At 69.5% G+C, this 54165-nt stretch carries 63 protein-coding genes and 1 tRNA gene; 24 read left to right on the top strand and 40 right to left on the bottom strand.

Annotation, left to right across the window (positions count from 1 at the left end):
- From CCL05_RS08410 to CCL05_RS08450, 9 genes are all read right to left on the bottom strand, one after another.
- On the bottom strand, window positions 1-311 hold a 311-nt coding region (locus CCL05_RS08410), incomplete at its 3' end, for a hypothetical protein (protein WP_425275901.1).
- A gap of 21 nt (window positions 312-332) precedes the next feature.
- Window positions 333-1217 carry a hypothetical protein gene (locus tag CCL05_RS08415; protein WP_086559865.1) on the bottom strand — a complete coding sequence of 295 codons (885 nt, stop codon included), beginning with the start codon at window positions 1215-1217 and terminating at the stop codon, window positions 333-335.
- A 41-nt stretch (window positions 1218-1258) separates the two neighbouring features.
- On the bottom strand, window positions 1259-3049 hold the full coding sequence (locus CCL05_RS08420; protein ID WP_086559866.1) for a major capsid protein: 1791 nt from the start codon (window positions 3047-3049) through the stop codon (window positions 1259-1261).
- Between the two features lie 176 nt (window positions 3050-3225).
- Complete coding sequence (locus tag CCL05_RS08425) at window positions 3226-6342, bottom strand: hypothetical protein (protein WP_086559867.1); 3117 nt, start codon at window positions 6340-6342, stop codon at window positions 3226-3228.
- Complete coding sequence (locus CCL05_RS08430; RefSeq protein ID WP_086559868.1) at window positions 6326-8173, bottom strand: phage portal protein; 1848 nt, start codon at window positions 8171-8173, stop codon at window positions 6326-6328. The genes CCL05_RS08425 and CCL05_RS08430 overlap by 17 nt, the downstream gene beginning before the upstream one ends.
- A 73-nt stretch (window positions 8174-8246) precedes the next feature.
- Window positions 8247-8978 (bottom strand): GP88 family protein, encoded by a 732-nt coding sequence (locus CCL05_RS08435; RefSeq protein WP_086559869.1) that lies wholly within the window; start codon window positions 8976-8978, stop codon window positions 8247-8249.
- A 200-nt stretch (window positions 8979-9178) separates the two neighbouring features.
- Complete coding sequence (locus tag CCL05_RS08440; RefSeq protein ID WP_143589837.1) at window positions 9179-10183, bottom strand: MvdC/MvdD family ATP grasp protein; 1005 nt, start codon at window positions 10181-10183, stop codon at window positions 9179-9181.
- A 2-nt stretch (window positions 10184-10185) separates the two neighbouring features.
- On the bottom strand, window positions 10186-10458 hold the full coding sequence (locus CCL05_RS08445) for a hypothetical protein (protein WP_086559871.1): 273 nt from the start codon (window positions 10456-10458) through the stop codon (window positions 10186-10188).
- A gap of 363 nt (window positions 10459-10821) precedes the next feature.
- The gene (locus tag CCL05_RS08450; protein ID WP_086559872.1) at window positions 10822-11499 is read right to left on the bottom strand and encodes a GntR family transcriptional regulator; all 678 of its coding nucleotides are present in this window, start codon (window positions 11497-11499) and stop codon (window positions 10822-10824) included.
- A 153-nt stretch (window positions 11500-11652) separates the two neighbouring features.
- Here CCL05_RS08450 and CCL05_RS08455 point away from each other — a divergent pair, with 153 nt between their 5' ends.
- Entirely contained in the window at window positions 11653-12033 is a 381-nt protein-coding gene (locus tag CCL05_RS08455; protein ID WP_086559873.1) for a hypothetical protein, read from the top strand.
- Between the two features lie 64 nt (window positions 12034-12097).
- Here the strand turns inward: CCL05_RS08455 and CCL05_RS08460 are convergent, their stop codons facing one another.
- The 3 genes from CCL05_RS08460 to CCL05_RS08470 all read right to left on the bottom strand — a co-directional run bounded on the left by CCL05_RS08460 (window position 12098) and on the right by CCL05_RS08470 (window position 13543).
- Window positions 12098-12325, bottom strand: a complete 228-nt coding sequence (locus tag CCL05_RS08460; RefSeq protein ID WP_086559874.1) for a hypothetical protein — start codon at window positions 12323-12325, stop codon at window positions 12098-12100.
- Window positions 12322-12828, bottom strand: coding sequence for a hypothetical protein (locus CCL05_RS08465; RefSeq protein WP_086559875.1), 507 nt, complete (start codon window positions 12826-12828; stop codon window positions 12322-12324). Before CCL05_RS08465 ends, CCL05_RS08460 begins: the two co-directional genes overlap by 4 nt.
- A 67-nt stretch (window positions 12829-12895) precedes the next feature.
- Window positions 12896-13543, bottom strand: coding sequence for a hypothetical protein (locus tag CCL05_RS08470; protein WP_143589838.1), 648 nt, complete (start codon window positions 13541-13543; stop codon window positions 12896-12898).
- Window positions 13544-13735: 192 nt separating this feature from the next.
- Between CCL05_RS08470 and CCL05_RS08475 the strand changes: the two genes are divergently transcribed.
- Window positions 13736-14806 (top strand): tyrosine-type recombinase/integrase, encoded by a 1071-nt coding sequence (locus CCL05_RS08475; RefSeq protein ID WP_244204216.1) that lies wholly within the window; start codon window positions 13736-13738, stop codon window positions 14804-14806.
- Window positions 14807-14857: 51 nt separating this feature from the next.
- Here CCL05_RS08475 and CCL05_RS08480 read toward each other — a convergent pair whose 3' ends face one another.
- From CCL05_RS08480 to CCL05_RS08610, 27 genes are all read right to left on the bottom strand, one after another.
- The gene (locus CCL05_RS08480; protein WP_086559878.1) at window positions 14858-16123 is read right to left on the bottom strand and encodes a 3'-5' exonuclease; all 1266 of its coding nucleotides are present in this window, start codon (window positions 16121-16123) and stop codon (window positions 14858-14860) included.
- Between the two features lie 35 nt (window positions 16124-16158).
- On the bottom strand, window positions 16159-16410 hold the full coding sequence (locus tag CCL05_RS08485; protein WP_086559879.1) for a hypothetical protein: 252 nt from the start codon (window positions 16408-16410) through the stop codon (window positions 16159-16161).
- A gap of 46 nt (window positions 16411-16456) precedes the next feature.
- A complete protein-coding gene (locus tag CCL05_RS08490) occupies window positions 16457-16888 on the bottom strand; it encodes a DUF1360 domain-containing protein (protein ID WP_086559880.1) in 432 nt (143 codons plus the stop codon).
- A gap of 115 nt (window positions 16889-17003) precedes the next feature.
- Window positions 17004-17369, bottom strand: a complete 366-nt coding sequence (locus CCL05_RS08495; RefSeq protein ID WP_086559881.1) for a hypothetical protein — start codon at window positions 17367-17369, stop codon at window positions 17004-17006.
- A 52-nt stretch (window positions 17370-17421) separates the two neighbouring features.
- Entirely contained in the window at window positions 17422-17712 is a 291-nt protein-coding gene (locus tag CCL05_RS08500) for a hypothetical protein (protein ID WP_086559882.1), read from the bottom strand.
- Between the two features lie 57 nt (window positions 17713-17769).
- A complete protein-coding gene (locus CCL05_RS08505; RefSeq protein WP_158102427.1) occupies window positions 17770-19140 on the bottom strand; it encodes a terminase large subunit domain-containing protein in 1371 nt (456 codons plus the stop codon).
- A 158-nt stretch (window positions 19141-19298) separates the two neighbouring features.
- Window positions 19299-20351 (bottom strand): transglycosylase family protein, encoded by a 1053-nt coding sequence (locus CCL05_RS47135; protein ID WP_107400439.1) that lies wholly within the window; start codon window positions 20349-20351, stop codon window positions 19299-19301.
- Window positions 20352-20408: 57 nt separating this feature from the next.
- Window positions 20409-21224: a helix-turn-helix transcriptional regulator gene (locus CCL05_RS08520; protein ID WP_086559884.1), complete on the bottom strand. Its 816-nt coding sequence runs from the start codon at window positions 21222-21224 to the stop codon at window positions 20409-20411.
- Between the two features lie 160 nt (window positions 21225-21384).
- On the bottom strand, window positions 21385-22467 hold the full coding sequence (locus CCL05_RS08525; protein WP_158102428.1) for a dTDP-glucose 4,6-dehydratase: 1083 nt from the start codon (window positions 22465-22467) through the stop codon (window positions 21385-21387).
- 173 nt (window positions 22468-22640) lie between these two features.
- Entirely contained in the window at window positions 22641-22895 is a 255-nt protein-coding gene (locus tag CCL05_RS08530; protein ID WP_143589839.1) for a hypothetical protein, read from the bottom strand.
- Between the two features lie 65 nt (window positions 22896-22960).
- The gene (locus CCL05_RS08535) at window positions 22961-23593 is read right to left on the bottom strand and encodes a hypothetical protein (protein ID WP_086559887.1); all 633 of its coding nucleotides are present in this window, start codon (window positions 23591-23593) and stop codon (window positions 22961-22963) included.
- A 21-nt stretch (window positions 23594-23614) separates the two neighbouring features.
- Window positions 23615-24517, bottom strand: a complete 903-nt coding sequence (locus CCL05_RS08540; RefSeq protein ID WP_086559888.1) for a hypothetical protein — start codon at window positions 24515-24517, stop codon at window positions 23615-23617.
- Complete coding sequence (locus CCL05_RS08545; RefSeq protein WP_086559889.1) at window positions 24514-25089, bottom strand: P-loop-containing protein; 576 nt, start codon at window positions 25087-25089, stop codon at window positions 24514-24516. Before CCL05_RS08545 ends, CCL05_RS08540 begins: the two co-directional genes overlap by 4 nt.
- On the bottom strand, window positions 25086-25880 hold the full coding sequence (locus CCL05_RS08550; protein ID WP_143589840.1) for a hypothetical protein: 795 nt from the start codon (window positions 25878-25880) through the stop codon (window positions 25086-25088). The genes CCL05_RS08545 and CCL05_RS08550 overlap by 4 nt, the downstream gene beginning before the upstream one ends.
- 38 nt (window positions 25881-25918) lie before the next feature.
- Window positions 25919-26836 (bottom strand): ADDT family thymidine hypermodification transferase, encoded by a 918-nt coding sequence (locus CCL05_RS08555; protein ID WP_086559891.1) that lies wholly within the window; start codon window positions 26834-26836, stop codon window positions 25919-25921.
- A complete protein-coding gene (locus CCL05_RS08560) occupies window positions 26833-27663 on the bottom strand; it encodes a ParB N-terminal domain-containing protein (protein WP_086559892.1) in 831 nt (276 codons plus the stop codon). Before CCL05_RS08560 ends, CCL05_RS08555 begins: the two co-directional genes overlap by 4 nt.
- A 152-nt stretch (window positions 27664-27815) precedes the next feature.
- Window positions 27816-28280 carry a hypothetical protein gene (locus CCL05_RS08565; protein ID WP_086559893.1) on the bottom strand — a complete coding sequence of 155 codons (465 nt, stop codon included), beginning with the start codon at window positions 28278-28280 and terminating at the stop codon, window positions 27816-27818.
- The gene (locus CCL05_RS08570; protein ID WP_086559894.1) at window positions 28273-28575 is read right to left on the bottom strand and encodes a hypothetical protein; all 303 of its coding nucleotides are present in this window, start codon (window positions 28573-28575) and stop codon (window positions 28273-28275) included. Before CCL05_RS08570 ends, CCL05_RS08565 begins: the two co-directional genes overlap by 8 nt.
- Window positions 28572-28934: a hypothetical protein gene (locus CCL05_RS08575; protein WP_086559895.1), complete on the bottom strand. Its 363-nt coding sequence runs from the start codon at window positions 28932-28934 to the stop codon at window positions 28572-28574. Before CCL05_RS08575 ends, CCL05_RS08570 begins: the two co-directional genes overlap by 4 nt.
- Window positions 28934-29116 (bottom strand): hypothetical protein, encoded by a 183-nt coding sequence (locus tag CCL05_RS08580; RefSeq protein WP_086559896.1) that lies wholly within the window; start codon window positions 29114-29116, stop codon window positions 28934-28936. Before CCL05_RS08580 ends, CCL05_RS08575 begins: the two co-directional genes overlap by 1 nt.
- Before the next feature lie 3 nt (window positions 29117-29119).
- Window positions 29120-29779: a hypothetical protein gene (locus tag CCL05_RS08585; protein WP_086559897.1), complete on the bottom strand. Its 660-nt coding sequence runs from the start codon at window positions 29777-29779 to the stop codon at window positions 29120-29122.
- On the bottom strand, window positions 29776-30306 hold the full coding sequence (locus CCL05_RS08590) for a hypothetical protein (RefSeq protein ID WP_086559898.1): 531 nt from the start codon (window positions 30304-30306) through the stop codon (window positions 29776-29778). Before CCL05_RS08590 ends, CCL05_RS08585 begins: the two co-directional genes overlap by 4 nt.
- Window positions 30303-30644, bottom strand: coding sequence for a hypothetical protein (locus tag CCL05_RS08595; RefSeq protein ID WP_086559899.1), 342 nt, complete (start codon window positions 30642-30644; stop codon window positions 30303-30305). The genes CCL05_RS08590 and CCL05_RS08595 overlap by 4 nt, the downstream gene beginning before the upstream one ends.
- Before the next feature lie 86 nt (window positions 30645-30730).
- A complete protein-coding gene (locus CCL05_RS44745) occupies window positions 30731-30877 on the bottom strand; it encodes a hypothetical protein (RefSeq protein ID WP_158102429.1) in 147 nt (48 codons plus the stop codon).
- A 147-nt stretch (window positions 30878-31024) separates the two neighbouring features.
- On the bottom strand, window positions 31025-35362 hold the full coding sequence (locus CCL05_RS08600) for a phage/plasmid primase, P4 family (protein WP_086559900.1): 4338 nt from the start codon (window positions 35360-35362) through the stop codon (window positions 31025-31027).
- A gap of 56 nt (window positions 35363-35418) precedes the next feature.
- A complete protein-coding gene (locus CCL05_RS08605; protein ID WP_086559901.1) occupies window positions 35419-35901 on the bottom strand; it encodes a PDDEXK family nuclease in 483 nt (160 codons plus the stop codon).
- A complete protein-coding gene (locus CCL05_RS08610; RefSeq protein ID WP_086559902.1) occupies window positions 35898-36128 on the bottom strand; it encodes a helix-turn-helix domain-containing protein in 231 nt (76 codons plus the stop codon). The genes CCL05_RS08605 and CCL05_RS08610 overlap by 4 nt, the downstream gene beginning before the upstream one ends.
- Window positions 36129-36355: 227 nt before the next feature.
- On the opposite strand from CCL05_RS08610, the gene CCL05_RS08615 reads away from it, so the two are divergent.
- The 8 genes from CCL05_RS08615 to CCL05_RS08645 all read left to right on the top strand — a co-directional run bounded on the left by CCL05_RS08615 (window position 36356) and on the right by CCL05_RS08645 (window position 43359).
- Window positions 36356-36667: a hypothetical protein gene (locus CCL05_RS08615; protein ID WP_086559903.1), complete on the top strand. Its 312-nt coding sequence runs from the start codon at window positions 36356-36358 to the stop codon at window positions 36665-36667.
- Entirely contained in the window at window positions 36664-37032 is a 369-nt protein-coding gene (locus CCL05_RS08620; protein WP_086559904.1) for a hypothetical protein, read from the top strand. Before CCL05_RS08615 ends, CCL05_RS08620 begins: the two co-directional genes overlap by 4 nt.
- Window positions 37029-37481 carry a hypothetical protein gene (locus CCL05_RS08625; protein ID WP_086559905.1) on the top strand — a complete coding sequence of 151 codons (453 nt, stop codon included), beginning with the start codon at window positions 37029-37031 and terminating at the stop codon, window positions 37479-37481. Before CCL05_RS08620 ends, CCL05_RS08625 begins: the two co-directional genes overlap by 4 nt.
- Window positions 37478-39115 (top strand): DEAD/DEAH box helicase, encoded by a 1638-nt coding sequence (locus tag CCL05_RS08630; RefSeq protein WP_086559906.1) that lies wholly within the window; start codon window positions 37478-37480, stop codon window positions 39113-39115. The genes CCL05_RS08625 and CCL05_RS08630 overlap by 4 nt, the downstream gene beginning before the upstream one ends.
- Window positions 39116-39153: 38 nt before the next feature.
- Window positions 39154-39525, top strand: a complete 372-nt coding sequence (locus tag CCL05_RS08635; protein WP_086559907.1) for a hypothetical protein — start codon at window positions 39154-39156, stop codon at window positions 39523-39525.
- A 77-nt stretch (window positions 39526-39602) separates the two neighbouring features.
- Complete coding sequence (locus CCL05_RS08640; RefSeq protein ID WP_086559908.1) at window positions 39603-42344, top strand: hypothetical protein; 2742 nt, start codon at window positions 39603-39605, stop codon at window positions 42342-42344.
- A gap of 258 nt (window positions 42345-42602) precedes the next feature.
- Window positions 42603-42698: transfer RNA gene (locus tag CCL05_RS44750), tRNA-OTHER, on the top strand.
- Between the two features lie 79 nt (window positions 42699-42777).
- A complete protein-coding gene (locus CCL05_RS08645) occupies window positions 42778-43359 on the top strand; it encodes a hypothetical protein (protein ID WP_086559909.1) in 582 nt (193 codons plus the stop codon).
- A gap of 72 nt (window positions 43360-43431) precedes the next feature.
- Here CCL05_RS08645 and CCL05_RS08650 read toward each other — a convergent pair whose 3' ends face one another.
- Window positions 43432-44028: a RuvC family protein gene (locus CCL05_RS08650; RefSeq protein ID WP_143589841.1), complete on the bottom strand. Its 597-nt coding sequence runs from the start codon at window positions 44026-44028 to the stop codon at window positions 43432-43434.
- Between the two features lie 142 nt (window positions 44029-44170).
- On the opposite strand from CCL05_RS08650, the gene CCL05_RS08655 reads away from it, so the two are divergent.
- The 14 genes from CCL05_RS08655 to CCL05_RS08720 all read left to right on the top strand — a co-directional run bounded on the left by CCL05_RS08655 (window position 44171) and on the right by CCL05_RS08720 (window position 53895).
- Window positions 44171-44641: a hypothetical protein gene (locus CCL05_RS08655; RefSeq protein ID WP_086559911.1), complete on the top strand. Its 471-nt coding sequence runs from the start codon at window positions 44171-44173 to the stop codon at window positions 44639-44641.
- 72 nt (window positions 44642-44713) lie between these two features.
- Window positions 44714-45001 (top strand): hypothetical protein, encoded by a 288-nt coding sequence (locus CCL05_RS08660; RefSeq protein WP_086559912.1) that lies wholly within the window; start codon window positions 44714-44716, stop codon window positions 44999-45001.
- A gap of 60 nt (window positions 45002-45061) precedes the next feature.
- Complete coding sequence (locus CCL05_RS08665; RefSeq protein ID WP_086559913.1) at window positions 45062-45331, top strand: winged helix-turn-helix domain-containing protein; 270 nt, start codon at window positions 45062-45064, stop codon at window positions 45329-45331.
- A 292-nt stretch (window positions 45332-45623) separates the two neighbouring features.
- Complete coding sequence (locus tag CCL05_RS08670; protein WP_158102430.1) at window positions 45624-46256, top strand: glycosyltransferase family 2 protein; 633 nt, start codon at window positions 45624-45626, stop codon at window positions 46254-46256.
- A gap of 27 nt (window positions 46257-46283) precedes the next feature.
- Window positions 46284-46544: a hypothetical protein gene (locus tag CCL05_RS08675; RefSeq protein ID WP_086559915.1), complete on the top strand. Its 261-nt coding sequence runs from the start codon at window positions 46284-46286 to the stop codon at window positions 46542-46544.
- 8 nt (window positions 46545-46552) lie between these two features.
- On the top strand, window positions 46553-46846 hold the full coding sequence (locus CCL05_RS08680; protein ID WP_086559916.1) for a hypothetical protein: 294 nt from the start codon (window positions 46553-46555) through the stop codon (window positions 46844-46846).
- Between the two features lie 127 nt (window positions 46847-46973).
- Complete coding sequence (locus CCL05_RS08685) at window positions 46974-47438, top strand: hypothetical protein (RefSeq protein ID WP_086559917.1); 465 nt, start codon at window positions 46974-46976, stop codon at window positions 47436-47438.
- Window positions 47439-47719: 281 nt separating this feature from the next.
- Window positions 47720-48949: a hypothetical protein gene (locus tag CCL05_RS08690; RefSeq protein ID WP_143589842.1), complete on the top strand. Its 1230-nt coding sequence runs from the start codon at window positions 47720-47722 to the stop codon at window positions 48947-48949.
- 118 nt (window positions 48950-49067) lie between these two features.
- Window positions 49068-49634 (top strand): hypothetical protein, encoded by a 567-nt coding sequence (locus tag CCL05_RS08695; protein ID WP_086559919.1) that lies wholly within the window; start codon window positions 49068-49070, stop codon window positions 49632-49634.
- Between the two features lie 56 nt (window positions 49635-49690).
- Window positions 49691-51637, top strand: a complete 1947-nt coding sequence (locus tag CCL05_RS08700) for a hypothetical protein (protein WP_143589843.1) — start codon at window positions 49691-49693, stop codon at window positions 51635-51637.
- Window positions 51638-51885: 248 nt separating this feature from the next.
- A complete protein-coding gene (locus CCL05_RS08705) occupies window positions 51886-52278 on the top strand; it encodes a hypothetical protein (protein WP_086559921.1) in 393 nt (130 codons plus the stop codon).
- A 69-nt stretch (window positions 52279-52347) separates the two neighbouring features.
- Window positions 52348-52584 carry a hypothetical protein gene (locus CCL05_RS08710; protein WP_086559922.1) on the top strand — a complete coding sequence of 79 codons (237 nt, stop codon included), beginning with the start codon at window positions 52348-52350 and terminating at the stop codon, window positions 52582-52584.
- A gap of 142 nt (window positions 52585-52726) precedes the next feature.
- Window positions 52727-53152 carry a hypothetical protein gene (locus CCL05_RS08715; RefSeq protein WP_143589844.1) on the top strand — a complete coding sequence of 142 codons (426 nt, stop codon included), beginning with the start codon at window positions 52727-52729 and terminating at the stop codon, window positions 53150-53152.
- 365 nt (window positions 53153-53517) lie between these two features.
- A complete protein-coding gene (locus tag CCL05_RS08720) occupies window positions 53518-53895 on the top strand; it encodes a hypothetical protein (RefSeq protein ID WP_086559924.1) in 378 nt (125 codons plus the stop codon).
- The last annotated feature ends 270 nt before the right edge of the window (window positions 53896-54165 follow it).

Raw genomic sequence — 54165 nt, forward strand, 5'->3', positions numbered from 1 at the left:
CCGGCACCGTTGACGGTCAGCTCCCGTGCGCTCGCGAGGTAGGCCACGCCGGTCGTGTTGATCTCACAGAAGTCGATGGTCAGCTGCATTCGCTTGAGGACGGGGTCGTCCTTCTGGTTCACGCACGGTGTGCCGTCCGCCGTCCTCTCGAAGAACTCCTCACCGTCCTCATACTGCGGCTCCATTTGCACCTGCACAAAGCCCTTGGTCACGACGACCAGGGATCCGGTGCCGGTGACCGGATTGCCGCAGGCGTCCACGCGCACGATGCGGGCGTGTGTGCCCTTGATCGCGGTGGCGGCCGAGGCCACGGTTGCTACCACTGTTCACCCCTAACTGGGTACGCCGAGAGTCATCAAGGCTGCGAGATGCGCGCACTCCCAGCCGAACAGGTACGTGCGGGATGCCTGCTTGCGGACGGTGTTGGTGGACCGGTCGAACGTGCCCGGGAAGTCCCGCACCGCCACGTCCGAGCGGTAGCCGAACAGGGCGCCGGTGGCATAGATCCACGCAGACCCCGACGGCGGGACCGCGCCGTCGGGACCCGTCCCGGTGTACCCGGCCGCCGCGACGATCAGGTTCCCGCCGGGAGTCCGCAGCACTCCGTCGTCCTCGCGGACCAGGCTCCGGGCTTTCAGAGTGGCCAGGGCAGCCACCGGCACGTGCACCGCGCCGAGGCCGCCGTACTGCTCGGCGAGCGCCCCGTCCAGGCGGCCGATCGCCACGGCGGCGTCGTCAGTCGCCGCCAGCACGGTGTCGGCGCCGGTCTGGAGCCGGATGCCCTGCGGGTCGTCCAGCGGATCGTCGGCGGCCAGGTGCGGCCACACGGTGGTCTGTCCGCCAGCTTGCCCGGTCCAGAACGCCCGACTGACCTGGAATGCCTCGCTGCGGGCGAGGGCCTCGGCCGCCTGGTCCACGTCCGGCAGACCGATCAGCGAGCAGTCGAACGCGGCGTACACCGTGAACGCGGTCGCGCCCCGGTCCACACCGCTCGCCGTGGGTTCCAGCGGCGGCGCGGCCGGGACGGCCCCGTCCGTGCCGGTGACGGCGATGCACTCGTCCGCGTAGGTCGTCTGCGCTCCGCCGCACCAGTCCGTCCAGGTCACGCCCTGCTGCCAGTGCGGGCCCGGCTGGGCCGGGTGCTGTGCCGCGTCCCACAGGGCGTTGGGGAGCGCGACGAAGTCCGGCCCGTCGACTATGCCCCGGATACCGGCCACGCGGTCACGCTCCCTTCACGTCCTGCTCGTTCACCGGCGGATCAGATCTGCGCGGCTGCGGCAATACCGGCCGTGCCCGCACCGTTGACGTTGAAGGACGCCCGGTACAGGCGGGACTCGTGGCCCACCTTGGCGACCAGGTGCGCCTCCTCGGCCCACAGGGCCGTGTGGTCGTTCTCCGCGTTCAGTGCGCTGTCGCGGATGACGCCCAGGTCGAGCTGGAGCCCGTTGCCGTGCAGGAAGGTGCCGGCGGCGTACATCATCATGTCGACGCTGGTCGGCCAGGCCGTCATGTTCGCGGACGTCCGGCCGAACTGGCCCGTGCCGCGCACCTGCCAGTCGGAGACGAACTGCGGGCGTACGGCCCGATCGGTGAACCACGCGGTGATCTGCGCGTCCGAGACGCTCTCGCGCTCCACCGAAGTCCGCCAGGCGAGGTCCGCCCGGATGACGGCGAGGGTCCAGCGCGGCAGGACGATCTCCAGGACCGCGTCCTCGCGCATGGCGAACTTGGAGCGGTAGTCGATCGCCGCCAGCTCAACGCTGTTGAGGATCGTCTGCGTCGCCGGGGAGGTGCCGCCGACGGCGATCGCCGACGTCGACCGGGCGACCATGAGGGAGATCAGCCGGGCGTTGATGACGTGCGCGTAGGCGGCACGCAGCAGCCGGATGAAGTTGGCCGTGGCCTCGGGGTACGCGTCGTCGGTCAGGTTACCGGCGGTCAGCGAGATGCCGTATGCCTCAAGCCGCGTCTCGTCGAACGTCGGGCACGGAACCCTCAGCGTGGGCTTGTTCACCGAGCCGGTGACGGTGGCGATGTCGTCGGCCTCGGTCCACAGCCACGGGTCGGAGGCGTTGGAGAACGTCACGCCGAAGCCGCCGAAGCCGCTCGCCGGGTTGGAGCCGGCGTTCTGGAAGAACACCTCACCGATGGACGGGGACACCGGGTAGCGGATGCCGCCACGGGAGACGCCGACGGTCGGCAGGTCGATCAAGCCCACCGGAGTGTCGGCGATGTTGAAGAAGTCGTAGGTGACCTCGCTCGGAGCGCACCAGCCACCTCCGGCGAGCAGAGCGTCCGCCTGGCCGCGCTGCTGCGTCATGGAGTGCCACAGCTCCTCCACCGTGGAGGCGGAGGTGCGGTCGTCCACCGTGTGCTCGAACTGGTTGCGCAGTGAGGCGACGAGGTGACGCGGGGCGCCCCGGTCGCCGTACTGCGTGGTCGGCACGGCCTTCGCCTTGGAGCGGAAGGCCTCGCTCAGGGCCTCCAGCGTCGGCAGGCTCTGCCCGGCGCCGACGCCGGGGATGTCCACCGACGCGGTGATGGCGACAGTCGCCGTACCCGGGGCCTTGGCCTGCGGGGCGTGCTCGCGCACCTGGGACAGGGAGGCCACACGCTTGCGGACAGCCTCGGGCCCCTGCTCGCCGAACAGGATGGAAGCGACGCCCTTGGCAGTGGCCTCGGTCAGCGCGGCGAGGTCAACCCGTCCGCCGGCGGTGGTGACGGGGACGGTGCCCTCGCCCCCGTCACCGGCTGCGCCGTCCTCACCGACGTGCACGGACTGGCGCAGCAGCGCCATGCGCCGGGTCGCCTCCTGCTGGGCGGTGGCCTGCTCCTCCTCCGCGCGGACCGCGCGCACGCGCAGCTCGGCGCGGATGCGGTCCAGGTCGCGCGTCAGGCGCTCGCTGTAGGTGATGTGTTCGGGGGTGATGTGCTGAAGACCCGAGACGCGGTCGAACTCCGCGACGGCGTTGGTCTCCAGCTCGCGCAGCTCCGCCTCGCCCACCAGGGAGAGGTCGTCAGGTGCGGTGAAAAGCTCCGGCTCCGGCACTGAAACCTCCGTGGGAGTGGCCGAGATCAAGTCGGCGGGCAAGGTACACACGAACGGCCGAATCGCCAAAAGCCACACAGGCTCTGACGATCCGGCCGTCGGTGCTGGTCAGCCGCCGATCGGCGCCGGGGGTGGCGGCGGGGGCGGGGGCTGCTTGTTACAGCCGCACATGTCGATCACTCCTCTCCGTGGACTTTGCGGGACAGGGCGGTGAGGACGCGGCGGTAGGCCCACTGGTCCAGTTCGTCTTCGCTAAGGCCCTCGGAGAGCTGCGGAATACCCGCCGCGACGAGGGCGAGCTGCTGGCCGGACGTCAGATGCGTCTTCAACTTGGGTACCGGGAAACCCGGCACGTTCACGGCGAGCAGGCCTACCAGGCGCAGGTTGCCGCCGATGCGGCGCCAGTCGCCGGAGACCTGGCCGGCCGCGCGCAGCTCGTGGATGCGCGACTCGGGCGTGCCGTGACGGATCGACCCGGCGACCCAGATGCCGTGCGCGTCGTTGCCCACGGCGACGTCCGCCACGGCGGCGCCGGTGTTGTCGTAGTGGTCGGCCGCCGCGCGGTAGCCGTAGGACAGCGGTGCGTGCCCGGTACCAACGGTGATCTGGCCGACGCCGACGGACGCGCCGTCCTCCGTCCACACGTTGCCGGTCATGAAGTAGGGGTGGGCCTCCTCGTGCGGCGGGGTGACGCAGACGCCCTCCTGCCCGATGTGGCACGTGCCCCACAGCGCGGCGTGCCCGTACACCCGGCCCTCCGGGGTGACGGTGATCCCGGTGGGGACCGACAGGCCCGGGTTGGAGAACCATCCGGCCGGCGGGCGCAGCGGGGCGTCCACCGTCAAGGTGCGAGCCCTCGGGACCCGCGTCTCACGTACCGCGCCGATGGGCTCGCCGCCCGCGACGACCGCGCCCTCCTCGTCGAGCAGTGCGATGTACGCCTCCGCGAACGCGGGGATGTCTACGAGCGTCGCCGCGCGGATGCGGCCCTTGTTGAACACCACCTTCTCCGGGCTCGCGAACAGCATGTCGAACGGGTCAGGGCCCTCGCCGTCGGCGTCCGGGTCGGCGGGCCACACCAACTCCATGTCGGCGTCCTTGATGGAGTCGACATCCACGGACACGCCGCGCAGGAACTGGCCTTTGATCTTGCCGTGAACGGTGCGACCGTCCTCGGTGGACAGGTCCAGCACCCCCTCACCCATGACCAGGCCGCCGTCCTCGCGCCACACCTTGTCGATGCGGCCGACGTTGACTGCCACGGTGTGCGGCTCACCGCCGTGGCTGTCCTCCTTGTTCCAGCGCAGCGGCAGCGGCAGGTCAGCCCAGGTGAGCGCCTCGGGCTTGAACTCGCGGCCGTCCCCGGTCTCGATGCCCTCCACGGTGAGCGGGCCACGCCACGGCGCGGTCTCCCCAGCACCCATCTCACTGACCGGCGGACCCGCCACCTTCTCGGCGTCGGCCGCCGCGCCGTGCGCCAGGGTTTCCGGGCCGTGTTCGCCGCGCAGCGCCTGAGTGCTCCCGGCCGCCTGCTCAGGGATCGGCACGCACTCGCCGCTGTCCTCGTCCAGCTCCATGCCGGGCGGGCACTGCTTCTCCTCGGCCGCAGCCTGGTTCTCCTTGAGCCGCTTGTCCTTCGGCGTGCCGGGGTTCGGCTCGCCCTTGCTCAGGGCCTCGTTCGTCTCGGTCGCGCTCGTCACGGTCTGGTCTCCCTCCGCCGCGTACAGCGCGGCCAGTTGATCGTCGGCGTCGCTCTCGTTCGCGTGGCAGCCGGACACCTCTCCGTCGGAGTCCTTCACCACCGCCCAGGGCTTGTCGTTCGGGCATTCCGAGTGTCCGTGGACCTTGTGCCAGGGCATGGCGTCGTCCTCCTTTGCCGGGTCTGCGCTTGCCGTGGTTGCGGACCTGCGGACCTCTTGCCAGACGGCGACGATGAAGCCCCGGCAGGCGTTGCCGTACCGGGCGCCGGTGCAGTCCCGGTAACCCATCACCGGGTACTCCGCCACGGCAGCGTCCAGCGTGGTGAATGTGCGGCCGTCGACGCCCTTGCACGGCTCGCACGTGCGGCCGTCCAGGATCTCCGAGGCGACGTAGCTGGACGCGGGCGGTGCGGCGTCCATCACCGCGTTGCGCCCGGCGTTCTGCGCGGCCGTCATCGCCTGGCCCACGGCGGCTCGCACACTGGTGCCATCCACCGTGGCCAGTTCGCGGTCGACCTCGGCGGCTATCTGTGCGGGAGGCCGGTTCGAGCGCAGCAGCCCGGACAGCTTGCGCTTGGCAGCCGTCAGCAGCGCGCCGGACATCAGGTCGCTGGTGAGTTCCGCGACGGAGGCCAGCAGGCGCCGGCCGGCGAGCGCCGCTGTCACAGCGTCGTCCTCGTCGTCGGGCAGCGACCAGTCCGGCACCCGCACGCCCTGCGCTTCGGCTTCGCGCTGGCAGGCTCGGCCCGCCTTGACCGCGAACTCCTCCATGAGGCTGAGCAGCGTCCCGGCGGCGGCCTGCCGGTCCAGGGAGAGCTCCAGCAGCGAGTCCAGGTCGTCGTCAGCGAGGTCCCGGGTGATCTGCTGACGCAGGTCCAGGCGCCATGCGGCCGTCGTGGACGCGAGCGTCTGCACCGCCCGGTTTGTCGCGGTCTCCCACTCGCGGTGCACCGAGGCGAAGTCGGCGCGCGAGGCCACCTCCAGCTCGGTCGGCTCCCGGCGCAGCGGCCCGGCGGCGGCTGTCACTGCCTCGCCGGTCAACGGGATGTCGTGGTCCTCGTCGCCGAAGCTGACCCGGATCCGGTCGAACGTCACGGGCCCCAGGCGCTGCTCCAACTCGGGGAGGAACGACGGATCACCGCTGTACGCCGCGCAGATATGGGCGACCCAGGGTGTGTGCGGATCAGGGACGTCCAGGGCCGTGGCCCACACGGCTTCCTCGGCCATCTCGTGGGCGGCCTCCAGGGACACGCCGTCGGGCATGTCGCCCACGGACCACACCCAGGACGGTTCATCACCGTCGCCGTTCCAGTGCGCCGCCCCGAACACCTTGGACGTGATCGACGGCAGATCCTGGCTGAGCATCCGCATCTCTTCCACCAGGGCCGCACGCGCGTCGGAGTCGTGCGCGTCGGTCTTGCCCAGATAGCGCAGCGTGCAGTGCAGCTCGTCAGCCGGCTCGCCGCCGGGTATCGCGAGGCGTTCAGCGTCCTCGGCCGTCGGCATGAGGGCGATCATGCAGCCCTGCGTGTGCGAGCCGTCGGCGGCGGCCGTCAGGACCGGCGGGTGCTGGTGGTCAGTGCGCGGGGGCATGGCCGTTCACCGCCCTCGGCACCAGCGACGTGGAGATCATGGCCGTGGTGTCCGCGTAGGGGCTGCGGCCGTCGAGCACCAGCCGACCGAAGGCGTCCAGGTGGCACAGGTACGTCCCGCTGCCTCCCGGCCGTACGGACGGAGCCGCCGTGGCGACCGCGTGCGTGAACGGGCATGAATACTCGTGTTCTCCGCACAGGGCCGGGTGGAGCAGGTCCCACCGGCCGGCCGCTCCGACCCGGAGCATGTGCTGGGTTCGGGCCTGCTGAACGAGGCGCTGCGCCCGTTCCGCCGTGGCGCGCTGCGGCTCGGGCGGTCCGGTCTGGTCCTGCGTCGCCGGCGGGGGTTCCTCGCCCGGGGCCGACCTCGCCGGCGCGGCTCCCTCGGCAGACTGTGACCCCTCGGGCGGCGGGGTGTCGCCTTGCTGCACGGCTTCGGCGGTGCCAGGGTCCTGCGGGGAGACCGGGACGATCTGCGGGACGTCCTCGCCGATGAGCTGCGCGAGGGCGGAGGCGGCGCCGGACGGCAGGGTCTTGATGATGACCTTCAGAGCCTGAACCTTCAGCTCCTCATCGCTGGGCTTGTCGTCCTCGTCGAACCCCAGCTCCCGGCGGTACGCCGCGCCGGATATCTCCAGCCGGTCGTACGCCAGGGTCGCGTTGCCGCTGCGGTCCGGGCTCAGGGCCAGTTCGCTCATGTCGTACCAGACGACCCACGCCTCCGGGTCTTCGCCGGAGGCTTCCAACCGGGGCTGGAGGTAGCCGCGCGTGAGGGCGTCGCAGATCAGCTCGGCGATGGGGGCGATGTGCGTCTTGAGCCCGGATTCCTCCAACTGCCAGGCGCCCCAGTGGTTCACGTCGCCCATGCCCAGGAGGATCTCGGCCGGCATGTCCAGCTTGGTGGCGAGGCGCTTGATCGCGCTGTCCCGCCGTTCGATGACCTTGTCGTCGATCTTGAGGGTGAAGTCGACGTGCTTGACCTTCTCGATCGCCTCGGCCGGGCCGACCAGCGGGATGGGCACTACGGCGGAAGCCGTACCGGGGTTCTCGATGGCGGCGGCCGCAATGGCGATCCACTCCGCCATCAGGGGGTTGTCCTCCTCCTCGAACTCCTCGCGCACCGGGAACGACAGCTCGTCAGGCAGCAGCAGGAGGCCGGCGGAGGCGAGGCGGGACAGGTACTCGGCTGCGATCTTCCGGTTGACCAACTCCAGCTCCCGCATGACCTCCCGGGCGCTGCGGGCCGGGGAGTCGGCCATGTGGAAGTAGCGGTCATGGGGCCGCCAGACACGGACGACGTGGTGCTCCGGGGCGAGGTCGCGCCAGTCCTGGCCGGTGACGGCGCTCTCCTCATCCATCACCTGGTACTTGCCCGACTGCACGCGGATCTCGTCCACCGAGCGGACCTGCCAGCGCTCCCGTTTTCCGTCCTGCTCACCGACCAGGTAGCCCTCGCCCGGGAGGGAGAGCTGGACCGTGAGCCGCCTCATGATCTGCGACTGGCCGGCGACGCCCCCGCCGAACAGCATCATGAGGTCGGCAGCGGTGCCGCTGGTGACAATCTCGGGCTCGTCGGTGTCCGGCTGGAGCCGGGCTGCGCGCAGACGCACCCGGGACAGCATGTTCGCCAGCCAGCCCACGCCGTAGTTGAACTCGCCGAGAGTGTCGTGGAAGCGCCAGACCTCGGCCTGCCACTTCTCGGTCTGGCGCAGGAACTTGGTCTCTGGGCCGGGCGGCTCAGCGGCGGCGGCCGTCAGCGCTTCGGGTGGTGTCTGCGGCAGCGGAGCAGGCCCCTGGGCCACGCGCCCCCGGAACACGTCGTACCACGGCATACAGCCCTCCCCGGCTCGGATCGGGGGCATGGTAGCCGCGATCATCCGAATGACCGTTTTCACGGCATACCGGCTACGGGCGGCCAGGGTGGTACTGCTTGCCGGGGCCGCGCCGCCGGTTGTCGCGCTGCTCTTGCAACTCGCCGAAGCTGGCCAAGCCCTGACGCTTGCGCAAGTGGCGGATGTTGTTGGCGGGGATGCCGACCTTGGGAGGGCCGTAGATGGCCAGCAGGTCGGACTCCTCTTGCGAGGTGTAGCCGGCGGCCTTCATTGCCTCCTCGTCGGTGAAGACGTCGGCGTGCCGGTCGTGTTCGCGGTCGACGAGGTGATCCTGCTTGCCGCCGAGGGAGTAGCACCAATGGAAGTTCACCGGCGGGTCCGGTTCCACCAGCTCCTTGAACAGCGCGACTTCCTTGGTGTACGCGTAGAAGGTCGCGGCGGGCACCACGCGGATGATGCGCAGCCAGGCATCCAGGTACTCACGGCTGAGGAAGTCCCCGCTGTCGTGGATGCGGACGTGGCAGCCCCGGTAGCGCGGGTGGTTCAGCTCCGACTCCATCCTCCACTCCCAGCCGCGCAGGTCGTCCAGGATCATCGTGAGGTTGCGCTCGTGCGCGGCGAGGACGCCGGAGAAGCGGTAGGTCCCTGACCTGGCGTAACACAACTTGGCGCAGGAGCTGGCCGAGGGGCACGTGTTGTACGTCCGGCCGTCGGGCAGCCGGCCCGCCCACGCGGGCAGAGACCAGTTGTAGATGTCCTCGCGGCGCAGCTCGCTGTTCTGGCGGAGCAGCCATTCCCGGGGCATCCGCGTCTCCCCTCAGCAGCCGTTCGCGCGTGAGCCCCGCTGGCCACCACACCGGCGGGGCTCACGCATCCCTGTGCACCCTGACCCGAGGAAGTCGGATGAACGCGGGGCACTGTACGTCGAAAGGTTGATTCCGCCTACTCACACACGAAGGCCCCGGAGCATCACGCTCCGGGGCCCGGTGAGGGTAGCGATGCTGCTCAGCCGTCGGCCGCGCGGCGCCACGCCGTCCCGGAAGAAGCGCGGTGGCCGCCGCCGGGGGTGTAGACGTGAGTCGCCAGAGCGGTCTGGACGAGGTGGTCGGAGATGGCCCGTGAGATGACCATGCCGGTGGCGGTCTCCACGAAACCGAACTGGCCTGCCGGGTTGGCTTCCAGGAACCACCACGTGCCGTTGTGGTCGACGGCGAAGTCCAGCGCCGCGTACTCCAGGCCCAGCTCACGCATGAGTTTCTGGACCTTCTGGTTCAGGGGCAGGCTGATGCCCACAGCCTCGAAAGTCAGGTCTTTCTCTGGTGCAGCCCGCCAGTCCAGTGCGTCGTTGGACGTGACCTTGCACGGGAACGCCCTGTCCCCGACCACGGTCAGACGGACGTCGTACGCCTTGTCCACCAGCTTCTGGAAGTAACAGACGGTCTGACGCACGCTGTCCTCCGCCGCCCCGATCTCCTCGGCAGTCACCAGCCGCGCCTGGACGAACCGGTCGGGGTGCGCGAGGAGCGTCTTGCACACCACCTGGCCGTCCTGCTCCCTGGCGAACGCGGCAGCCTGGACGGGGTCGTTGGTGTACAGCGCCGACGGGGTCCGGAAGCCCAGCGACGCCGCTAACTTCAGTTGCCGGGGTCCCGGCCGGGCCGCTTGGGCCCGGCGCGGGTGGTTGACCCACAGCACGTCATCGAGACCGTAAAGGAAGTCCTCCAGGATGGTCCTGGACTCCCCCTCCGCCCAACTACCGGGGAGGTTCGGGTGCCACCAGAAGACGGACACGACCGACTGCGAGAGCGTGGTGCGGTGCTCATCCTCGATCCTGAACCTCAAGGGTTCGTCGTCCGAGAAGCCGGTCATCCTCAACAGGCCCGGTCGCGCGAGGTCGGCCGGGTCGATGCGGTGGATGTCGACCCCGCGTTCCTGGATCTGCCGTATCACGAGGTCGGCACTCAAGTCGTCGGGTGCAGTGACGACGAGCACTGTGGGTGGATGAGGCATGGTCAGTCGTCGTCCTTCTTGAGTCCCGTGGAGTTGTGGGTCATCGTCGGCCCGAACAGCGCGTGCGGGGCATGGGCGAAGTCGTCGTCCTTCTTGAATCCCTTGCTGTTGTGGGTCATCGTCGTGGCCTGGACGTCGGCGACGTCCACCACGGCCTCTCCGCTGGTGATCACGTTGAGCTGGCGGAGCCGGTCGTAGGAGAACGGCGGCGTACGGTCGGCGGGAGGCGTCGGCACCTCGGTGAGAAGCGCGAACGGGGTAGATGCGGCGGTCATGGAGGGATCCTTCGGGCGTCGGGTGTGAGCCTAGCGCCGGACAGGCGCCAGGTTGGGCGGACGAGCGGGGTAACTCCGAAGGTGCCTGGGCCTGCGGCTCCAAGGTCACCCGATCGCGTAGTTCAGCCCGACTGCACCGTGGCCGTCGATCGTCAGCATGTGGTTCCTCGGTCTCTGGTCACTGGTCTATGGTCGGCCTACGCCGGGTTCCATTCTGGCAACATCTCGGAGGCTGCGGCAGGTCGCTGACCAGCCATTTCGAGGAGACCGCGAGGGGCGCCCCATCCGACTCTGTAGCCCTGCCCGACATCACGAAGGCCCCGGAGCATCGAACTCCGGGGCCTAAGATGGCGGTCAAAACGCTCAGGTAAGGACGAGAGGGTGGCCGGGCGCGTACGCGCTCTCGCCGACACCGATCACCGTATTGCCTGTCACGTAGACGCTCCGCATCACCAGCACGTCGCGGTCGGCGTCCAGGCCGAACGCCTCCCGCTCCTCCAGTGTCGTGGTGCGGACGTCCACGGTCTTGGAGGCCACCTTGACCGGGTTGCCGGAACGGTCCTGGTAGAGGGCCTGCCATGTGGGATCGCAGGCCTGGGGCTCGTCGATCTCCGGCACGACGTCGGCAACAGCGATGCGCACCCACGACTGCGATGCCTGGACGACCTCGTCCCCGCGATTCACGGTGCGAACGCGGTTCACGCACTCGTCCTCCCCGAGATGATCCGCGACCCAATCCGGGGCCTGTACGCGCTCGCTGCGCAGGTGGTGGATCGTCTCGCCAGCCTGCGTGATGCCCGCGATGCGCTTCTCGCCCGCGATGAGCCGGCGCCGGTCGGCGACGAAGACGCCCCGCCCCTGCTGGGACGTCACGTAGCCCTCGGCTTTCAGCAACGCGATGCCGCGATAGACGGCGTTGTCGCTGATCATGAACTGCTTCTCCAGAGCCGAGGTGGGCGGCAGCCGGTCGCCCGGCTTCAGAGTTCCCAGGTCAATACGTGCTTTCAGGTAGTCGACCATGCGCTTCACAGTGCCAGCCATCGGGGTCTCCTCGGGTCTTCCTATCGGATGCGGTTGACGGTACCGGACCGCTGCTCTAACTTCCTACAGGAGGGACACTTCCTGTAGGAAGCCTCACATGGGTATCCCCATGAATTCGATAAATCACACACGCGCTTGACCACGGAGGACCGCATGGCCGCCACCATCGCTCTGCCCGCCACTGTCGAGATCGCCGACCGCGCGGCGGAGATTCACGCGGCCTGGACGGCCGACCCGGATCTGCCGGCCGTCGCTGGGAGCATGGCCGACGCCGTCCGCGTACTGGCCGTGCGCGCGGCCGTGCACGAGGCGACCGGCGACGAGCGGGCGGCGGCGCTCGCGGCCCCGGTGGCGGTGGAGCTGTCCGCGATGCTGGTGGAACGCCAGTTCCCGCAGGTACACGATGTGATGAAACGGACCGGTCATCGGTTCATCGCCGGCGAGGCGGGCACCCGCTGGCAGCCTGGCGACTACGCCCACCAGGCCTACGTCGGAGCCTTCGGCCCGGTAGGCGGGCGGCACTGGACGGTGTAACGCGCCGAGCACGACGAAGCCCCGGGACCTGTGGTGGAGTCCCGGGGCTTCGTCGTGTCTGAGGTCAAGCCCCGTACTCCGCTTGGGCTTCGGCGGCCTTCTCCCGCACGGCCGCAAGGAAGTCCTCTACGTCCTCCAGGGCCACGCGCACGAGTTCACCGCCCGCGTCCATCACCGGAGTCATATCGACGGCCGGGCGCCCGTCCTTGTCCCGCGCGGCGCTGATCTCGATGCCGTCGCCAGACTCGTCCGTGTACGTGATGCACTTTCCGTGCCGGGTCAACCCGCTCATAGGGCAGCCTCGGGGACCGCCTCGGGGACAATCTCCCTGGCCCTCACGGCTTGGCCCATCGGGACGTCCGTGTCGCTGTGCAGGTCGCACGAGAACCGGTCGCACGGCCGTCCGAGGTCAGCCTGACGGGCGTAGTGCGCTTCCCGCCCGGCCTTCAGCCAGTCGTCGCCGTCGGTGTACTCCGGGTTCCACGCGGTCCAACTATCCAGGGCCTTAGCCAGGTGCGGCCCGTCGTAGAACTCGCTGTAGCCGAACATCGCGATGTGGTCGACCCAGGACGTCCGGCTGGACTCGTAGGCCCGGCGGCTCATGTCGTGGCCGCTGCTCGGGTTGATGTCGTCCAGGTCCACGCCCCGGGCGACGCACAGAGCTATGCGCGCATCGTCCATGTCGGTGCGCTGCTCCACACCAGCCACGGTCCGCAGGTCGTCCTTGCCTCGGGCGAGGCTGAACATGCGCAGCGTGGCCCGGCTGCGCATCCTGTCGGCGTCAGTGCGTCCCATCTCTTCCTCGTTCCTTGGTCGGTACGGCGAAGCCCCGGGACGTGGTGTCCCGGGGCTGGGCAGCGGGTCAGACGGCGACGGCTCGGCGCTTCGGAGCCTTGCGGACGCTCTGAACGACGTAGTCCTTCGGGTCTTCGGAGTCGAGTGGCCAGGTCTGGCCTGTGCGCGCCATCTCCGCGCGGGCCTTGGCGTTCTTGGCTTGGGCGGCAGCGATCTTCTCGGCGACCGCGATGCGCGCGGCCTCGTCCTTGTCCGCTGCTTCCACCTTGCGCGTACCGGCTCCGATCATGCCGCCGTTGGGGTGGTGGTGCTCTATGGTGACGCGGTAAGCCTCGCGGACCTCGCGTGCCGTGTCGCGGACGGTGGTCATGGTCTCCACGGCCTGGTCCATCGGGACGTCCGTGTCGCCGCGCTCCTCGCGCACCACGGCGTAGACGGCCGCGTACATCTCGCAGATCATGAGCCGTCCAGCGGCCATCACGCGGCCCATGAAGCCGGTCGCGGCTTCGTGCTTCTCACGCGCCTCGGCGATCTTGCCCGCGTAGTAGAACGCCTGGTCCGACGAGTAGTTGCTGCGGACGGTCGTCTCGACCAGGCCGAGTCCGTCGCGGATCGTCTTGTTGGCGGTGGCCTGGCTGATGAGTCCGTTACGGACGTAGGGCGCCATCGCGTCGCGGGCCGCTCGCTCCGTCTTAGACATCTCACGTCGGGTCATCTGCGATCCCTCATTCCTTGGTCGCCGGGACTCCCGTCCCGATGACTTAATTAAATCATAGGCTCGGCGAGCGGACAACCCGCAGAGTGCCACGGAACCCGGTTCCCGCAGAATCGCTCCTGGGGAGGCTCAAAACGTGTGTTTTGAGCACGGCTGACGGGGCCTCCGGGTAGGGTCAGCGATGTGACGATCATGACGGCGGTCGGCTCCACCACCCTCGCCACCGACGACCCGACACTGCGCGCGGTGACCCGTCTGCGCGAGCGGCTGGGCACGGTCGCGCCTCGCGACCCGAAGACACGCCGGCTCGGGCCGCGCGTCCACCGGTTGGACCTGCTGCACGAGCTGTGCGAGGCGCAGACGTTCGAGCACGTCGTGGGGTGGCTGTCCTCCGAGCGGCTGAGTGACGGCACCCGGCGGGAGTACGCCGACGACGTCCGCCACTGGGCCCGCGCCGGCCGGGAGCTGGTGGGCACGGAACCGTGGTACCTCGGGGCGATCACCTCCGACGTCATCCCGGCGTGGCGCGCGTGGACCGATGACCTCGGGCTCGGGCCCCGGCGGGTCAACCGCCTGGCGTCGTCGCTGACTTCGCTGATCGAGTACACCAAGTTCCGCACCCGGGCGGAGATCCTCAACCCGATCACCAAGCACGACCGGCCTGTGATCGACCCGCACGACGAGTCGGCCATGACGCCGATCCTGGAGGTGCCGGAATTCCAGGCCGTCGTCGCGCAGGCGCAGACACCCCGGCAGGCCCTCGTCCCGGTGCTCATCTACACCCTGGCCGGCCGGGTATCGGAGTGCTGCGCGGCAGGCAAGCACCACATGGACTCCACCGGCGGGGAGTGCAAGCTGGACCTGACCCGCAAGGGCGGCAAGGGCCGGAAGTTCACGCTGCCGCCGCTGCTGTGCGAGCTGGGCGCCCGCTGCTGGGGTGATCGGGAGTCCGGGCCGCTGCTCCTGGACGACGACGACCGGCCGATGGACCGGCACGCGGTGGACCGGCTGCTGAACCGCCTCGGCCGCGCGGCCGGCGTCCTTCCCGGCCGGGACCTCACCCCGCACGTGCTGCGCGCGAGCAAGCTGACGCACATGTACGACCAGGGCGTGAAGCCCGACGACATCAGGCGGTTCGCCGATCACAGCCACATCGCTACGACCATGCGGTACATCCGACGACGGGACGACGAGGCCCTCAAGCGCGAGCACGCGGCGGCGGCCGTCCACGTCTACGAAGGCCTGGTGGACCGGTTCCTGTGACGCGGAGAAGCCCCGGACCACGGGGCCCGGGGCTTCGGCTGTGGGGCCGGATCATACCGACGCGGTCACTCCGGCCGCCATCTCCCGCAGCCGGTCGACCACCGCGCGGCAGTCCGACGAGGCCCGGTGGTCCCCGCCGTACAGCGGCTGCCAGCGGTAGTCACCGTGATAGTCGGACCACTCCCCCACCCAGTCGGAGTACGGCACCATCGCGTCCTCGAACCGCATCGACTCCAGCCACGCGGCGACGGACGCGGCCGGGTCGTCGTGGCCCACTGCGCGGTAGTGCAGCGTCAGCTCGTGCCGCAGCCGTCCAACGTCGAACGCCCGGTTGTAGATCAGGCACCGACGGTTGACCAGCGCGCCGGTGAGCTGCACGAGGACGTCGCCGAACCGGGGCTGCCCCCGCACGTCCGCGTCGGCGATGCCGTGGACGTCCGTCGCCTCGGCGGGAATCGGCTCGCCCGGGTCGAGCAGCGTGTCCACGAGGACGTCCCCGCCGACGGTCAGCACGGCCAGGTTGACGATGCGCGCCTCGTCGTGCAGGCCGGTGGTCTCCGTGTCCAGGACGACCGCGCCCGGGTCAGCGAGAACGTCCCACGCCCACGCGGACAGCTCGGCGACCTCCCGGCGCCGGGCCTCCTCAGCGCGGCGCTCGTTCTCCACAGCCTCGTGGCGCTGGGCCTCGTACCAACGGTCGTAAGCCTCGTCGCACGGTGGGCACCTCCGGGGACCGAGCCAGGTCCCGGCGGCCCGCGCCTCGTTGACCTCATCGTCCGTCGCGGTCTGCACCGTGCAGTCGCTGCCGGGGTGCCCCGGGCAGGTACGCCGCCACACGATCTCCCGCTCGTCGGCGAGCTGCTTGCAGATCGCATAGCGGATCCGGCAGTGGTCGCACGCGGGCCATCCGTGCACGTCCTTCGGCAGTGCGGCCCCGGCCTCGCGCCTGCACCGCTCACAGGTCCGTGCCTGTCGGTCCTGCGCTTCCTGCTGCGCTCGCGCGCGGCACTCGGAGCACCGGGTGTAGACGACGTACCCGCGCACCTCCCGGCACTCCGGGCACGTGCGCCGGGCCTCCATGGCCTGCCTCTGCTTCGCGGACAGCGGGCGCATCTTCACCGCCCCGGCCGGGTCGTACAACGGGAACTCGCCCCAGCCGTGCCCGCGCCGGTACACCCGCAGCAGGGCCACGGGTTCCTGTCCGTCGGCCGGCTTCATCCGGTCCTTCTTCAGCTCCGTCATGGTGCGCAGGTGCCGGTGCTGCTCGGGGACGTCCCGGCGCTCGTAGACCGGGAGCGACGTGGTGGTGTCGGTCATGTCGGGAAGCTACCGCGAGGCACTGACAACGAGGATCACCGCCGGGCCTCCCGCGCACCGGCGACGACCCCGTCAAGGAAGGCGTACACGCTCGCCCGGTCCATCGGGCTCTGACCGCTGCCGCCGACGTGCACCGCGTACTTGTCGTCGCCCAGGTCGATGATGTGGATATTCAGACCGGTCTCACAGGCAGCAACGCCAGCGGACCACTGAACCTCCAGGTGGGGCGGCCAGTTGGGGTCGTACGGCGGGGTGTGGCTTCCGTCAGGGTTCCTCGTCACGTTCACGCGTGACACGCTACCGGCCGGCGCAGTGGGGCCGAGGCCGTTTCGGTCAGGCCCACTCGCGCGAGGCGAGCAGGGCCGAGGCAGCCCACACCGCGCCCCAGACGAGGAACGGCGCCGGTACGCCGACGGTGAGGTCCACGGCGGCTGTGAGTGCGGCGGCCAGCCATCCGGACACGCACCACGGACAACTCACCAGCTCCGCCAGCCAGTACGGCGACCACTTGGCCCGGCGCACGTAGCGGTTCATCCGGCCGTCGATGCGCATCACGGTGCCGAGGCGGATGTGGTGCGTCGCGGTGTCAGTGCCGAGGTCGCCGACCTCAGGGTGTCGCTCCAGCTCCCGCGTGGTCAGCGGGCGCCATCCGCCGGCGAGCCGGTCGCGTAGCCACAGCACGGGCGGGAAATCGTCGCGCACGGCGAGGCGGGACGCACGGTAGTTGGCGAGGATCATGCAGGCGATGAGCAGCCAGACGGGCACGGTCAGGGCTCCATGGTCTGTGGACGGGACGCCCTGTCGGGCGACGGTTGGAGGTGGCCACCAGGCCGAGCGCCCCGCCTCAAAGGAGGACGTTGCGCCTGGTGGCCCGGTTGCGTCAAGCGACGAGACGGCCCGGAGGGGAGACCTCGGGCGGCTGCGGCGCGGCAACGTTCGGCCGGGTCACGAACCAGGCGATGAGCAGCATGACGGCGCCGACGACCTTGGCCTGCGTCTCGGAGTCCCACTCGAACGCGAAGTAGCTCGTGAGCGACACTCCCGCGACCACGAGGCCGTTCAGTGCCGCGATGATGCCGTCGCCGACCTGGACGGCGACGATGACGCCGAGCACGGCCGCGACGATGGCCGTGACGATGGACTGGAGCTGCGGGTCGAACCCGAGGCCGAACGCGCTGAGGAGCTGCCACAGCGCTCCGACGGCTGCCAGCCACGCGGCCGGCTCCCTGCCGAACACCTTGCCCATGATTGCCTCCTTGGGGATCAATCCCGGGGCAGAGTAGGGCAGATCCTCTGATTCACCGACTCGTCTGGTCAGGGCGGGCCAGCGCGCGGTCCAGCTTGGACTCGATGCGCTCCAGGTCCCGGGCGTCGGCCTTGAACATGATGTGCTTCGCCCCGAGCAGCAGGATGGCCTGGAACACGAGCTGCAACCATTCCGACTGCCAGTTCTCGAACGTGGCCGACCAGAACTCCGACCACCCCTCTTGGTCGATCTTCGGCTGCATGGCGACGAGCTGTCCGGCCCACGAGCCGGCGAACAGCAGGACGAGGATGTAGACCGCGCCCCAGCGGCGGAGATGCTGCACGGCGTCCCTCCCGAGATAGGTCCGGGCAGGGTAGGGCAGGCCGCCGGATTCGCCGACTCATCCGATCGTGCGCGCCGCCGATGCCAGGCCCTTGGACGAGGTCGTGCCGGTCACCGTCGGCTTCACGATCCGCTGGTGCCAGGCCGGCCACACCATCGCGTCCAGCCGGTCAGGACTCCAGTCCAGCTCGTCGTACCAGGTGCACATCTGGTCCTCCAGCTCCGCGAACTCCCCGACCATGTGCCAACGGCCTTGCTCAGACAACGCGCTGACCGGCTCCGCGCGGACCTTCTTCCCCCGCGTCGCGCGCACGACCTTGATGGGGATGTTGACGCCCATGGCGTCGGCGGCGGCGCGGATCGTGTTGACGGCCATGTCCCCACCGAAGTTCACCTCACAGCAGATGTCGTCCGCCTCGTAGTCGACGGCCGCCTGCACGGCCCGGCGGCCCCAGCCGTCCGGGGAGAGGTGGCACGTGCGGTCGGCGAGGACGTAGCCGTGGGCGAGCATCGCCGGACGCTCCCGGCCGTTCACCACGCGCAGGTGCTCCTGCATCGCCTTGCCCACCACCACGATTCCCTGCTCGCCCCGACCGCCCGAGGGGTCCACGCCGACGGACGTGCGCATGAGGGGCGGCAGGTCGCTCGGGCGCAGCCGGTGCTCGTCGATCATCGGCCGGGTCCACAACGCGTTCTCGTCGGCGTCGATGATCTCGGCGTGGAGTTCCTGGCGGCCGATCTGCGTGCCCGCGTAGGCGTCCTCCAGCGCGTTGCGGATGTCCTCCGGTAGGTGCGGGTTGTCGTACATGGACGCCCGGGTGCGCACCACGTTGGCTATCTCGCCGGCCGCGAGTTTCTTGATCAGGGTCCGGGGCTTCGGGGTGGTGGAGGCTATCCAGTGCGGACGCGGCCCGGTGCGAAGACCGAACCGCATCTGGTCCCAGGTCTGGTCGAGGTAACGCCAGGCGGCCAATTCCTCCAGCCACGAGAGGCAGCGGTTACCGCCGGAGCGCAAACGCTCGACGTCCTCGGGGCTGTGCGCGCCGAAGATCTTCGCCTCGGAGCCGTTCGGCCACCGGATGACCGTGCCGCCCTGGACGGTGCGCATCACGGCCTCGGGGCTGTGCACCCGAAGGCCCGACGGTCCGGCGTAGCAGGACGTCGCCGCGTCGCCGAGGGTCGGCGCGATGATGCCTATCCAGTGCGGGATCGGGCCGGGCAGGCACGGCGGGCCCATGACGTGCTCGTGGACGTACCGCGCGCAGGCGTCCGTCTTCCCCGCACCACGGCCGGCGAGGAGCAGCCAGCCGTACCAGTCGCCATCTGGCGGGACCTGGTGGGGCAGCGGAGTCCAGCGCGGCTCGGTCACCAACCGCGCGTGCATCAGCAGCTTCTCGGCCGCCGCGCGGCTCAGCATCCGATCCACCATGAGGGTCATTGTCGGCTGCGCGGCGGCGCGCGGTTCCCGGAGCACGACGGAGCCCGTGCCTGCTGCTGGGCGGCACGGGCTCCGCGCGGCGGGCTGCGGGGTAAGGCGGTCCCCGCTCCGGTCCTTGAGGCCTGCCCGCGAGGCAGCCTGTGGGGCGTCTACGCCGCGTTGGGAATGCGGAGCACCTGTCCCGGGAAGATGAGGTCCGGCTCGTGGACCTTGTCCCTGTTGGCCGCGTACAGCACGCGCCAGTCGCTGAAGCCGTGCTCCTCGGCGATCTCCGACAGGGTGTCCCCGGGGCGGACGGTGTGGCGTCCGGCAGCCGGGACCTTCACGTCGCCGTCGCGGACGACGGGCCGGGACCCGCTGCGGTCGGCGGGCGCGGCCTGCTCCCTCTGCGGCTCGGTGCGCTGCACGGCCACCGACGCTCCGGACGGCCGGACGACGCCGACGAAGTTCGAGGCGTACCAGCCGGACCGCCACGGTGCGGTCTGCACGACTTTGCCGGGGCGCGGCGCCTCGATGATCTGGCCGTCGCCGACGTAGATGGCCACGTGGCCGGCGCCGTTGTAGACGACGAGGTCGCCCGGTTGCACGGCCGAGGCGGGCACCCGGGCGAGTCCGGACCACTGCGCGTGTGAGGTGCGCGGGATGGAGACGCCGGCGGCCCGCCATGCGGCCATCGTGAGCCCGGAGCAGTCGTAGGAGTCGGGGCCTGTGGCGCCGTAGGCGTACGGCTTGCCGAGCTGCGCGCGGGCGTAGGACACAGCTCGCGTTGAGACGCTCGTACCGGCCATCCGGGGCTGCGCCGCCGGGGCCTTGCGGGCCGTCGCGGGTGCCTGTGACTCCGGCCCCGGCGCCGGGCCGCCCCGGGCGAGGCCTGCACGGGCGCCGCACACGGGCCAGGCGCCGGGGCCCTGGACGGCAAGTACCTTCTCCGCCACGGCGATCTGCTGCGCCTTGGCCGCGAGGTCTGCTCTCGCGGCGTAGCGGGTACCGCCGAAGCTGGCCCATGTGGACTGGCTGAACTGGAGTCCGCCGTAGTACCCGTTCCCGGTGTTGATGCTCCAGTTGCCGCCGCTCTCGCACTTGGCGACCTTGTCCCAGGTCGACCAACTCGCGGCCGAGGCAGGGGCGCCGCCCAGCAGGGAGACGACCGTGCCGGCCGCTCCTGCCGCTGCGACACCGATGGTTGTTCGGTGCTTGGCCATTGTGTGACCACCTCCGGCCCGGCACGGTACGACCGGGTCACGAAACGGCCAAACAGCTCAGGTCGTCGCGGCTTCGGGCAGCAGTCCGAGGGCGCGGGCCTTGCGCAGAGCCTCGGGCAGCCGCGTCCCCTTGTCCATCCACGCCACGTCCAGCCGCCGGTATGCCTCGGACAACCTGGACGCGCACGAGCCCGGGGGCATCTCCAGCCTGGTCGCGGTCTGCGACAAAGACGCGCCCTTCTCCAGCTCCAGCAGGATGCTGACCTGCGTGTCAGACAGATGAACCGGGGACTGCGCGCTGCTCGGCCGGGGCGGAGGCTGGTTCCTCAGCAAGCCGCGCATCCGGGCCTCGCGTAGGGCCACCTCGCGGCGGACCGGCGGCGGGAGCTGTGCGACGCCGAGCGCGGCGTACGCCTCAGCAGTGAGGGACTTCACGGTCCGGTGGCTGACGCCCCACGCCTTGCACACCTGCTCCTGCGTGCGCCCCGCGTCGAACGCGCGCAGGAGCCTCACGTGGGGTTCGGCGAGCTGGACCGGCCGGCGCGTGGCGGCCTCGGCGTCCATGCGTTCCCGGTTGCCTCGCTTGCAGGCGGCGCAGATGGGTTCGTCCCGCTTGAGGTGGCGGCGGTAGGCCGCCAGCAGACCGCAGTCCTCGTACGGGCCTATGTGCCCGGCCAGCAGGCCGTTGCGGACGGCCTGCGCGGCGGTGGCCACGCCCATGACCGCGTAGATGCGGGCGCAGGTCTTCCGTACGACGCCCGGGGCCCCATCGGTCTTGCGGGCGATGTCCGCGCAGGTGTGGCCGGTGGACAGCAGCCACAGGATGTGACGTTGACGCTCGGTCAGGACGATGGGCTGCGGTGCGGTGTCCACCTCGGCCGCTCCTTCCGTAGATTGGGGTGGGCCCCGGGTCACGTCCACTGACCCGGGGCCCTTGTCGACCGGCGACGTCCCGGGCAGAATCACCGGGCCTGCCAGGACACTTTCATTTAGTTAAATCCCCGATTGATGGTTTTGCTAAACCATCTGGGCCTCACAGCTCCAGCCAAAGCGGGTTGTCCAGCGACCAGCGCACGGTGGTCTCGATGGACTTCTCCAGCGGCACAGGCGGCTCCCACCCGAGGCGGGCCATGCGGGAGCCGTCCAGGGCGTAGCGCAGGTCGTGGCCGGGGCGTGAGGCGTGGAAGGCGATGGGCTCGATGAGGTCGTCCACCACGGCGGAGTCCAGACCCATAGCCTCCCCCACCAGGTGCACCAGCTCTACGTTGTTCACCTCGCGCTCGCCGACGATGTTGTACCGCTCCGGCCGGGTGAAGGCGCCGTCTCGGTACTGCGCCGGGCCCATGGCGATGCGTATGGTCTCGCCGCCGAGGGTGGTCACCTCGGGCTCGTCCTCGGTGTACCGCCGCGTCAGGAACAGCCAGGCGTCAGCCAGATTCCGTGCGTGCAGGTAGAAGCGGGAGCCGGGGGTGCCGTCGGGCGCGGTGTGTACCAGGAGCGGACGACCTGCGCGCAGACACTTGATGATCTTCGGCAGGAACTTCTCGCCGTCCTGCATCTCGCCGATGATGTTCATGGTGTTGGTCAGGACGACCGGCACGCCGTAGGTCCGCCAGTAGCTGATCGCTATGACCTCCTGCGCGGCCTTGCTCGCCGAGTACGGGTTGGACGGCACGGCCGGCTCCCACTCCGCGTGCCGGTGGTCCCCGTAGGCCGGGCCGTAGACCTCGTCCGTGGACATCTGGAGGAACAACCGGGGCTTGATGGCCCGCGCGACCTCCAGGATGTTGAGCATCAGCGAGGTGTTGTTCTGCACGAACGTCACCGGGTGAGCGATGGAGCGGTCCACGTGGCTCTCGCTCGCGACATTCATGATGACGTCGCAGTCCTCGAACTGGTGCAGCGTCAGCGGGTCGGCCGGGGCTCGCATGTCCCAGTGCACGACGTCCACCCGATCCGTCCACCGCAGATCGCATACCGCCGAGGCGATCCGGGCTGGCAGGCCCTTGTGGTGGAAGCTGACCGGACAGGTGATGTCCCAGTCGGTGTTCGTCAGCAGGTGGCGCAAGAGGTGGCTGCCGACGAAGCCCGACGCACCGGTGAGCAGAACGCGCATGGCCCCTCGTCTCCTTGGTCCCTGATCGTGGCCGGATGGTAGCCAGGGACCGGAGAATCGCCGAACAGCCCAGGAAACGCAGGAACCGCCCGGTGCGGCGCCGGGCGGTTCCAGAGCTGAGGCGGTGCTCATGAGCCCGCCGTCCCGAGTGTCGTACCCAGACGGCCCGCCGCTTACTCGCTGGACATCTGGTCACGCACCGTCGCGTCGTAGGTGCGCTCGACGTAGAGCACCTCCTGCTCGGTGCCGTTCGCGTAGTCGGCGCGCAGCGTCGCCAGGGCCGTCTCCAGGTACGGCTGGAACTCCTCGAACGCCGTCCGCCGGTCACCGCTGTTCGTCGTGACCGTGATCTGAACCGGCAGATTGTTGCTGGTCGCGAGCGTGTAGGTGATCCGCGTGGTCTCGAACCCGTCAGTGGGAAGGGGCACGTCTGCCTCCTGTGTCGTGGGTGAGTCCCGGATGATGCCACCGAACGCCACGCGCACCTACCAGCTCACTCCGGCTCCTCTGCCTCTCCGACGACCTCGCCCTCCAGGACGCGCAGGTGCGCGCCGGCGGCCTCCAGCATCCGCTGCCGCTGCGCGGGCTCCAGCTCAACCGCGTTGGCGCCGGCCAGGATCGCCTCCACGACCACGGTCGTCTCTTCGTCGACCCGGCGGTCCAGGGCGATGGTCAGCTTCTCCGAGGCGTCCGTGCCGTCGATCTTCGCCTGGCGTTCCTCGATGCGCATCAGCCGGTCGATGGCCGCGAGGACGGGCCCGCTGTCCCGCAGCGGATTGCCCTCCTCATCGCGGACGATTTGGCCCGCGTGCAGCACGTAGTGCGGCCGGGCGAGCACCGCGTGGACCTGGCGGCGCAGCCCGTCCAGCCGCATCCGCGCGGCCTCACGGTATTCCTCCAGCCCCATGCCGAGTTCCTTGTTGGCCTGCTTCAGCGCGCGGGAGACGTCCACGCACGCGGCGGCGGCCGACGGGTTGCCCTCGGAGTCCAGGTAGTGCGGGGCCATCTGCTCAGCGACCTGCTGCCAGCTCAGGCCCCGGTTCTTCAGTTCGATGGCCTTCGCGCGCCGCTGCGCCACCATCGCCCGGTGGCTCGGCTGCTGGTTGGGTGGATCACCCTTCGCCATAGTCCTTAGCCTCCCTAACGGTTAACGCGGTTCACGCAGGACGCCCTTGGTGCGCTCGCGGTACTCCCGGGCCCGGCTGATCTCCTCGGCCTCGCTGCCGCACTTAGTCATCGCGGTGCGCATGTAACTGACGACCGAGATCCGCTCGGCTCCGCAGGTCTCGCAGTACGCCGTGCGCTTCTCCCCGCAGGCACAGACGAGGGCCGTGTTGCCGTGCCACTGGTGAGCGTCCATCAGGATCAGGTCACCGTCCTGGAGATCGACCGCGACGCGGAACTCCGGGAAGACGAACCGGCCGCCGGTGTACTCGCCCCGTCGCAGACAGAAGATCGTACTGAACCCCTTGTCCAGGTCACCCTTGTCCGTGTGGACGCCGGTCGGGTACGTGTTGTTGACAGTGATCGTCGTGAACGGGGTGTGTGGGACGACCCAGTCCGGATGCGTCTGCTCGATCTCCTCCATCTGCGCCGCGTACCGCTCGGGCACGTGCGTGCGCATGTTGTCCGCGACGGCTTGGAGCGCCGGGCGCAGCGCCTCCCACCTGGGGAGGTTCCGACCGGTCCACGCCGTCAACCGGCAGAACTTGAACGTGCCGTTCGGGTCGAACGAGCCGAGGATGGATGAGCTGACGTACTTGAAGTACTGGCGTTTCTGTTCCCCCGGCCGGACGGCCTGTGAGCCCGAGGCCGGGCCCCGGTTGTGGGTTTTGTCGCCGCGCAGCGAATGCAGGATCTCGTACTGCTCCTCGGTCACGACGTCGCGCATCGCGCCGGGCAGGTAGACGCACAGCGGCTGCCCGTTGGGCATGAACACCCGGGACGGGCCGGTCAGCAGCACGTTGTAGGCGTCGTCGCCGATGACCTTGCCGATCTTCTCGTCCAACTCCTGCTTGCTGATGCGCGAGCGCAGGCGAATGGAGATCACCAGGTCACCTCCAGGGCAACGGGCGGGAAGACGTCGCGCACCTCGGCCACCATCTCCGCCAGGCTGTACTGCTCCACATCGATGCACCGCAGCCTGACGCCCGGGGCGCCGGCGGCCCACTCCGATATGCGCTGAGCCCGGGTGGCCGCGCCCTTGCGCCAGGACGGGTTCTGCTTCGCGCCGCGCTCGCGCCACCGTGCGTCCAGTAGCGCCGGCGAGGCCATCAGCTCCACCACCGTCACCGCGACGCCCTGTCCGGCGAGGCCTCCGAGGAAGGGCCGCGTGGCCAGGCGAGCGCCCTCACCGAGGGCGAAGTGGACGTAGGCAGCCGACAGGAACTGAAGTGCCCGGGGCCCTATGTCCATGGCCAGGGCGTCGGTGCCGGGGAAGTCCTCGCGGGGCACTCCGAGTTCCAGGCCGACGGTGCGGCCGGTCGCCGGGTGGTTCAGCCGCGTGTGAGGGACGGCGTGGTGACGGCTCACCTCAAGGTCCCAGCCGGTGCGCAACTCCCGCGCCAGCGTGGACTTGCCCACCCCGGGCGGGCCGACGATGTAGAGCAGCTCGCTGATCACAGACCCTCCCCGGCCAGACGCGCCGCGAGACGCTGAGCAGCGGCCGGCGCTGTGGAGTACCCGGAGCGCCCGAAGCCCGTCAGGGCCCACACCCTCGGCTCCACCTCGCACGCGGCAGGGCCCGCCGGCGGGGTGTACCTCACGCCCTCCCGGTAGACCCAGGGCGCCTCGGGGTCGACCAGCCCCTCGTGGCACATGCGCGAGAGGATGCGTTCAGCTCGCTGCCGGGCACCGGAGGCGGTCGACGCCTTGGAGGCCCCGACCCGCGTGAACGTCCCGTCCCAAGCCGCCGTGTGGCTGAGCCGGTCGGTGACGCGCAGCAGAGCGAGCGGCCCTGGCCCGGCGAGGTGTCTGCCGGGCGCCTCCCATACGCCTCCGTAGGTGAGTGCCCGCGATGCGCCGGTCGCGGACCGGGCCGTGGAGAGTACTAGGGCGTCCGTCTCGGTCCGGGTGCCGTCGGCGAGTGTGACAGCCACGACGTGGCCCGCCCCCTTCCACGCGGTGACGTGTTGGGCCACATCCGGGTCGACCAGAGGCCCGAGAGGGTCGACGAGGTAGTGGTCACCCTGCCGGACCGTACGCCCGCGCCGGAGATCCTTGACCTCGGCGGAGTCGTCGACCAGCCACCCGTGCCTGCCGTACCAGGCCAGAGCCGCCCGCACGTCGGTTCGCTGGTCGCCCGTCCACCAGGCGGTCCGGGTGAAGGCGAACGCGCACCGGCTCGCCGCGCTCTGCGAGTACCCGTCGGCCACCGTCACATCGTGCCCGCGTTCACGCAGTGCACGGGCCACGCAGCTTCCGGCGATCCCCGCGCCGGCCACCATCACTCTCACTGCGGTGTCCTCTCAGGTATACGGCCGGTGTCCCGGTAGACCTTCCGGCGCCCGGCGTCCACCCCGTTCCACCCGTTCAGCTCTCCGAGGTAGGCCCTCGGCAGCTCCTGGAGACGGGCGGCATAGGCGGCTCCGGCCAGCTCGCTGGGGACCTGGTCGAGCTGATGCTGCATCTTGTCGATGTCGTGGCCCGGGTAGTAGCCACCCCGGCTCATCGAGTGGAAGTCGCACAGTGACGTCTCAGCGGTCTCGACGCTGACCGAGGGCACCGCCCCGGCCATGAGGCTCACCAGGCCGTCGGAGACTCGGTTGAGTTCCCGAACAGCCGCAGGGCCGTTGCCGGACGGCAGGCCGGAGTACAGCAGTCCCAGGCCCTTGCGAGGGCCGGACGAGTGGGCGTGCCCCATGTCCGGCGCCGCGACGTTCGCCCCGCATACCTGTTGCAGCATCTCGCAGGTCTTGAAGGCGGCCCAGCGGCCGTTGCCCGGGATGCTCAGGAGCCGGCCGGAGAGCATCGCCCAGTTGTCCCGGGGGCCGCCGCCGTCCAGACCCCGCATGAGCCAGCCGCTCAGGCCTCTGGGGTCTTCGCGGGCAACTTGCTGGACAGCGGAGAGGTGGCGGTGCAGCGCTCTGCGGGACCAGTGGCCGCGCCGCTCGGTGGCCACCGGCAGATCCATGACAGCGTCGGAGGCTCGGGCCGGGTCGGGGACGGCCGCGAAAGCACGCAGTGCGGAGCCGAGGTGGTAGTAGGCGACGTGGCACACGACCAGCCACACCCGTTGTTCGTCCGTCAGGGACAGGCTGTCGGCCATCTGCCGCAGCACCGGGTACACCGGGTCCATGTCCCGGGTGCTCGTCTGCAACCGGTGGAAGGCGAGGTAGTCGTCCAGCAGCGCGCTGTTCGGTTCGCTCACGCCGCATCAGCCGGGGCCGCGTAGATCTCCTCGCCCCGGGCGAGGCAGTCCGCCAGCGTCAAGCCCGAGTCGGCCCCGTCCATCACCGCCACGGCGACCCGGGCCGCCCGCAGTACGACCTCGCTCTGGGTCATGGCGCCGAAGTGCTCGCGCAGCGCCAGGATGCACCGGCCCAACTCGTCGGCCTCGGCGGTCGGCATGGCGAGGAAGATGTCCCGCACGCCGCGTGACTCGTACGGCTGGCTGTTCTCGCCGCCGTGGGAGTCCATGCGCGCCTGGCGTTCCTCGGGGTCGTCGTTGTAGCCGGCGACCGCAGGGGCGGTGTACTCGACGACGTCCTCCTCCTCGTACCGGGCCAGGATCGAGTCGGCTTCCTCGTCGGTGTAGCCGGTGCCGGCGGGGCCGCTCTCCAAGGAGCCGAGGATGGCGGCCAGGGCCTCCTCGTCATAGGCACCGTCGTCGGCCGCCTTGTTGTCGACCAGGTTGATGCGCTTGGCCGTGTCGTCGTCGCACTCGATGAGGTGGGAGAGCGCCGTCGGGTCGTCGGCGTCCACGTTGATGCAGAGCTGGCACGGCCTGTCGTTGGCCAGTTCCCAGTCCCGGCAGGCGTCACGGCCGGACTCCTCGTGCCGCAGCAGCGCCAGGTAGGTGTGGTTCCCGGCGAGGATCGTCATCGTCTCGCCCTGCCGGCGGACGGTGAGGGGCTTGTACTGGCCGTTCGCGCGCAGGGAGTCCAGGATCGTCTCCACGTTGCCCCGGCGCGCGTTGCCCTCGAACGGAGTGAGATCCTCCAGCGAGACCTGTTCGGTTCCGATGGTCGTGGTCATGGCCGCCCCTTCGCCTGGTCGTCGGACGCGGCGATGTTAAGACCGGACCGGGGCATGATCGTTCCGGTGCTGTGGCCCCGTGAGCGGAGCGAGCGGTGCACGACGAAGCCCGGGGCCGTGAGGGCTCCGGGGCTCGGTGGTTCGTCGGGTGGTCAGAGGCAGGTGGACCGCTTGGTCCGGCCGGTCTTCCGCCAGGGCCCGAGCAGTGCGACGACGGCCCGCAGGGCGGCCCGCATGGCCGGGGCGTCGGGGTCCTCGAACCTCCCCGCCTTGCGCAAGGGGTAGTTGTCCTGCTCCGGGTCGCCGGTCTTCGGCGCCCACTCCAGCCGGGTGCCGTCGGGCCCCAGCTCCTCCAGCGCCGTCTCCGCCCGGCTCAGCACCGTGCGCACGGAGGTGAGCGCCTCTCCGCTGTCCCGGCCCCGATCGGCCGACGCGCCGGGAACCTCGGTCACGGTGACCTGGGGCGAGTCGTCGCGGTCGTAGAACGCGTCCGTGATCCACCTCGTTGCTACGTCGGTCAGTTCACGGTCCTCGTAGTACTCGTCTCCGTGCTCGGCGTCAGGGTGGCCGCGCCACTCGACGTCCACGATCAGCCTCGTGCGCCTCGGCTCAGCCATCTGCCTGTCCCTCCTCGGTGACGACCAGGACCCTGTGGCCGGCCGGGAACTCGCCCGTCAGCGTCGCTCCGGTCTGGCTGCACGCCGTGATGCGCTTGCCCTCCCGGGCCGTGACGGTCCAGGCGATACCGCGCATCGGCATCTCATGCACAATGCCCGCGCCGTGCACTCGGCCGCCCTCTCCGGCGAAGTAGGCGGCCCCGGTGCCGGGGTTGACCCACGTGTCCCCGACGGCCAGTTCGTCGGCCGGGCGCTCTCGCACGTCGCCCCATGTGTACGGGTGATCTGTGCTCATTCCTCGTTCCTCGCTTCCTTGGTCGGCAGTTGCAGCGGCGGCCGGATGCAGTGCGCCCAGTCCTTCGGCGCGCACTTGTCGCTCCGCTCCAAGGGCCAGGGCTTCGCTTCCCGGCCGCACCTCCCGCAGACGTACATCCACGAGCCGTCCTCGTTGCGGTACGCGTGGCGCCCGGCGTCCTTGTTGGCCCGCAGGCGCTGGGCAACGGCGTACTTCGTTCCCGAGGCCCGGCACTCCAGACGCCGCGCGCTGGCCAGGGCCCGCTCGTTGCCCCGGTGCCGGTACAGCTTCCCCGTGGCGGTGAAGGAGACCGGGTTACGGCACAGGGGGCAGGTGCCCCCGCTGCTCGCCCTGCCCATTACTCCCGGCCCCCTCGGTTGCGCAGGGCCTGAGCGATGTTCAGGATCTCGTCCGTGATGGCGTCCACGGCGTCCTGCCCGAGTCGCTTCACGAGGTCGTCGGGCCCCCACTCGCCCATGGCCGCTTCCAGGATCAGCCCCGCCCGGAAGTTGGCCTCTCGCCGGATCTCCCGCTTGTTCATCGCTCAGCCCTCCACCGGGTTGGCCGTGATGACGGCGCGGATGGCCTTGATCGACGGGGTGTCGTGCAGGCGCCTGCGGTCCGGCGTGACGGACAGCCCGAACGGGGTCCGGCGTGCGACGCCCGGGGCGACGAAGTACGACAGGTCGTACTTCCAGAGCCAGCCTTCGTCGGTGGCCCGGCTCACCCGGACGTCCAGGGCGTACCCGTCGTCACGCGACGCCCACGCCTGCGCCGTGGTCCATCCGTTGGCCTCGGCGAGCGCGAACAGCTCCGCGACCGGCTTCGGCAAGGCGTAGCCGGCGGGCGCCCGGTCCACGATGCCTGCCTTCAGGCGCCGCAGCGTGGTGTCCCGGGTGTACTTCTCCGCAGGAGTGAGCACGGCGTCGCGCTCCAGCGCGGCGGCCAGGGTGACCGTCCGGCCGCTGTAGCGGCAGGTCCACCCGGTGCCGGTCGCATCGGCGATCACCGGCCGGCGCTTGCCGTCCCTGTCCCACGTCGACTTCGGCTCGTGGGTGGTCAGGACGCCGTCCCGGACGCTCGTCGTGTTGCCGCACGGGCACAGCGCCTCCACGGTGCGCAGCAGGTCGTAGAAGGTGTTCGGCGGGATGATGCCCGGGTCGTGCTTCGCCCCAGTGGCCAGAGTCTCAGCGAGGGTCGTCATGCCGTCCCCTCCGTCTCCGGGATCGGGTCGACGTGGCGGAGGGAGATCCAGGCGCCGTGCCCGGTGACGAACACGACGGCGGTGTGCCCCTCCGCCACCCACGCCGCGCTGCGGGTGCGCCCCGTCTCGCCGGCGCCCTCACGCGCTCCGGTCCAGTAGCGGACCGTCTGGCCCTCGGGGTACGTCAGGTTCCACGCCTCCGCGCGCTCGGCCGGCGTCGGGCCGTCGTTGGCCACGCGGGAGCCGTTGCGCAGGGCCGCGTCCAGCGACGCGAACTCCCGGCGGTAGAGGTGGTGGCCGTCGTAGGTGTAGCCGTTCACCTGGAAGCGGGCGCCGTCGTCGCTGTAGTCAAGCACGGCCTGCGCGGTGACGCCGACGACCTTCGGGTGCTCCATGCCCGGCTCCCCGGGCTTCCAGTCGGCGCCGACCTTGTCGGTGTGCCGGCGGCGGTCGATGATCTTCCGGGCCCGCTCGATGCGGTCGATGCCGCTCGCGATGTGTCCCAGGTCGTAGGTGTCGGTGCTCATCGTCCTGCCCTCCGCGCCCGGTCCTCTGCGATCTCGGCGTGCAGCATGTCGCGGTAGACCTCGTACGCCTCCGCGAAGGTGTCGGTGCGCTCAGTCCCCAAGTACCACTTGGCGAAGCCCTTGCCGACGAAGATGCCGCTGCGCTCGGCCCACCGCTCGATCCGGGCCGGGGACGCCAGCCACGCGGCGTACGCGTCGGTGTAGCGGTCCGCACGCCCGGTGTCCTCGTACCACTCAGGGAAGCCGTCTCGGGCTTCCTTGCCAGCGCACTCGGCCCACTGCCGGGCCGCCGCGATGCGCTTGCTGCGCTCCGCCGTTTCCTTATGCCGCCAGTCCATGAGGCCCTGCCTTCCTTGGTCGTGGTCCGGCCATCAGCCGAACCATTCGATTTAATTAAACCATGGCCGGTGCGCCGGAACAACCCCTATGGGTGGGCCGCCAGTCGCAGCCGGTCCCCGCCCTCGGCCCGTATGAGCTGCACCGCCAGCGCGTCCTCGTAGGAGAGCACCGACGCCTCGCAGACCCGGCCCAGCCGGACGGAGTGCACCGGGAGCGTGTCCCACATCTGCACCGGTTCACCGCACGCAGGGCACTCAGCCCACTCGCCTCGCAACACGGCCCGCCTCCTGCTCTTCCTGGTTCCTTGGTCATTACGTCACTTGTCCGGCGAATCGCCGAACGCGCCGGGGCCGGACGGTGAGGCCCGGCCCCGGCTCGGTCAGTCCTTCGCGTAGCAGGAGGCCCAGTCACGGGCCGCTTTGGAGGCCCCGGCCGTGATCGGCACGCCCTTGAACTCGAACGTGAACGCCTCCAGCACGGCCTCCTTGACGCCCTCGGCCATGTGTTCGGGGACGCACAGGACGACCTCGTCGTGCACGACGCAGCGCAGCCACTCCAGGGCCTCGGGGATCATGTCGACCAGGCGCAGCAGCGCCTCGCACATGATGTCCCGGGCGCCGCCCTGGCCCATGAGGGCCGGGGCCTGCGTCCAGGCACGGTCGGGGTTGCAGCGCATCTTGCGACCGAACCCGTTGTCCAGCATCTCGCCGGCCGCCGCCCGTTCCCGGACCTCGGTCCGCCAGGCGCACAGCCCGGGGTACTGCGCGTTCATCTGGTCGTCGAACTTCTGCGCCAGCTCCAGCTCCACACCGCTGTTGGCGATGCCCTTCACGGACATGCCGTAGTTCCAGCCGTGGCCGATGCGCTTGGAGTTGTCGCGCCACTCGCCATCGTGGCGGCCGAACACGGCATCGGCGATGCGCGAGTGGGCGTCTTCGCCGGGAGCGAAGTTCGCCATGTACGCCGGGTCCTGGCAGTGCCCGGCGATGGCGCGCATGTCGACCTGGTCCAGGTCGAAACAGATCAGGACGTGGCCGTCGTCGGCGATGAGGGGTCGCCTCTGCGTGACCTTGCCGCCGCGCTTGGCCATGTTGGTGACCGAGGGGCGGACGTACGCCCACCGGCCGGCGCCCTGAAGGTCGCCGACCTGCGGGTGGATCCGGTCGCCGACGAGGTGGTCCATGATCTCGGCGTACTTCTGGACCGACGAGGTCACGGTGATGATGTGGCCGCACATCTCGCGCAGGGCGTCTACGTCGGCGCCGCGCTCGGCGAACATGCGCAAGACGTTCGGGTTGAGCATGGCGGGCACCTGCCGGGCCCCGGAGCCCTTGCCCACCATGTACGACGCCTCGCCCAGCGCGTCCTTGTTGAGGCTGATCAGCCCGGAGGCCGTCTTGGGGTAGTGCACCGCACCCCGGTCGGCGAAGGCCTTGATGATCGCCTCACGGCCTTCGTTGGTGGACAGCGGGGCCTTGACGGACTCGTCGGTGAAGACGCGGTTCTTGCCCCGGCCCCTACCGACGGACTTGGTCAGGGGTACGCCGCAGTGCTCGTGCAGCCACTCCAGGGACTCCTGCCGCTTGGCCGCCTCCGCGTCGACCAGCTCGCGCAGGACGGGGACGTCGACCTTCCAGCCGGTCAGGGTGGGCCGGTGCTGGATGTGGGCGACCCGCATCTCCCGGCGGACGTAGTCCGAGGGCTCGCCCAGAGCGCGCCGCACGCCCCGGGTGGCCTGGAGATCGCCGCTGAAGTACACGCTCAGCTCGTTGACCGGGATGCGCCCGTACCCGAGGTCCGTGCGCTCGGCCTTGTCCAGTTTGCGGCCGCCGGCCTCCTCCGGACCGTACTTGAAGGCGAGCGCGGCCAGGTCGTCCGTCTTGCCGGGCAGGCCGTTGCGCTCGGCTACCTGGTCCAGGCCGTAGTAGCCCTTGGTCGCCCACGGCTTCTCGTGCGCGGCGCCGGGCGGGTCGATGGTCTGGACCCACCGCAGGGTGTCCATGGTCTTCGCGGCCAGCTTGTCGTAGTCGGCGCCGTGGTGACGGGCGAGCGCCATCAAGTCGAACCCGAGCAGGTTGTGGCCGTACAGCTCGTCGGCGTCCTCCAGCCGCTTGATCAACTCCTCCACGGAGTTGACGACGACCTCGGTGCCGTCCTCGGTGACGTAGCCGGCGAGGCGGACGTACGGGTCGCCTCCGAGATCCTTGTGGACGAACAGGCGCTTGGCGCTGTGGGTCTCCAGGTCGAACCCGATGACGCCGCCGGCGCGCGGCGGGGTGGCCGCGTCATCCGGAGCCGGGGACGGGGCGGGGACGGTGGCCGCGCGGGGAGCCTGATCAGCTTCCGCTTCCGCGAACGGATCACCCGCGAAAGGGTCCGCGTCCGGGTCGGTCAGAGGACGTGTACCCGCTGTACCCTCTACCCCTGTTCCTCCTATGTGTGAGCCAATTTCTCGGTTATAGGGAGGAGAGGGTACAGGGGGTACACCATTGTCCTCGGTGGGGTTGACCTCGTCTTTTCCGTTCGGGTCCTGGAAGCGCACCCCGAGCCACGCCTGGTAGTTGACGCCCTTGGGCTCGTGACCGCCCAGAGTCGATCGCCCGTCCCGCGCCCGGATCTTCTTCCGCTGCACGCCGTTCCGCGCGCACTCGTCGTGGCTTCCGAATCGGGACACGAACGTGCGGTCCGTCCATTCCCGGTGACCTTTGTCCTCCAGGTACCGGTTGAAGACCTCGTGCAGCTCCCGGGCGAGGATGTGGGAGTTCCAGTCGAACGTCAGGCAGTCCCCGATGAACGACAGAATCAGGTCCGACTCCTTGCGCCACTCCAGCGTGTCGTCCTCCACCCGCTTCGGCGGCGGCGGCATGATCTGTCCGGCCGCGTACCACTTGCGGGCGCCCTCCACGGCCCACGCCAGGACGGCCGCCGACACCCGCTCATCCGTCGCGAGGCGCTGCCGCAGGGTTCCGTCACCGGGCTTGTCATTCGGGCCCGTGCACGGCTCCCCAGCCTTGCGGAAGGTGAACGGGAAGCACAGCAGCGCCAGACGCCGCCACGTACCGTGGTCGGTTTCGTCCACCAGAGGCCTGTGGTTCGTGTTGATGATCAACGTGTGCGACGTCGTGAAGGTGACCGGGTCCTGCCTCATCCGGCGGGCCTTGATGGCCTTCGTACCGGCGAGCTGCTTGGCCCGGTTGACGTCCAGTCGCTTGGCCTCCGGGGTCTCCTCCAGTACCGCGAGCCGGGCCCCCATGAAATCCATCATCTCCGTGGGGTGGTTGTCGCTTGCGTTCCCGAGCAGGGCCCGGTGGGACACCACTGTGTGGTATCCGTCCTTCTCGCCGGCCGCGCGGGCGAGCGCGTCCATGACCGTGCTCTTGCCGTTGGAGCCGCCGCCCTGGAGCAGGAGGATGATGTCGTCTGGGGGGATGTGGCCGGTGAGCGCCTGCCCCATTCGGAGCTGGAACCAGTCGATCACGTCATCCGGCACGGCCTCCAGAGCCTTGTCCCAGTCAGGGTGCCGGGCGCCCGGGACATAGTCCGCCTCCGTGATCTTCGTCATGAGCCGGTCGGGGTCATGCGGCGTGAGCACGCCGGTGCGCAGGTCCAGGATGCCGTTCTGGCAGTTGAGCGCGTCAGGGTCGTAGTCGAAATCCGCCGCGTGAGCGACCAGACTGCCCTTGGACAGCTTCATCAGGTTGCCCAGCTTGGACGCGGACAGGGCCCCGCGCCAGCCGTCCATCTCCGCGCGGTAATCCTTGCTCGGCTCGGCGCGCTGCTTGTCCAGCACCCGCTGGAACCCGGAGAGCGCCCATTGGCGGATCTCCTCCAACACCACCGGCTCGGGGCACTCGCCCCAGGTCTTGCCGTTCCAGCGCATCCACCCGAGGCCGTACGCCCAGCGGTACGTGCCGTCCAGAGCTTCGGAGCACACGGTGTCGGCGAGAACGGCGTCACTGAATGCCGCGTCGCGGGAGTTGTCGCTGGGGGTCTCCCGGGTGGCTGCGTCGCGCAGACCCTCAAGCGTTCCGCCGGCGTGGAAGTAGTCGTCCACGCCCTTGACGGCCTGGCCGTCGACTTCCTCTGGGACGATCAGATACCGGATGTCGGCAGCACCCTTGGACTCCAGCCACGCCCCCAGCCGCCGCATGGCCTTCAGAACGCTCATGTTGTGGCGCGCGTCGGAGTCGAAGCAGATCACGACTGTGCGGTCCTTGAGGGGGATGTCCTCCCAGTCGCCGAGGGTGCCGTGTCGTGCACGCCAGTTGTAGACGCCCGAGATGGTGACGACTGGAAGTCCTTTGGACGCTAGGCAGTCCGCCTTTTTCACACCCTCGGTGATCCACAGAGGCGCCGAGACGGTACGGACAGCAGTCGCCATCAGCGGCGGTACGTCCAGGCGAGCTTTGCCGACCGCAGCCGCGTACTTCACAGGCTTCTCATCGCGCACCTGCGGCTGGCCGGGCTTGAACATTGCGCCGATCTGCTCACCGGTTACTCGGTAGATCGGGATGAACAGGCCCGGGAACGCCGTGTCTTCGCGCCAGGCCCACACCGGAATGGACGCCTCGCGCAGCCGCGCGCGGTCCTCGTCGGTGCCGTACAGCGTCTCGTACCCGCGAGCGTCGCGGATCTCCGGGGCGATCTCGCTGGCGTCCAGTTCCGCCAGGTGGTGATCTGACAGCTGCCCCGCGTTCGCTTCCACGTACGTGGTCATGAGGGGGATCCTGCTTCCTTGGTCAGTGCTTCCTTGGTCTGCGGGGGCTTGGGCACTTACTCTCTCCTCCCCTTCCGGCCGGCCGGGCGCCGACGATCAAACCGCGCGGCAGACGCCGCGTCCCACGCTGTCCGGAACTCGGGGCCGGTCCACATGCGGTGGACGTCGGCGACCATGCCGCTCGGGTGCCAGACACGGACGGTGTGATCCCGCCCGCAGACGTCACCCCGGCGGTGCAGGCCGCGCACCGTGAACAGCATCAAGCCGGTCCCGGCGACGAGGCCCTTCCAGCGTGGGTCGTCAAAGGTATCCGCGTCGGGCTTTATCTCCATCCACGCCTGGTCAGCACCGTGATGGGGCCGGATGCGGAAGTCCGGCAGGTACCCTCGCGAGCCGACGCGGTAGGCCTGCGGCTCGTACTCCCACGGGATGCCCGCGCGTTCGAAAAACACGATCCACCGGGCCTCCAGCCGCGAGCGGGTGGTGACCCCGTGCACGGTGGTGGGTATCGGCTTGACGACCTGGTACAGGCTGTTCACGACGTGATGCCTGTGAGGGCCGGCGAGGCGGCCGAGACGTCGACGACGACGGGCGTGTTGCGCAGCCGGGCCCACTCCTCGGCTTCCCTGCGCGGGATGCGCACGCGGCCGTTGGGCGTCTTGTGCTTGGTCAGCGGCACGTCCGGGTCGTCCAGCCAGCGGTAGACGGACCCGGGGTGGACCCCGGCGAGGTCCGCTACCTGGGCGACCGTCAGGAACTCTTCCACTGCTCCTCCTTGATGGTGTGTAAGTACGCGTAGCGATGATACCCGCGTTTACACACGCTTATACACGGGGTACCATAACGGACATGAGGCCCGACGGAGCCTCGCCGACCCAGACCAAGGAACTCCCGGGACGCCGGGCGCAGATGGGGCAACGTCACGGCCCCGCAGACCCCCTTGCGGCCTGCGGGTTCGGTGATTGTGCACCCCGCTGGGAGGATCACGGACTCATGACCAAGGAAGAAACGGCTTACGCGGCTGCACTGAACCGTGTCGGCTCCGACGTTGAAGACGGCTTGCTGTTCTCCGAAGCGCTCGGCCGGATGCGGCGCGAGGCGCTGCACTCCACCGGCCCGCACGCCGACTGCCCGCACTGCTGGTGGACGGTCCCCTGCAACGGAGCGCTGGACGGGGACCACTTCCTCGCCCTGTGGGAGCACCTGATCACGCGTCACGGGGTGGACGTCTGGCTCGCGACGGCCCCGGCCCGCGAAGTCTGGGACCGCGCCGTGGAAGAGTTCAAAGGAGCGATGGCCGCATGAGCGCCGACGACGCCGACCGCAAGCTGCTGGGCCTGCTCGACTCGCTCAGCCCCGAGCACGTGGAGCGGCTCAAGGCACCGCAGACGGACGGCCCGGAGACGTATCTGGGCGTGGACGTCCCCGCGTACATGAGGCCTCACTGGGACTCCCCGCAGGCGATGTGGTGGAGGGCCGGGGTGGAGGCCGCACGGCAGGCCCGCCGCTGCGCTCACTGCGGCGGGGTCATCGAGCCCACCGGCGGTCACGACTGGATCGGCCCCGTGTCGACCCCTGATGAGCCGCAGAAGCGGTACCACCTGCACCCCGACTTCCCGGACTGCCGTCGGGCGTCCGGCGCCTGCGGCACGGAAGGGAGCGAGCAGTGAGCACCAGCGACGAGCAGTACCGGGTCCTGTACTTCAAGGACGGCGAGGACGCGTTCACCGAGCCGGAGTCACTGGACGACGCCAGGGCGACCGCGCAGCGGCTGGGGAGCGAGGGCTACGACGTCAGCGCAGTCATGGGTGACGTCGCCGCCCAGGGCTACATGCACGCCCGGCAGAACGGCCCGGAAGGGTCCGACCCGTTCGGACCCGGGCCGGACCTGATGATGTCCCGCGAGACCGCTGATCTCCTCCTGCGGGCAGTCACCGGCCTGCTGGACGAGGGCTACTGGCCGAAGGCGTACACCGGCTACGGGCCGGACGACACCGACGAGAAGGACTACGACACCGCGCTGGTGCGCAGGGCAGCCGACATCGTCGGCCGCGACCGGATCAAGAACCGGGGACTGCTGGAGCACCTCGCCGAGCTGGACGCGGAGGTCGACGGATGAGCCAGACGCTCCAGCTCCGTCCATACCAGCGCGAGTGCATCGACGCGATTCAGGCGGCATGGGCCGACGGGATGCAGCGGCCGGCCGTCGTGCTCGCCACGGGCATGGGCAAGACCGTCGTGTTCTCCCGCATGGCGGCCGAGCACGTCGAGTCCGAGGGCACGCGCGTCGTCATCCTCGTGCACCGTGACGAGCTGGCCGACCAGACGATGAACAAGCTGAAGCAGACTGAGCCCGGCCTGTTCGTCGGCAAGGTGAAGGCGGCGGCCGACAACATCGCGGCCAACGTCATGGTCTGTTCGGTGCAGACGCTCGCCCGGGAGAAGCGCCTGCACCGGCTGCTCGACTCGCAGGAGAAGTGCGGCAAGGTCGGCCTGGTCATCGTCGACGAGTGCCACCACGCGGCGGCCGAGAGCTACCGCAACATCCTCGCCGCGCTCGGCTGCTACAGCGGGATGCCGGGCACGAAGGCCGTGGGCTTCACCGCGACGCTCGCCCGGGGCGACGGCCAAGGCCTCGGCGACGTGTGGGAAGACGCGGTGTTCACCCGCTCCCCGCTGTGGGCCATGAGCCGGGGCTTCCTGGTCGACGTCAAGTCCAAGCTGATCGACGTGGACACCCTGCACCTCGGCGACGTGAAGAAGTCCCGGGGTGACTACACCGCATCCTCTCTGGGCGACGCGATGATGGAGGCCGGCGGCCCGCAGATCATCGCCAAGGTGCTTCAGGAGCACGCGGCCGACCGGCGCAGCCCGATCGTCTTCACCCCGACGGTGGAAGTCGCACGAGCGACGGCCGAGGCCCTGCCCGACGCGGCGTACGTGCACGGCGGTACGCCCCGCGAGGAGCGGCTGAACATCTACCGCCGGTTCCGCACCGGCGAGGTCCGCACGCTGGTCAACTGCATGGTCTTGACCGAGGGCGCCGACTTCCCTTTCTCCGACTGCGCGGTGATCGCCCGGCCGACGAAGTCCGAGCCGCTGTTCATACAGATGGTCGGCCGGGTCCTGCGGCCCTCCCCCGCCACCGGCAAGGCGGACGCCCTGGTGCTCATCCTCGCCGGCGAGGGTGGGTCGCTGTGCACGCTGGTTGACCTGGAGCCCGGGTTCGAGGGCAAGGTGGCCGACGGCGAGACCCTCGCCGACGCCTACGTGCGCGAGGAGTCCCGCAAGGACGAGAAGGTCCCGGCGGGCTCGCTGCGGTTCGAACTGACGCACCGTGATGTGGATCTGTTCAGGGCCTCGGCCGCCTACTCGTGGCTGCGCACGAAGGGCGGGATCCAGTTCATCCCACTGGGCGACAACGGAGAGATCCTGCTCTGGCCGTCCCGGGGCGAGGCGGAAAAGTGGGACGTTGCCTACGCCCCGCCGCGTGGAACCTGGGAGCGGCTGCACGAGGGCCTGGACCTCGGCATGGCGATGGCTTGGGCGGAGACGGAAGCCACGGACCGCAGCGAGCTGAACATGACCCGCACGGCGTCGTGGAGGAAGAAACCTGCGTCGGAGAAGCAGACCAGGATCCTGCGGTACGCCGGTCACACGGTGCCCGACGGGCTTCGGGCGGGCCTCGCCTCCGACCTCCTCGCGGTCACCATCGCGTCGCGCAAGCTGGACCGTTTCCTTCCCCGCTCGTAGCGGGTATGATTTAGCTAAATCGACAGGGCGGAGGCCCCGTGACCAAGGAATACGTGAAGGCGATCGGCGTCGATTTCGATGGCGTGATCCACGACTACGCCCGAGGCTGGCAGGGCGGGCTCATCTACGGGGAGATGCTCCCCGGGGCGGCCGAGAGCCTGCGGGCCCTGATGGAGACCTACGCGGTGTTCATCCACACCACGCGCGAACCGCACACGGTGGTGCCGTGGATGAAGGACCGTGGCTTCCACGCCGAGGCTGACAACGACCCCGGCCGCCGGTTCTGGGACACCACGGGCACGCTGCTGGTGACCCAGCGGAAGCTGGTGGCCATCGCGTTCATTGACGACCGGGCCATCCCACACCGCACATGGGACCAGACGATGCAGGCCGTCGCACAGCTCTACTGAGTGACCCGGGGAGGGCTGCGGCGGCCCTCCCCACCTGGCCGTTAGGCCATTGACCAAGGAAGCAGGAAGGTACCGCAATGACTCAGTCGACCCCTGAGCGCAAACGCTGCTCCGTGTGCCCCGGCGAGTACGCCGTCACGGCGAACGGGACGATCCGTCACCACTTCACCGACAACCCGGAGCTCCAGGCCGGGCCCGACTCCCGCAAGTGCCGGGGCGTCGGCGAGCTGCCCGCCGGCGAGCAGACGGCCGATGACCCGGCGAACGGCCCGCAGTGCCGCCTGTGCAAGCACCCGGTGGAGCTGACCGGCAACGGCCGGGCCCGCAGCCACCTCACCCCCGAGCAGACGCCCCGGCCCTGCCCCGGCGGCAGCGACTTCCCGCTGGGCACGTACCCGGACATCCTCGGCACGACGGACGGCCTCGTGGCCACGCTCGCGGCCGACTGCGAACACGTGCCGGTCGGCCAGTGCTACGGCTGCCACGGCGCGGCCGGGAACCCCGTCAGCGACGCCGAGCTGGAGGTCATGGCCGAGGCGCAGGGCACCGGCGCGGCGCCGTGGGGCGTGAACCCGGACGCCGTGACGCAGCAGACCATGGCCGACCAGTTCAAGGGCGTCGGCGAGGCGGTGATCTGCAATTGCGGGGCCTCGTGGCCGACGAACGAGGAGATGCAGCGGGTCGGGCACGGCCTGGAGCAGTGCCCCCAGGACCGCGCCGCTGGGCCGACCATGGACGGCCCTTACCAGTTCCCCTCTGTCCGACCGATGGCGGCCGACGCCCTCAGCGATGCTGAGCGGTTCATGGGCGCGGCGCCGGCGACGCACACCGGCCGCCCGTCGATGCACAGCGGCGGCGGCCTCTCCGACGCGGAGCGAGAGCGCCTCGCGGCTGTCGTTGCCAAGGACCACCGCACCCCGGAGCAGAAGGCCCGGGACGCGCGGACGTCGGAGCTGACTCGGGAAGTCATCAAGGTGCTGGAACAGCGCAGCCCGGAAGAGAAGGCGGAGACGGCGGCTCGCATGGACCGCACCGCGTCGGCCGCCCTCGGGCTGCCGGTCGACCCGGCGCTGAACCGGCCCGAGGACGTGGAGGCGCACGTCGTCACTGACGACAGCGACGACCCGGAGCACGCGGACGACTGCCCCGGCTGTCCAGACGATGAGCCGCAGACGGGTCCGGTTCGCGTCGGCGACTTGGAGTACGGCGACGTCTTCGTCCGGCGCGGCACCGCTATGCGCGTGACGAGCGCGGGCTACGGCCTGGTGGAGGCCATCGTCGTGGACAACGGCCCGCACGCTGGGCGCACAGGTGAGCTGAAGAACCCCGACGAGGTGGTGGAGAGGATCGCCACCAGGACCAAGGAGCAGGAGACCAAGGAATGCACGGACGACAGGACGGCGACGTCGCCGCGTTCTTCGGCGGCATCGACGCCGACAACGACCAGCCGGCCGACGGTCCCGGCCCCTGGTTCGAGGCCGCCTACGAAGGCGAGTGCTCCGGCTGTTTCGCCGAAATCGGAATCGGTGACATCATCCGCGCCGACGGTGCGGGCGGCTGGGAACTCCAGGGGTGCTGCGGTGACGACTGATCAGAGCGCAGCGGCAGCCGCATTCCTCGGCACTGACCGGCCGGCGGCCCCGGCGGGCGCGGCGCAGACACCCGGGCAGTTCCTCGCCGGTGCCGCCAGTTCGCGGGGCGAGGACGATACCAAGCGCGACCGGCACGGCCGGTACCTCATCCCGCACCCGGACACCGGCAAGGAGAAGGCGTGGACCAGGTCCACCACCTTCGCCAAGTCGATCAGCGACACTTACGCCCTGTCCCAGTGGGGGCTGCGCATGTGTCTGCTTGGTGCGACGAAGCGGCCGGACATCATCAAGCGGGCCCACGGCAAGCACGTCCGGGCGGACAAGGCCCTGCTGGACGAGCTGACGGCGGAGCTGAAGAACGCGGCGGGCGCCAAGGTGGCCGCCAACGACGGCACGGCGATGCACTCCTTCACGGAGCTGGCAGACCGGGCGTGGCACTCCCCCGGCGGCCCGCGCAGCGTCCTGGACCAGGTGCCGGAGGACTGCCGCGAGATGGTCGAGACGTACATCCGGCTGCTGGAGGAGACCGGCCTTGAGCCTGTGTCAGGGCTCATTGAGTTCACCGTGGTCGTCAAGCAGTACGGCGTCGCGGGCACCAGCGACAACTGCTACAAGGTCACCAAGCCGCTCACGCTGAAGATCGGCCGGGCTGAGGTCCGGCTGGAGCCCGGCCAGTACGTCATCGGCGACAAGAAGACCGGTAGGGATCTCGACTACGGATGGCAGGAGATCGCTATCCAGCTCGCGACCTATGCGCAGGGCATCAACACGTCCGGGGTCTGGGACAAGGCCCGCAAGGAGTGGACCCCCGACCCCCTCAACGGCTCCAAGGTACGGCTGGACGCGGGTGTCGTCATCCACCTGCCGGTGGACAAGGAGTCGGAGAAGACGCCGACGGTATACGGCATCGACCTGGAGTCCGGGTGGAACGCGGCCGTGCTGTGCGAGCGCGTCAGGGCCTGGCGCAACGTCCGCACCCTCGCCTCGCCGGTCATGGTCTCCGAGGCCGAGACGTTCGCCCCGGAACGACCTGAGCCGACCGTCACCACGCGGACGACGGTACGGCCGCCGACGCTGATGGACCGGGCGCAGTCGGTCACGTCCAACGGCGAGGCCTCGGCCGTCTGGAAGGAGGCCATCACGGCCGGCCTGCCCAAGGACGAGGTGGATGAGCTGGTCGACGTCATGCAGTCGCGGCTGAAGAAACTCGCCGAACCCGGAGGCTAGAGAGGGTTTAATTAAATCCTCTTCCGGGGTATCATAAAAGCATACGGAGCGCACCAACTCCGGGCGGTTCAGACCTTCGTGACGTTCCGTCACAGACCCACCCGGAACAACTCCACAGAGACCGCCCCGGGGCTAACCCCCTGGCTCCGGGGCCTCAGCGACCTACGACGCACCAGCCGTGAGGCGAGTAAGCCACTGGCGGAAACACCAACACCGTGCGGGCGGATCGGGGTCGGGCGGCGGCCGTAAAACGCTGGACGCGCGGTAGCTCAACTGGCTCAGAGCACAAGGACCCCGGCCCACCCCCGTGCCGGTAAGCCCTTGGAGATCCGGGTTCGAGACCCGGCCGCGCACCGGAGCCACGTACCACCGGCTCCCCTCCCTCGCTACCGGCGGCGGAGGAACAGGGATCAAAGGAACAAGGGATCACAGCATGACGACTGCGACGCAGGCCGACCCGTTCGCCCCCAACCAGGCGGCGTTCACCCCCGGCCGGGCCAAGACGGCCACCGACTTCCTCATGGGCGGTGGGACCCTGTCCTGCCAGTTCCCGGCGAGGGGGACGGAGTACGCGGGCACCATCTCCGAGATGACCGTGGAGGTCCAGCGCGACTACGACGACCCGTCCAAGGTGCTCACCTGGAACGACGGGACAGCCCGTCAGCAGCTCCGGGTCGTCTTGGAGGGCACCGGCTACACGAGGAAGTTCGACGGCGACACCGAGGAGTGGGTGGACGTCGAGGACGACGACGGCTCCCGCGCCCTGTACGTGAAGGGCCAGATGGCCAAGGCGTTCCGCGACGCGGTCCGCAAGGCCGGATCCAAGGAGCCCGAGGTTGGCGGGTACCTGAAGGTCACCTACGTCCGGAACGGGCAGAAGAAGCCCGGCAGCAAGGGCAAGCCGCCGAAGGAGTACACGGTGGAGTACCTGCCCCCGGCCAAGAACCCGAACCCGGCCGCACAGTTCCTCGCCGGCGGCGAGGGCGGCGAAGCCCCGAACCCGTTCGGTGACTGAGCGGATCTAAGGCACCATAAGGAAGGCCCCCGGGATGGACGCTCCCGGGGGCCTTCCGCGTTCAGCATCATGTCAGGCCGCAACCCTCCGCCGGCGGCGGGTCTGCTTCGCCGGTGGCGGCGCGAAGACCGGAGCCGGGGCCCCGGGGAGGGTCGGCCAGGCCACCTCGCGCAGGGCGTCCATGTTGGCCTTCGGCACCCGGACCACCGGCTCGCCGTAGGCGGCGTGACCGGCCGCCCGCAGCCACCACGCGTCGCACTGGTCGCCGCCCTTGTCGCCGGTGAACTCCCGGCCCGCGTAGGTGAGCGCGGCCACGGCCATGGACGCCTTGTCGGCCCCGCCGTGGCCGGTGGCGTACAGCTTCAGCGTCTTCGTGTTGACCAGGACGAACGGGACGCCTGAACGCATGAGAACGAGTCGGACGGTGGCGTGGACCATCGGGATGACCTTGGCAGACGCTCCACGGAAGAGTCCGGGGTCATCCTCGATGACGGCGAGCTGTGGGCGGGCCACGCGCAGGGCCGCCGTCATGCGCTCCTCGATGCTCAGCAGGCGCCGGTCGCCGTCCCCGCGCGGTTTGATGAGCGCCGTGGAGTCGTCCGGGAAGCACACCCCCGTGCACTTCATCGACAGGTCCAGCCCCATGATGCGCATTCCTTGGTCCTCCATCCTGGGCGCACTCATTTCGTTAAATCACACATACCCGATACGCTGGCCGGCCACGCTCCCGACGCGGCCTGGACTCGGCTACGCGCACGTTTACCCAGTGGGTACGCTCGGAGCAGGACCACGGACTGAGGAGAGCAGACCAATGACGAGCCCTACACCCCTGCCCGGACTGGAGTCTGTCGGCAAGCCGGGGACCTGGACGATCACCAACCAGCATGGCCAGTCGGTCACCATTACCGGGGAGCTGCTGGGCCTCGGCTCCAGCTACCGGCCCCGGCACCAGAACCACCCGGACAGCGAGTTCGCCCCGCCGCGCACGCACTGCTCCACCTGCCGCTGGACAGAGATCCGCGTCTTCGCTGTGGACGAGCAGGACGGCAATTCCAGCCCGCTGCCGTACATGGTCGTCAAGCGCGGCGCCTCCGTCGTTCCCGGGGAGAAGGACTTCGTGGAGTGGGAGGGCCTGGTCACCGGGGATGAAGTGCTGGAGCTGCTCACCACCCGTCGGGGCGGCCAGGCGACCCTCACCGCGCCGGCCTCCCGGGCACTCTCGCAAGCCGCCTCGTTCGACTCGGCGATGCGCGACGCATGGCAGAACCGCGCGGTGAAGTAGGCGTTCGGCGCCACCGCGACTCGCTGGTACCGTCCCCGGCTTTGACCGAGCCGTACGACAAGGACGGACTGCATGGGCAAGCACAGCGCGGAACACATCCCCACCCGGGACCTGCGCCGTTCGTACATCAGGCTGCGCGAGGCGTACGAGCGGCTGCTGCGAGATCATCTGGAACTGAAGAACGCAACCCACGGCCTGCCGGCCATCGCGTCCGGTGGGCCGTCGTCGTACGGGACTGAGGTAGTGCTGTGGAAGCCGGCTTCACACCTGGCCATGGGCCGGGAGCCGCTGGACGTAGACGCCGCCTGTGAGCTGGTGCGGTCCTCGGGCCTGCTGACGTCGCCGGGGCTTGAGGCGTGACAGCAGGGGGTATATCGATTAAGGTAAATCATCGACACCCTGATCACCGAGGAAGGAACCATGACCGTGACCGCGCCGCAGCGCCCCCCGCGTGGACGCCCGAGGCCCGCAGAGACCATCGAACGGGACCGCAAGATCCTGGACCTGCTCAAGGCCAACCCGGACGGGATGGCCCGCAACGTCATCGCCCAGGAGATGGGTCTGAACAAGTCCGTCACCTACCTGTCCCTGGACCGCCTGCGCCGGCAGGGTCTGGCCGAGAAGATCAGCCCCGAAGGATCCCAGGCCGACAAGGACACCCTGTGGGTCGCCACCCCCGGGGAGTCATGATGCAGCAGCCCGGAGACACCGTCCGGGACGACGAGCCCCCACGGAGCAGCCGTGGGGGCTCCGTGGTTTCCCGGGGCCTCATGCAGACGACCCCGCCGAGTTTCGATCAAGCACGGCTGCGCGGATCCGTCCAGGACACTGCCGGGGGTCGTCGGATTGACTCTGCGACCTGGGTGGCCAGACTGTACGGTCTGCCGACGGATACGACATCCGGATCATCCACGCCGGGATCCGGAGACGCGATGCGCTGGTACCCGCTGGCCGAAGGAGAAGAGGTACCGTCATGCCCCGCATGACCGTTGCCGTCGTCGTCCCCACCATCCCCGGGCGCGAGGCGATGCTGGAGCGCGCACTGGCGTCCGTACGCGCGCAGCGGCGCCGGCCGGACCAGGTCGTCGTCGAACGGGACTCCCTGCGCACCGGGGCGGACCAGGCGCGTAACCGGGCGCTGGAGCGGGTCACCACGGACGTGGTTGCCTGGCTGGACGATGACGACGAGCTGAAGCCGAACCACCTCATGGCCTGCATGCGCGTGATGGAGCAGTCATCCGAGAAGCCGGACCTGGTGTACCCGGCGCCGGTGGTGCGCGGCGGCGAGGATCCCACGGCCGTGTCCGTTCAGGGCAGATGGGTGCTCCCGTGGGGCGTCCGCTTCGGACCGGAGCAGGAGACCCATCTGCGCCGGTTCGGGTCGTTCATCCCGATGACTCACGTTGTGCGGACCGAGCGGGTCCGGGCCATCGGCGGATTCCGCCCTGGCGAAGAAGTGACGACAGAAGGCCTAGGCCGCCGCTACCGTGGCGAAGACGAGGATTATCTGGTGCGTCTGCTTGACATAGGGGCCACATTCGAGCACTTGAGTGCTCGGACGTGGGTCTGGCACGTGCACCGTGGGAACACCGCCGGGCGAGCGCTCGCCAGGTAGACATCTGAACACGGAAGAGGAGGAGTCGTGCCGACCACCACAGCCACGACTGGACCACCCCCCACCCTCGCCGATGCGGTCCGGGGACGCATCGGCGAACTCAGCGACCGCAACAAAAAGACGTTCACTGTCGCGGACTTCCCGGGCGTTGCTGGCCGCGCCGGCCGGCCGGACTCCTGGCTGGAGGACCACCTGCTGGTCCTGGAAGGCATCGGGATCCTGAAGCGCGTCCGTCGCCCCGGGGCCCGCACGTGGACCGTCAGCCCGGGCTCGGAGTATCTGAGGTGACGCGGCGAGTGGAGCAGTTCGGATACGTCTACGGCGGAACAGCCCTCATCAAAGGGAAGCCGCACGAGCTGGAGGGAACGGCCTGGTCCCTGGGCCGGTGCGACGAGGTGCGGCTGCGCGCGGCAGCCGTACGCGAACTGACTCAGTCGCAGAACGTCCCGCTTGAGGGAATCGAGATCACCGACTTCTGGTTCAGCGAGATCTTCACTGAGAGCGAAGTCAGGCAGAGTACGGAGAGCGCCGACCCTTTCCGTCCTCACGCCGGCCCTGACCCCTTCCGCCCGTGCGGCGGGGACATCTGACGGAGGGACAGCGGACAGCGAGCCCCTGCGGGAGATCGCAGGGGCTTTGTCGTGCCCCGGGGTTGCGCCTCACGGGCCCGGGTAGGATGATTTAAGGAAATCATCGCGACCAAGGAACGAGGAGACCATGACCGAGCTCAAGACTTCCACCGGCCCCGAGGACCACGCCCTGAGCGCCCTCAACGCGATCACCCGCGACGACCCCGAGGCGGCCCGGGAGCACATCCGCGCCCTGTCCTTCCGGGACCGCGCCCTGATCACCGCGTGGGCCGGGGAGTTGTCCAGGCTTGTCCAGGACGAACAGGACAACTACGAGATCTCCGAGCGACGGGCCGCTCGCGATCGACACGCGGCTGAAGATCGCGCGGCTACGAGCCGCAAAGTTCTGCGCACACGCATCAGCCTCATGTTCGAGGAGTCCGGCGCTGACGCTCCCGCCGTGCGCGTGACCGACTTCGCCGACCTCCGGCAGAGCCGGCCCTGGATCGTCGGCGAACTGAAGCAGCTCACCGACGAGGGCGTGCTGGAGCCGGTCCCCGACTACCCGGGGCGGTACGTCGTCCTCAAGGCGCCTGACGGGGACAGCGTCTGACGGGACAGTGGGACAGGGACAAGAGACGCCGAGGGGCTCCGGGACACCGGGGCCCCTTCGTCGTGTCCCGGGACAACCGGCCGTCGGGACAGAGCGAGCGTGTCCCCGGAGGGACACGGGACAAGGGGACAGATCGGCCCGTGTCCCGCCGGGGACATGTCCCGGGACAAATGTTTGCCGGGGCACGGGACAAGGGGACAGATCAGGTGTACGATGATTTAAGAAAATCAGCACCGACCAAGGAATCGTGACCAAGGAAGAGAGGACAGACGATGTCCCGCATGTCCCGTCAGACGGCCGCCACCGTCGGGCTCCTTGTCCCGGCCGCACTGGCCCTGACCATGTCCGCCGACACCTCGTACCGCTTCATGGAGACGGCGCTTCAGATCACCGACGAGAACGAGCGGATGGCCCTGTGCGGCGTCGCCGAGGCGGCCATCATCGCCCTCACGGTCTACTCCTGGGCTACCCGGACCAAGGGCCCTGCGTACCTCGCCTACGCCGCCGTCCTCGTGCAGGCCCTCCCTGCCTTCACGGTCTCCGGCAGCGTCGGCGGCCCGGTGCGTGTCGTCCTCGGCCCCGTGCTCCTGGCCGTCCTCCTGCACCTGCTCCTGGGCCTTGAGCTGCGGATGTCCGGCGAGAAGTCGACCGGCATCCTGGCCTCCGCCCTGCGTGAGATGCGGGAACGTCTCGTCGCATTCCTCGGCATCGGCCGGCGCGGCGCCGACAGCGCGGCTATCGCCCGCAGCCGGGCCGCTGACCGTGCCGTAGACCTCGCGGACCGCCTGGAGGGCGCTGAGCCTGGCAAGCGCAGGCACACCCGCCTGACGGCCAAGCTGGCCGCCCAGATCGATGCGGCCCGCCACGGGCTGGACGCGGACGAGGCCGCAGCCGCCGAAGCAGCGATCGTCGCGCGGGTGGTCCGGCGCAAGTCGGTCAAGTCCCTCGCCAACATCAAGTCGCGGCACGACTGGACGTTGTCCCTTGTCCCGGCTGAGGGCGGAGCCCGGGACAAGGGACACAGCGATGTCCCCGGGGACATGTCCCCAGCGCCGGTTGTCCCGGTGTCCCCTGTCCCCCAGGACGGTGTCCCAGCCGCCGTGTCCCCCGCGCCGGTTGTCCCCGCGCGTGTCCCGGCGGTCGTGTCCCGTCCTCGCTCGGCTGTCCCCGCCGTGTCCCCCTCGCGTCCCTCGGTCCACGTGTCCCTGGACAAGGTCTCCGAGTCTGTCCCGGCCGACCGGGACATGTCCCGGGACAGCGCGCGCTACGAGGTGAAGTCGTTCGGGGACATCACGGCCGAAGCGCGCGGCGAGTCCCCGGACACGGGACAGGCCGTGGTCGATGTCCCCGAGGACCGGCTGGGCAGCGTGGCCTCCGTCGTCCGGTTCCTGACCGAGACGGGACACAGCCGGGACGAGATCCGGAGGATTGTCCCGACCCTGCCTCTGGAGAAGCCTGCGGGTGAGGAGGCCTTGAAGAAGGCGATCCAGCGGTGCGGGCCCAAGGCGTAGAACGGCCTTGCGGTCGGCAGCCGACCGCGAGACGCTTGATTTAGGTAAAGCCCTACCGGGGACAACCTCGGTAGGGCTTTCGCCCATCAGGAACCAGGAATCAGGAAGAGAGGCGGCCATGAGCCGTATCGGAGAGAACCACCCGGACAACCCGTTCAGCGCGGCCGGCCGCGCCAACGGACAGACCAACGACCAGCTCCGCAACCGGGGACTGGACGGCCAGGGCAACCCCCTGCCGAACAAGAACTTCGCAGGTCAGAAGTCGTTCCGGTCGGGCGGTTCGAGGAACCAGGGCATCGCCCAGCTCGCCCAATCCATCGGCGACATGGACCTGGCCAACCAGGAAGACCTCCACGCCTTCTGTGACGCGATCAGGAAGATCCTGAACTATTTCGCGATCTCCGTGGAATTGGCAAAGGGCCAGCTCAAGGCAGCTTCCCGGCAGATGGCGAAGGAGTCTGTTGACGGGCGGCTGACGATGACGCAGCGCGCCGAACTGGCCAGGGCGCTGTCCATGATGAGCCGCGACCTGGACGCGGTCTCGCGCGCGTGCATCGCCGGAGCGGTCGGCGCGGTCAAGGCCTGGCGCAGGTTCGACTCGTTCCTGGGCGACCTGGACAAGGGCAACGACTCCAAGTTCACCCGCCCCGGGGGCCGTGGTCGCGGCCCCTTCACCGTGGTGTAGGGGCGGTGGACAACGTGTCGAACAGTCACCGCGTGCGCGGATACGCCCTGTTCAGGGTGCCTGAGCGCATCGTCTCGTACGTCCTGCCGTGGGCCATCGTCGTGGCCGTGTGGCCGCTGACCCTGGTACTCCACCTCGCCATCGGCGACAGCCCGTTGTGGGTGGGCCTGCTCGCCGTCGGGTTCACCTACCTCGCGCATCAGACATGGAAGATCTGGACGGTGCGCCGCCAGGAGACCCGGAACATGGCGACGGTCTTCGTCGTTGCCGTCCTGACCTGGGCACTCTTCGCCGTGGCGATCCGTCCCTGGCAAGCCGACATCGTCAAGGCGTGGGCCATCGGCGGCCTCGTCATGTCGGTCGCCTGGTGCATCCGGCACGCGGCCCTGTCGGGCATCCGGGACACCGACAAGTCCCCGGAGACCAGCGGAAACGACGGCCTGCTGAGCAAGATCCGGGCGTTCAAGGACGCCAAGGTTGGCAAGGTGACGGAGACCGCCGACGAGCTGCGCGTCCCGGTCCACCTGGACGCGCCGACCACGGCGAAGGAGGCGCAGGACGCCCGTGAGCAGATCGCGGCCGTCGCCGGTGTGGGCGCTGACCAGGTGAAAGTCCTCAAGGTCAAAGGCGACGAGAGCAAGGTCAACGTGGCGTTCACCCGGGACACCAGCGACGCCAAGCCGGTCATCTGGAAGGGCCCGAGGCACCTCGGCAAGTCCATCGCGGACGCGCCGATCTGGCTCGGCGGACGCACCGACGGCTCCGACATCAACTGGTGGATCGTCGGCTCTGAGGACGACGAAAACCCCAGGCCACTGGCTCACACGAAGTGCACAGGCATGACCGGCGCGGGCAAGACGGAGACCATCTGCACCGCCATCCTCCAGATGCGCGAGCGCACCGACGTCGTCCCGGTCGTGGGCGACCCTGCCAAGTTCCAGCAGTCGTTCGGCGACATCGAGGAGGTGCTGGGCCTGGCCGCGAAGACCCGGGAGGACACCGAGCAACTGGTGCGCAACCTCATCCCGCTCATCGAGTACCGAGCCGGCTTGTTCGGCACGCTGACCAGGGCAGACGGCGGCAAGGGCTACAAGCAGTGGGTGCCTGAGATGTACACGCTGCACGGCATCCCGGCCATCTTCCTGGACATCGAGGAGGCCGCCGACGTGCTGATGGTCGTGGACGAGGAGGCCGACGAGGCTCTGCGCAAGCTGCGCTCCATCGGCGTGCACTTCTGCGCGTCGATGCAGACCATGCCGCACGACAACATCCCCCGGAAAACCCGAGGTCAGTTCGCCCAGAGCCTGGCCCACGGGCAGAAGGAGTTCCAGGACGCAAAGTACAGCCTGGAGGCCGAGACGCTGGAGGCAGGGGCCGACCCGACCAAGTGGGCCAACAACGCGCCCGGCAGCCTGTATGCCGAGGTCACGGGCACGGACAAGGCTCATTGGCCTGTCGACGGCCGGGCGCCGCGCGTGAAGGCGGCCGACCGTGAGGAGATGATCCGGGTCACCCGTCCGTACTGGGCGGAACTGGACGAGGGCAGCTACCGCATCCTCTCCCGGGGTATCGCGGACGAGCACGACGGGGCCGCGCCGGCGGCCGTGGACCAGCCCTTGGAGGGCACCGTGGACGACGACTTCGCCGAGGTCAGCGGCCTGGATCTGACCAGCGACGGAATCGACACGAGCGAGCCGCTGGCCGCGCCGAGCGGCCCGGAGGTCACGTTCGCCGCGCCGCTGAACACGAGCCGGATGACCGACGAGGACGCTCGCGCGGAGCTGCTGAACCGCATCGGGATCCTGGCCGCCGGACCGAGGACCGAGGTCACGTTCGAGGCTCTGGAGGACATCCCGGAGCTGGTCGGCAGGCCCCGTGGATGGGTGTACGGCGAGCTGGAGCAGCTCGCTGATGACGGCGTGCTGCGCCGGCTCAACCCGCCCACCGAGAAGGCCGTCTACGAGATCACCGGCAGCCTGTACGCGGAGGCCGCCGCCGGGTGAGACCCACGGTTCGCACCCCCTCAGGGCGGGCATCCCCAGTGTCAGGGGTGCCCGCCCTGACACGTCTCTGACGGGCCGTGGTGGCACCGCTGACGCGTCAGCAGACGCCGCCTGACTGTCCGTGACTCCAGCGATTACACGGGTCTGACAGGGGCCCTGACAGCCTCGGCAGCGCTGCGACCTAAGACTCTTCCCCGCCCGGCCCGGCCGGAGCGGACAACCACCGATGACGCAAGGACTGATGACACATGACCAAGGAACTCAACTGCACCGGATGCGGCCTCCAGGCGGTCCACACCCAGACGGTCCCGCTGTGCCCCCGGTGCGCCCTGGCCGTCGCCGAGGAAGCGTTGGGCGTCGTGTTCGCCGGGCTGCGCAGCGACGACGGGGTGATCAAGTTGCCCGCTGCGCCGGAGGACCGTATGAGCCCTGCGGAGGCGGACGACGTGACATACCAGCGGCTGTCCGCGCTGCGCCGGAAGGGCGTGAAGCGGGTGACCTACGAGGACTTCAAGGACTTGCGGGAGATCACAGGCCGGTCCCGGCCGTGGGTCTACCGCTGGCTGGACAGCCGGGTGAAGGACGGCGATCTGATCAAGGACACGTCGCAGGACCGGGTGGGCTACACCTTCGCGTACTGATCGCCGGGGTTGTGCGGACCGCCGGACCTGTGGTTTAATTAATTCATCGGGACCGACCGGGAGGCATACATGAACCGCGATGACATCGTCTACTCCGTACCCAGCTACGAGAACGAGGCGGACCGCTACGCAATGGACGAGTCCCCGCTGCGTCTGGGCGAACTCGGCGCCGGCCTCGGCCTGGGCGAGCCGGTTGCGACGCCCAAGGCTCGCGACCTGACCAACCCTCGGTTCCCGAACGGCTGCCTCACCGCACAGACCGAAGGCACCCGGTGCGGCTACGGTCACGACTGCCGCCCCGCCTGATCAACTGAGACGCCCCGCCGACAGCCCCGGAGCCGCAACGGCCCGGGGCTTCGTCGTTCCCGCAGGTGGTTGGCGGGGCCGCCGTCGTGGTACACCTAATTCAGGGTCGCAGCGGCGGCCAAGACCTAGGAATCAAGGAATCGTGACCATGGAGATAGAGCGGAGGCATGCGCCGGTCACCGGCGAGCTGCTGGAGTACCTGCGGGCGAATCCGATGACGGCGGAGCCGGTCGGCGAGGGCGGCAAGCAGGAAGTCCACGTCCACGTGCATCACCACTACGAGGCCCCGCCGGCCGTCCCCGCCGGGCACATCATGCACCAGGGCCCGGAGAAGACGGTGGCGGAGAAGGTGATCCCGTGGCTCTACACCGCGCTGGTCGCCTGCATCGTCCTGACCCTCTGTGCGGTGGCCCTCGCCACGGTGATGATCGTCGCCGTGGTGGTGCTGGCGGCGCTGGTGCTGCTCGGCCTGGTGGTCGCGCACATCATCAACTCCCACGCCGGCGCCGCAGAGGCGAAGGCCAAGGCCGAGGCGATGCTGGACAAGGGCAAGCACAAGAGGCGGTGAGGCTCATGGCACCGCCGACCCGGAGAACCCCGGACCCGACGAGGGCCGGGGTTCTTTGCGTTGCGGGGGTTGTGCTCCGTCCCGAGTGATGGTTTAATTAAATCAGTCGGGGAGAACGAGCCCGGCGGACAACTCAACAGGGAGCGGCAACAACAAGGCGAGAACGACTCTGGTGGAGTCAAGAGGCGCAAAGCGTCGCAACGGCGAGCGGGTGAGAACCGGGCAGCCACGCGAACCCGTAGCCCATACGGTAGGGCAGGGTGTGGTTGGCGGGATGGATGCTCCAAACCAGGCTGAGGATATGAATCGCATGAGCACCGCCGCTCCCTGTTGAGGTCCACAGACCACGACGGAGGGAGCCGGGGATGAGCCACCAGCGGACGCACCGCTACTGCGGCGGTAAGGGTGAAGTCCCCCGCACGTCGGGTATGCCCGGCTACTGCTTCGGCTGCGAAGGCACCGGCAAGATCACCGTTTACACCGCTGCGGAGAAGGCGGCCCGGCAGGCCAAGCGTGAACGGTGGGAGTCCGCCCGCGCCCTGGTCGAGAAGCACGCCCGCACGGTTCAGGCCCCGGAGGGTGTGCGGGCTCTGGTGTTCCGGCACGAAGTCGTCGCAGGGTTCGACACGCTCGGAGAGCGCGAGCCCCAGCGGATGGAAAAGCTGTACGCCTCGCTGGACGCGGGCCGGATCGACGACGTCGTGTATGCCCTGTACGAGTACCGGCAGTCCACCGCTGCCTGACCCGCACCACCAACCAAGGAACGAGGAACCCTGTGAGCACCGACTACCCGAAGGATCCGCATCCTCGCCGTCGCCGGTGAACTGGCCTTACGGCTTCACCTGGACGGAGGCGAGGTGGCCGACCTCGCCGGGCTGCCGAACGGCACGCACTCGGCCACCTGCGACTTCAACTGACCGACCACGAAACGAGGAACCCGCCATGGCCGTTATCGCCCTCATCGCCATCATGTCCCCGCTCATCGCCGCCACACTGTGGCTCGTCTTCGCGCC

The sequence above is a fragment of the Streptomyces africanus genome, from assembly GCF_002150735.1.
Lineage (GTDB): Bacteria > Actinomycetota > Actinomycetes > Streptomycetales > Streptomycetaceae > Streptomyces > Streptomyces africanus.

Excerpts from the sequence above, each read along its gene's own strand:
- CCL05_RS08425 (WP_086559867.1), bottom strand. The coding sequence starts at position 6,342 with ATGCCCCCGCGCACTGACCACCAGCACCCGCCGGTCCTGACGGCCGCC.
- CCL05_RS08430 (WP_086559868.1), bottom strand. The coding sequence starts at position 8,173 with ATGCCGTGGTACGACGTGTTCCGGGGGCGCGTGGCCCAGGGGCCTGCT.
- CCL05_RS08435 (WP_086559869.1), bottom strand. The coding sequence starts at position 8,978 with ATGCCCCGGGAATGGCTGCTCCGCCAGAACAGCGAGCTGCGCCGCGAG.
- CCL05_RS08440 (WP_143589837.1), bottom strand. The coding sequence starts at position 10,183 with ATGCCTCATCCACCCACAGTGCTCGTCGTCACTGCACCCGACGACTTG.
- CCL05_RS08445 (WP_086559871.1), bottom strand. The coding sequence starts at position 10,458 with ATGACCGCCGCATCTACCCCGTTCGCGCTTCTCACCGAGGTGCCGACG.
- CCL05_RS08450 (WP_086559872.1), bottom strand. The coding sequence starts at position 11,499 with ATGGCTGGCACTGTGAAGCGCATGGTCGACTACCTGAAAGCACGTATT.
- CCL05_RS08455 (WP_086559873.1), top strand. The coding sequence starts at position 11,653 with ATGGCCGCCACCATCGCTCTGCCCGCCACTGTCGAGATCGCCGACCGC.
- CCL05_RS08460 (WP_086559874.1), bottom strand. The coding sequence starts at position 12,325 with ATGAGCGGGTTGACCCGGCACGGAAAGTGCATCACGTACACGGACGAG.
- CCL05_RS08465 (WP_086559875.1), bottom strand. The coding sequence starts at position 12,828 with ATGGGACGCACTGACGCCGACAGGATGCGCAGCCGGGCCACGCTGCGC.
- CCL05_RS08470 (WP_143589838.1), bottom strand. The coding sequence starts at position 13,543 with ATGACCCGACGTGAGATGTCTAAGACGGAGCGAGCGGCCCGCGACGCG.
- CCL05_RS08475 (WP_244204216.1), top strand. The coding sequence starts at position 13,736 with ATGACGGCGGTCGGCTCCACCACCCTCGCCACCGACGACCCGACACTG.
- CCL05_RS08480 (WP_086559878.1), bottom strand. The coding sequence starts at position 16,123 with ATGACCGACACCACCACGTCGCTCCCGGTCTACGAGCGCCGGGACGTC.
- CCL05_RS08495 (WP_086559881.1), bottom strand. The coding sequence starts at position 17,369 with ATGGGCAAGGTGTTCGGCAGGGAGCCGGCCGCGTGGCTGGCAGCCGTC.
- CCL05_RS08505 (WP_158102427.1), bottom strand. The coding sequence starts at position 19,140 with ATGGTGGATCGGATGCTGAGCCGCGCGGCGGCCGAGAAGCTGCTGATG.
- CCL05_RS47135 (WP_107400439.1), bottom strand. The coding sequence starts at position 20,351 with ATGGCCAAGCACCGAACAACCATCGGTGTCGCAGCGGCAGGAGCGGCC.
- CCL05_RS08525 (WP_158102428.1), bottom strand. The coding sequence starts at position 22,467 with ATGCGCGTTCTGCTCACCGGTGCGTCGGGCTTCGTCGGCAGCCACCTC.
- CCL05_RS08535 (WP_086559887.1), bottom strand. The coding sequence starts at position 23,593 with ATGGCGAAGGGTGATCCACCCAACCAGCAGCCGAGCCACCGGGCGATG.
- CCL05_RS08560 (WP_086559892.1), bottom strand. The coding sequence starts at position 27,663 with ATGACCACGACCATCGGAACCGAACAGGTCTCGCTGGAGGATCTCACT.
- CCL05_RS08565 (WP_086559893.1), bottom strand. The coding sequence starts at position 28,280 with ATGGCTGAGCCGAGGCGCACGAGGCTGATCGTGGACGTCGAGTGGCGC.
- CCL05_RS08570 (WP_086559894.1), bottom strand. The coding sequence starts at position 28,575 with ATGAGCACAGATCACCCGTACACATGGGGCGACGTGCGAGAGCGCCCG.
- CCL05_RS08575 (WP_086559895.1), bottom strand. The coding sequence starts at position 28,934 with ATGGGCAGGGCGAGCAGCGGGGGCACCTGCCCCCTGTGCCGTAACCCG.
- CCL05_RS08580 (WP_086559896.1), bottom strand. The coding sequence starts at position 29,116 with ATGAACAAGCGGGAGATCCGGCGAGAGGCCAACTTCCGGGCGGGGCTG.
- CCL05_RS08585 (WP_086559897.1), bottom strand. The coding sequence starts at position 29,779 with ATGACGACCCTCGCTGAGACTCTGGCCACTGGGGCGAAGCACGACCCG.
- CCL05_RS08590 (WP_086559898.1), bottom strand. The coding sequence starts at position 30,306 with ATGAGCACCGACACCTACGACCTGGGACACATCGCGAGCGGCATCGAC.
- CCL05_RS08595 (WP_086559899.1), bottom strand. The coding sequence starts at position 30,644 with ATGGACTGGCGGCATAAGGAAACGGCGGAGCGCAGCAAGCGCATCGCG.
- CCL05_RS08600 (WP_086559900.1), bottom strand. The coding sequence starts at position 35,362 with ATGACCACGTACGTGGAAGCGAACGCGGGGCAGCTGTCAGATCACCAC.
- CCL05_RS08615 (WP_086559903.1), top strand. The coding sequence starts at position 36,356 with ATGACCAAGGAAGAAACGGCTTACGCGGCTGCACTGAACCGTGTCGGC.
- CCL05_RS08620 (WP_086559904.1), top strand. The coding sequence starts at position 36,664 with ATGAGCGCCGACGACGCCGACCGCAAGCTGCTGGGCCTGCTCGACTCG.
- CCL05_RS08630 (WP_086559906.1), top strand. The coding sequence starts at position 37,478 with ATGAGCCAGACGCTCCAGCTCCGTCCATACCAGCGCGAGTGCATCGAC.
- CCL05_RS08640 (WP_086559908.1), top strand. The coding sequence starts at position 39,603 with ATGACTCAGTCGACCCCTGAGCGCAAACGCTGCTCCGTGTGCCCCGGC.
- CCL05_RS08645 (WP_086559909.1), top strand. The coding sequence starts at position 42,778 with ATGACGACTGCGACGCAGGCCGACCCGTTCGCCCCCAACCAGGCGGCG.
- CCL05_RS08650 (WP_143589841.1), bottom strand. The coding sequence starts at position 44,028 with ATGGAGGACCAAGGAATGCGCATCATGGGGCTGGACCTGTCGATGAAG.
- CCL05_RS08655 (WP_086559911.1), top strand. The coding sequence starts at position 44,171 with ATGACGAGCCCTACACCCCTGCCCGGACTGGAGTCTGTCGGCAAGCCG.
- CCL05_RS08660 (WP_086559912.1), top strand. The coding sequence starts at position 44,714 with ATGGGCAAGCACAGCGCGGAACACATCCCCACCCGGGACCTGCGCCGT.
- CCL05_RS08665 (WP_086559913.1), top strand. The coding sequence starts at position 45,062 with ATGACCGTGACCGCGCCGCAGCGCCCCCCGCGTGGACGCCCGAGGCCC.
- CCL05_RS08670 (WP_158102430.1), top strand. The coding sequence starts at position 45,624 with ATGACCGTTGCCGTCGTCGTCCCCACCATCCCCGGGCGCGAGGCGATG.
- CCL05_RS08685 (WP_086559917.1), top strand. The coding sequence starts at position 46,974 with ATGACCGAGCTCAAGACTTCCACCGGCCCCGAGGACCACGCCCTGAGC.
- CCL05_RS08690 (WP_143589842.1), top strand. The coding sequence starts at position 47,720 with ATGTCCCGTCAGACGGCCGCCACCGTCGGGCTCCTTGTCCCGGCCGCA.
- CCL05_RS08695 (WP_086559919.1), top strand. The coding sequence starts at position 49,068 with ATGAGCCGTATCGGAGAGAACCACCCGGACAACCCGTTCAGCGCGGCC.
- CCL05_RS08705 (WP_086559921.1), top strand. The coding sequence starts at position 51,886 with ATGACCAAGGAACTCAACTGCACCGGATGCGGCCTCCAGGCGGTCCAC.
- CCL05_RS08710 (WP_086559922.1), top strand. The coding sequence starts at position 52,348 with ATGAACCGCGATGACATCGTCTACTCCGTACCCAGCTACGAGAACGAG.
- CCL05_RS08720 (WP_086559924.1), top strand. The coding sequence starts at position 53,518 with ATGAGCCACCAGCGGACGCACCGCTACTGCGGCGGTAAGGGTGAAGTC.